This is a genomic window from Clostridium algidicarnis (assembly GCF_000703125.1).
GTDB classification, from domain to species: domain Bacteria; phylum Bacillota; class Clostridia; order Clostridiales; family Clostridiaceae; genus Clostridium_L; species Clostridium_L algidicarnis.
The window spans coordinates 1,262,271-1,319,941 of the sequence record NZ_JNLN01000001.1 but is presented as its reverse complement, the minus strand read 5'-3'; the positions used below and the strand labels follow the sequence as shown (position 1 = coordinate 1,319,941).

General features: G+C 29.7%; 50 protein-coding genes and 2 pseudogenes (2 of these 52 cut by a window edge). 13 read left to right on the top strand and 39 right to left on the bottom strand.

Annotated features, from left to right (window positions below):
• The 4 genes from opp4C to BV55_RS0106535 all read right to left on the bottom strand — a co-directional run.
• On the bottom strand, nt 1-232 hold the 5' portion of the coding sequence (opp4C, locus tag BV55_RS0106550) for an oligopeptide ABC transporter permease (RefSeq protein WP_029452020.1). It extends 608 nt beyond the left edge of the window; the window shows 232 of its 840 coding nt (coding positions 1-232); it begins with the start codon at nt 230-232; the stop codon falls past the left edge of the window.
• Nucleotides 233-361: 129 nt separating this feature from the next.
• Nucleotides 362-1,327, bottom strand: coding sequence for an ABC transporter permease (locus BV55_RS0106545; protein WP_029452019.1), 966 nt, complete (start codon nt 1,325-1,327; stop codon nt 362-364).
• 94 nt (nt 1,328-1,421) lie between these two features.
• Complete coding sequence (locus BV55_RS0106540; RefSeq protein WP_051652423.1) at nt 1,422-3,098, bottom strand: ABC transporter substrate-binding protein; 1,677 nt, start codon at nt 3,096-3,098, stop codon at nt 1,422-1,424.
• A gap of 112 nt (nt 3,099-3,210) precedes the next feature.
• Nucleotides 3,211-5,286: a leucine-rich repeat domain-containing protein gene (locus BV55_RS0106535; protein ID WP_029452017.1), complete on the bottom strand. Its 2,076-nt coding sequence runs from the start codon at nt 5,284-5,286 to the stop codon at nt 3,211-3,213.
• Nucleotides 5,287-5,549: 263 nt separating this feature from the next.
• On the opposite strand from BV55_RS0106535, the gene BV55_RS0106530 reads away from it, so the two are divergent.
• Nucleotides 5,550-5,993: an OsmC family protein gene (locus tag BV55_RS0106530; RefSeq protein ID WP_029452016.1), complete on the top strand. Its 444-nt coding sequence runs from the start codon at nt 5,550-5,552 to the stop codon at nt 5,991-5,993.
• 65 nt (nt 5,994-6,058) lie between these two features.
• Here BV55_RS0106530 and BV55_RS0106525 read toward each other — a convergent pair whose 3' ends face one another.
• The 3 genes from BV55_RS0106525 to BV55_RS0106515 form a co-directional block, all read right to left on the bottom strand.
• The gene (locus BV55_RS0106525) at nt 6,059-9,412 is read right to left on the bottom strand and encodes an FtsX-like permease family protein (protein ID WP_029452015.1); all 3,354 of its coding nucleotides are present in this window, start codon (nt 9,410-9,412) and stop codon (nt 6,059-6,061) included.
• A 2-nt stretch (nt 9,413-9,414) separates the two neighbouring features.
• Nucleotides 9,415-10,119 (bottom strand): ABC transporter ATP-binding protein, encoded by a 705-nt coding sequence (locus BV55_RS0106520; RefSeq protein WP_029452014.1) that lies wholly within the window; start codon nt 10,117-10,119, stop codon nt 9,415-9,417.
• Between the two features lie 320 nt (nt 10,120-10,439).
• Nucleotides 10,440-11,045, bottom strand: coding sequence for a TetR/AcrR family transcriptional regulator (locus tag BV55_RS0106515; RefSeq protein WP_029452013.1), 606 nt, complete (start codon nt 11,043-11,045; stop codon nt 10,440-10,442).
• A gap of 240 nt (nt 11,046-11,285) precedes the next feature.
• On the opposite strand from BV55_RS0106515, the gene istA reads away from it, so the two are divergent.
• The 5 genes from istA (at nt 11,286) to BV55_RS0106490 (ending at nt 19,838) form a co-directional block, all read left to right on the top strand.
• Nucleotides 11,286-12,191, top strand: a complete 906-nt coding sequence (gene istA / locus BV55_RS0106510; RefSeq protein WP_051652422.1) for an IS21 family transposase — start codon at nt 11,286-11,288, stop codon at nt 12,189-12,191.
• 349 nt (nt 12,192-12,540) lie between these two features.
• Nucleotides 12,541-14,334, top strand: coding sequence for an oleate hydratase (locus BV55_RS0106505; protein WP_029452010.1), 1,794 nt, complete (start codon nt 12,541-12,543; stop codon nt 14,332-14,334).
• A 196-nt stretch (nt 14,335-14,530) separates the two neighbouring features.
• Entirely contained in the window at nt 14,531-16,636 is a 2,106-nt protein-coding gene (locus BV55_RS0106500; protein WP_029452009.1) for a P-loop NTPase family protein, read from the top strand.
• Between the two features lie 2 nt (nt 16,637-16,638).
• The gene (locus BV55_RS0106495; protein WP_029452008.1) at nt 16,639-17,883 is read left to right on the top strand and encodes a hypothetical protein; all 1,245 of its coding nucleotides are present in this window, start codon (nt 16,639-16,641) and stop codon (nt 17,881-17,883) included.
• Nucleotides 17,884-17,894: 11 nt separating this feature from the next.
• A complete protein-coding gene (locus BV55_RS0106490; protein WP_029452007.1) occupies nt 17,895-19,838 on the top strand; it encodes a vWA domain-containing protein in 1,944 nt (647 codons plus the stop codon).
• 42 nt (nt 19,839-19,880) lie between these two features.
• Here the strand turns inward: BV55_RS0106490 and BV55_RS0106485 are convergent, their stop codons facing one another.
• The 7 genes from BV55_RS0106485 to BV55_RS0106460 all read right to left on the bottom strand — a co-directional run bounded on the left by BV55_RS0106485 (nt 19,881) and on the right by BV55_RS0106460 (nt 26,755).
• Complete coding sequence (locus BV55_RS0106485; protein ID WP_029452006.1) at nt 19,881-20,264, bottom strand: hypothetical protein; 384 nt, start codon at nt 20,262-20,264, stop codon at nt 19,881-19,883.
• A 362-nt stretch (nt 20,265-20,626) separates the two neighbouring features.
• Entirely contained in the window at nt 20,627-20,794 is a 168-nt protein-coding gene (locus BV55_RS15315) for a transposase (RefSeq protein WP_423752102.1), read from the bottom strand.
• A 154-nt stretch (nt 20,795-20,948) separates the two neighbouring features.
• Complete coding sequence (locus BV55_RS0106480) at nt 20,949-21,461, bottom strand: hypothetical protein (protein WP_029452005.1); 513 nt, start codon at nt 21,459-21,461, stop codon at nt 20,949-20,951.
• 152 nt (nt 21,462-21,613) lie between these two features.
• Nucleotides 21,614-21,754, bottom strand: coding sequence for a hypothetical protein (locus BV55_RS15545; protein WP_157469617.1), 141 nt, complete (start codon nt 21,752-21,754; stop codon nt 21,614-21,616).
• A gap of 102 nt (nt 21,755-21,856) precedes the next feature.
• Nucleotides 21,857-23,596 (bottom strand): ABC transporter ATP-binding protein, encoded by a 1,740-nt coding sequence (locus tag BV55_RS0106470; RefSeq protein WP_029452004.1) that lies wholly within the window; start codon nt 23,594-23,596, stop codon nt 21,857-21,859.
• Nucleotides 23,597-23,905: 309 nt separating this feature from the next.
• Nucleotides 23,906-25,456, bottom strand: a complete 1,551-nt coding sequence (locus tag BV55_RS0106465) for a S41 family peptidase (RefSeq protein ID WP_029452003.1) — start codon at nt 25,454-25,456, stop codon at nt 23,906-23,908.
• A 117-nt stretch (nt 25,457-25,573) separates the two neighbouring features.
• Nucleotides 25,574-26,755 (bottom strand): TraB/GumN family protein, encoded by a 1,182-nt coding sequence (locus BV55_RS0106460; protein WP_029452002.1) that lies wholly within the window; start codon nt 26,753-26,755, stop codon nt 25,574-25,576.
• Between the two features lie 626 nt (nt 26,756-27,381).
• Here BV55_RS0106460 and BV55_RS0106455 point away from each other — a divergent pair.
• The 5 genes from BV55_RS0106455 (at nt 27,382) to BV55_RS15105 (ending at nt 32,508) form a co-directional block, all read left to right on the top strand.
• Nucleotides 27,382-27,633: a TM1266 family iron-only hydrogenase system putative regulator gene (locus tag BV55_RS0106455; RefSeq protein ID WP_029452001.1), complete on the top strand. Its 252-nt coding sequence runs from the start codon at nt 27,382-27,384 to the stop codon at nt 27,631-27,633.
• 2 nt (nt 27,634-27,635) lie between these two features.
• Nucleotides 27,636-28,757: a [FeFe] hydrogenase H-cluster radical SAM maturase HydE gene (gene hydE, locus BV55_RS0106450; protein WP_084170499.1), complete on the top strand. Its 1,122-nt coding sequence runs from the start codon at nt 27,636-27,638 to the stop codon at nt 28,755-28,757.
• Between the two features lie 125 nt (nt 28,758-28,882).
• A complete protein-coding gene (gene hydG, locus BV55_RS0106445; RefSeq protein ID WP_029451999.1) occupies nt 28,883-30,262 on the top strand; it encodes a [FeFe] hydrogenase H-cluster radical SAM maturase HydG in 1,380 nt (459 codons plus the stop codon).
• A gap of 12 nt (nt 30,263-30,274) precedes the next feature.
• Entirely contained in the window at nt 30,275-31,468 is a 1,194-nt protein-coding gene (gene hydF / locus BV55_RS0106440) for a [FeFe] hydrogenase H-cluster maturation GTPase HydF (protein ID WP_029451998.1), read from the top strand.
• A 212-nt stretch (nt 31,469-31,680) separates the two neighbouring features.
• Nucleotides 31,681-32,508: a CPBP family intramembrane glutamic endopeptidase gene (locus BV55_RS15105; RefSeq protein ID WP_051652421.1), complete on the top strand. Its 828-nt coding sequence runs from the start codon at nt 31,681-31,683 to the stop codon at nt 32,506-32,508.
• Nucleotides 32,509-32,643: 135 nt separating this feature from the next.
• On the opposite strand, the gene BV55_RS0106430 is transcribed toward BV55_RS15105, so the two are convergent.
• From BV55_RS0106430 to BV55_RS0106340, 19 genes and pseudogenes are all read right to left on the bottom strand, one after another.
• Nucleotides 32,644-33,585, bottom strand: coding sequence for a patatin-like phospholipase family protein (locus BV55_RS0106430; RefSeq protein ID WP_029451996.1), 942 nt, complete (start codon nt 33,583-33,585; stop codon nt 32,644-32,646).
• A gap of 63 nt (nt 33,586-33,648) precedes the next feature.
• The gene (locus BV55_RS15675) at nt 33,649-35,370 is read right to left on the bottom strand and encodes an NAD-dependent epimerase/dehydratase family protein (RefSeq protein WP_198023200.1); all 1,722 of its coding nucleotides are present in this window, start codon (nt 35,368-35,370) and stop codon (nt 33,649-33,651) included.
• A 601-nt stretch (nt 35,371-35,971) separates the two neighbouring features.
• Nucleotides 35,972-36,256, bottom strand: a complete 285-nt coding sequence (locus BV55_RS15815; protein WP_051652420.1) for a hypothetical protein — start codon at nt 36,254-36,256, stop codon at nt 35,972-35,974.
• Between the two features lie 37 nt (nt 36,257-36,293).
• Nucleotides 36,294-36,992, bottom strand: a complete 699-nt coding sequence (locus BV55_RS0106410; protein ID WP_029451994.1) for a flavodoxin family protein — start codon at nt 36,990-36,992, stop codon at nt 36,294-36,296.
• Between the two features lie 65 nt (nt 36,993-37,057).
• Nucleotides 37,058-37,315, bottom strand: a complete 258-nt coding sequence (locus BV55_RS0106405) for a GNAT family N-acetyltransferase (RefSeq protein ID WP_029451993.1) — start codon at nt 37,313-37,315, stop codon at nt 37,058-37,060.
• Between the two features lie 384 nt (nt 37,316-37,699).
• Nucleotides 37,700-38,437 carry a tRNA pseudouridine(38-40) synthase TruA gene (gene truA, locus BV55_RS0106400; RefSeq protein WP_029451992.1) on the bottom strand — a complete coding sequence of 246 codons (738 nt, stop codon included), beginning with the start codon at nt 38,435-38,437 and terminating at the stop codon, nt 37,700-37,702.
• Nucleotides 38,438-38,578: 141 nt separating this feature from the next.
• Nucleotides 38,579-39,178: a manganese efflux pump MntP gene (locus tag BV55_RS0106395; RefSeq protein ID WP_029451991.1), complete on the bottom strand. Its 600-nt coding sequence runs from the start codon at nt 39,176-39,178 to the stop codon at nt 38,579-38,581.
• A 380-nt stretch (nt 39,179-39,558) separates the two neighbouring features.
• Nucleotides 39,559-41,103, bottom strand: coding sequence for a response regulator (locus BV55_RS0106390; protein WP_029451990.1), 1,545 nt, complete (start codon nt 41,101-41,103; stop codon nt 39,559-39,561).
• A complete protein-coding gene (locus tag BV55_RS0106385; protein WP_029451989.1) occupies nt 41,096-42,859 on the bottom strand; it encodes a sensor histidine kinase in 1,764 nt (587 codons plus the stop codon). Before BV55_RS0106385 ends, BV55_RS0106390 begins: the two co-directional genes overlap by 8 nt.
• A gap of 159 nt (nt 42,860-43,018) precedes the next feature.
• Nucleotides 43,019-43,735 (bottom strand): MgtC/SapB family protein, encoded by a 717-nt coding sequence (locus tag BV55_RS0106380; protein WP_029451987.1) that lies wholly within the window; start codon nt 43,733-43,735, stop codon nt 43,019-43,021.
• A 15-nt stretch (nt 43,736-43,750) separates the two neighbouring features.
• Entirely contained in the window at nt 43,751-44,815 is a 1,065-nt protein-coding gene (locus BV55_RS0106375) for an ABC transporter ATP-binding protein (protein ID WP_029451985.1), read from the bottom strand.
• A 16-nt stretch (nt 44,816-44,831) separates the two neighbouring features.
• Entirely contained in the window at nt 44,832-46,520 is a 1,689-nt protein-coding gene (locus BV55_RS0106370; protein WP_035794287.1) for an ABC transporter permease, read from the bottom strand.
• Between the two features lie 133 nt (nt 46,521-46,653).
• Complete coding sequence (locus BV55_RS0106365; protein WP_242850857.1) at nt 46,654-47,682, bottom strand: ABC transporter substrate-binding protein; 1,029 nt, start codon at nt 47,680-47,682, stop codon at nt 46,654-46,656.
• A 274-nt stretch (nt 47,683-47,956) separates the two neighbouring features.
• Nucleotides 47,957-48,142: a hypothetical protein gene (locus BV55_RS0106360; RefSeq protein WP_029451980.1), complete on the bottom strand. Its 186-nt coding sequence runs from the start codon at nt 48,140-48,142 to the stop codon at nt 47,957-47,959.
• Between the two features lie 114 nt (nt 48,143-48,256).
• Nucleotides 48,257-48,781 (bottom strand): annotated as a pseudogene (locus BV55_RS15810) (class I SAM-dependent methyltransferase); the annotation flags it as partial.
• A gap of 15 nt (nt 48,782-48,796) precedes the next feature.
• Nucleotides 48,797-49,021, bottom strand: a complete 225-nt coding sequence (locus BV55_RS15805; protein WP_242850855.1) for a hypothetical protein — start codon at nt 49,019-49,021, stop codon at nt 48,797-48,799.
• Between the two features lie 159 nt (nt 49,022-49,180).
• Nucleotides 49,181-49,426, bottom strand: a complete 246-nt coding sequence (locus BV55_RS0106350) for a tautomerase family protein (RefSeq protein ID WP_029451979.1) — start codon at nt 49,424-49,426, stop codon at nt 49,181-49,183.
• 384 nt (nt 49,427-49,810) lie between these two features.
• Complete coding sequence (locus tag BV55_RS0106345; protein WP_029451978.1) at nt 49,811-50,440, bottom strand: class I SAM-dependent methyltransferase; 630 nt, start codon at nt 50,438-50,440, stop codon at nt 49,811-49,813.
• A gap of 82 nt (nt 50,441-50,522) precedes the next feature.
• Nucleotides 50,523-51,746, bottom strand: coding sequence for a Fic family protein (locus BV55_RS0106340; protein WP_029451977.1), 1,224 nt, complete (start codon nt 51,744-51,746; stop codon nt 50,523-50,525).
• A 435-nt stretch (nt 51,747-52,181) separates the two neighbouring features.
• Here BV55_RS0106340 and BV55_RS0106335 point away from each other — a divergent pair, with 435 nt between their 5' ends.
• Nucleotides 52,182-52,469, top strand: a complete 288-nt coding sequence (locus BV55_RS0106335; protein WP_029451976.1) for a CD3324 family protein — start codon at nt 52,182-52,184, stop codon at nt 52,467-52,469.
• 280 nt (nt 52,470-52,749) lie between these two features.
• A complete protein-coding gene (locus BV55_RS0106330; protein ID WP_029451975.1) occupies nt 52,750-53,409 on the top strand; it encodes a FusB/FusC family EF-G-binding protein in 660 nt (219 codons plus the stop codon).
• A 114-nt stretch (nt 53,410-53,523) separates the two neighbouring features.
• Here the strand turns inward: BV55_RS0106330 and BV55_RS0106325 are convergent, their stop codons facing one another.
• The 6 genes and pseudogenes from BV55_RS0106325 to pduB all read right to left on the bottom strand — a co-directional run.
• A complete protein-coding gene (locus BV55_RS0106325) occupies nt 53,524-53,796 on the bottom strand; it encodes a hypothetical protein (RefSeq protein WP_029451974.1) in 273 nt (90 codons plus the stop codon).
• A gap of 35 nt (nt 53,797-53,831) precedes the next feature.
• Entirely contained in the window at nt 53,832-55,772 is a 1,941-nt protein-coding gene (locus BV55_RS0106320; protein ID WP_029451973.1) for a DUF2075 domain-containing protein, read from the bottom strand.
• Between the two features lie 21 nt (nt 55,773-55,793).
• Complete coding sequence (locus tag BV55_RS0106315; RefSeq protein WP_029451972.1) at nt 55,794-56,108, bottom strand: nucleotide pyrophosphohydrolase; 315 nt, start codon at nt 56,106-56,108, stop codon at nt 55,794-55,796.
• 241 nt (nt 56,109-56,349) lie between these two features.
• Nucleotides 56,350-56,667, bottom strand: a complete 318-nt coding sequence (locus BV55_RS0106310; protein WP_157469615.1) for a hypothetical protein — start codon at nt 56,665-56,667, stop codon at nt 56,350-56,352.
• Between the two features lie 18 nt (nt 56,668-56,685).
• The gene (locus BV55_RS0106305; RefSeq protein ID WP_029451970.1) at nt 56,686-56,865 is read right to left on the bottom strand and encodes a hypothetical protein; all 180 of its coding nucleotides are present in this window, start codon (nt 56,863-56,865) and stop codon (nt 56,686-56,688) included.
• Between the two features lie 210 nt (nt 56,866-57,075).
• Nucleotides 57,076-57,671: pseudogene (pduB, locus tag BV55_RS0106300) on the bottom strand (propanediol utilization microcompartment protein PduB) (its annotated part continues 112 nt past the right edge of the window); the annotation flags it as partial.

Below are 57,671 nucleotides of genomic sequence, written 5' to 3'. Positions count from 1 at the left end.
CTCTTCCGCCGTATACAAGCCTTGCAAATACATCTCTTCCCATTTCATCTGTACCTAAAATATGGTCTTTTGATGGTGACATAGAAATATTCATCAAATCTACTTTATTTATATCCTTTGATATTATAAGTGGTGCAATAATGGAAAAGATTGCCAATATTAATATCAATACAGTTCCAATCATAGCTAATTTATTTTTTTTAAATCTATTTAAACCTCTGTTTTTAATCATATAAATCCCCTGCTTTTAAATCTATAATTATTTTGTAACTTTAGATATATAATCCTTTATACTATTAATACCTTAAGTTCCTATGCCTTTAGTTATATACATCTTTTTGTTTTTAATTAAAAATATAACCTATTCTTCATATGTGATCCTAGGGTCTACTATGGAATAAAGCACATCCGCTACTAGATTAGATAATAATATAATTATAGCTACTATCATTAAAATCCCCATAATAAGTGGATAATCTCGATTTAAAACCGCATCATAATTTAGCCTACCTATTCCTGGCCATATAAATATAGTTTCTGTTAATAATGCACCTGAAAATAAATATGGAATCTGCATACAGAGTACTGTTATTATTGTTATTAAAGCATTTTTAAAACCATGTTTCCAAATAACTGTCCTATTTTTTAAACCTTTTGCTTTAGCTGTCCTCATATAATCTTTGTTTATAACTTCAATCATAGAAGACCTAGTATATTTCATGAGAGCTGCTATATTCATAAATGACAAAACTAAAGATGGTAACACCATGTGTTTTACAACATCTACAAAGGCTTTTATTCCTGTATAGCTTTCACCTGCTGTTCTCATTCCCGATATTGGAAATATTGTAGTATCAAAAGATAACATCTTAATTAATAATAGTCCAAAAAAGAATGAGGGTATAGAAATTCCTATGAAAGATATTATTGTTGCTAAATAGTCAAAAGTGCTATTTCTTTTAGTTGCAGAAATAACCCCTACTGGTATTGCTATAGCTGTGCTTATTATAGAGGAAACTATTGATAACAAAAGGGTGTTCCATATCCTGCTATTTATAACTGAAATAACAGGCTCCTTAAATTGTATGGAATATCCAAAGTCTCCTACCACAGCCCTACGTACCCACTTTATATATTTAATAGGTAAGGGGTCATAAAAGCCTAAATTTTTTAACATGATTTCAGTTTGTTCTGCCGGTATATTTGGATTTATCATTTGAATATAAGGATTTCCAGGTTGCATATGAACCATGGCAAAAACTACTATGGATACACCAAATAAAACTATTAAAGTAGTTGTAAGTCTTTTATATATATACTTTTTCAAAACATCACCTCAAACTCACTAAGACTATAAAACACTATAAATTTGTGCAGGTCTCTATAATATCTTAAAGAAACCTGCACCATTCTAACCTTTATTATTCTTCAATGTACCAATTTTCAACACTTATAAAGTCTAAATTTGTATTTGGAGTAAAGTTTTTAAGTTTAGGATTTGTAGCTTTAACTATGTTTGGTGAGAAGAAATATACCCATGGCACGTCATTATTCATTATTTTAGCATAATCTTTATATATTTCTTTTCTCTTATTCATATCTGAAACCTCAATACCTTGCTCCATTAACTTATCTGCCTCTGGATTTTTGTAGCTTGATATATTCCAACCAAAAGTATTCTTTTTATCTGAAGCAGCAGTAGAATGCCAATATGGTTTTGCATCTGGATCTATAGGAAGCATATTAGCCATTAGATATAAATCAAATTCATGATCCCCAACTACTTGTTGCATAAGAGTACTAAATTCCATTGTAAGTATTTCTACATCAATTCCTACATCCTTCAAGTTCGATTGTATAAGTAACGCTCTTTGTTCTTGATCCTTATTACCACTTGGGCAATGTAGTTTGACTTTAAACTTCTCATCTTTGCTATTTTCTAATATTCCGTCCTTATCTTTATCTTCCCATCCAGCTTCTTTTAAAAGAGCTTTAGATTTTTCTACATCATAATTATATTCATTAAGCCCAGCATCTTTTGGATAAGCCCATGAAGATGGCAGCATAGGAACATTAACAAGAACTCCATTACCTTCTGAACGTTTTTCTAAGTCATCTTTACGATTTATTCCATACATAAGTGCTTGTCTAACCTTAACATCTTGAAATCTATCTTGTCTTAAATTTATTCCCATATAAAGTATGGCATTTTTAGGATAGTTAACTAATTCAAATTTCTTTTGACTTAAATCTTCTCTATCCTTCTTCTTCAAAGTTGAAACATCTGCAACATCTACAGTTCCATTTTGAAGTTCGCCTTGCACAGTTTCAGGATTTGTAACTTTAAATACAAACTTTTTTGTTTTAGCCTTGTCCCCATAAAAATCATCATTTCTTTCAAATTCTACGCTTTGTCCCTTTTCGAATTTAATAAATTTATATGGACCACTACCTACTGGATTTCCTAATAAGTCACTACTTTCAGTCCACTTTTCAACAGGTACATCCCCCCATATATGCTTAGGTATAATTGGAGTTGTCCCTATCTTTCCTAGGGCTACGGAATAAGGCTTTTCAAAGTGAAACTCTATAGTATCACCATTAACCTTTATACCTTCTATAGAATCTGCTTTGCCTTCACTATACTCTTTAACGCCCTTTACTTTTTCAACTACATCTTTGCTAGAACCTTCATAATTTTTGTTTGCTAAAGTCTTAAAAGTAAATTCTATATCATCCATAGTCAAATCTTTTCCATCATGCCACTTGATACCTTTTTTAATTTTAAATTTATATACTAAATTATCACTAGATATCTCATGACTTTCTGCCATATCGTCTTTTAGATTATAATCTTTATCATAAGTTAAAAAACTAGAGTAGACTAAATCATTTACAGCATCATCATATGTAGTATTCGCTATCAACGGATTAAATACACCAGTTGGGGCAGTATTTAATGCATATACTATTTTTTCTTTAACCTTAGGTTCAGAAGTCACCTTGTCCGTTTTCTCATTATTACTACAGCCTGTAAAAACCAAAGACATAGAAATAATAGCAGAAAAAATTATACATCCTATTTTTTTATTTTTCATGATTTTCCTCCTTAGTAAATTACTATTGTCACCTAATTATATGAACTCTTTTATTCATATATCAAGTCGTATTGGAATTTAAAATTCAAGTTTCCTTAATCATTTAGAATTACTATAGGTTTACTTTCTTCCAATCTTTTATGGCATTTTCAAGTTCAGTTAGTTTATTTGCTAGATTAAAATCTTTATCAAACTCTTTGTCTAATTCCTTTACTACTCGTAATTTATATCTTGCAAAACTGAGCATACCTTCCGCTTTTTGCAAATTACCTTTATTTAATCCATCTTTTAATACAAATGCTTCATCTACAGCTTTTATTGTTTCTAATTTCTTTTTTTCTGCTATATTCATTTCTTTTTCTTTTATTCTAGAATTAAATTCCTCTAATCTTCTTGACTCTACATTATTATCATCAAATTTAGAATCTATTCTTTTTGCAATTTCTACAGCCTCCTGTGCAAGTTTTAATAAATTCCTTGCTTCATCTAAGTTATCTTCATTTATGTCCTTTACATTAACTGCTTTATTTACAGCCTCTCTTGCCTGATTCGCTGACTCTTCACTTCTATCCTTTTTGTTATTTGACGCTTCTTGAGTAATATTTAATTTAATAGTTAAGCTATACTTTTCATATCCTAGAATAATTTTAGTATTTATATTTCTTTGTTTTTCTTCTAGATTTCCCTTAACTGTTACTTCTATGTTTTTTGTGTCCTCGTTATAGTTTATCCCTATATTCTCATTTTCTTCTCCACTTAGAAATTCTACTGCTGGTGTGATTCCATTGCTTCTTATATACTCATCTAACCCTTTTACTGGATCAGGTATTTCATAAATAAACTTTTTATAATCCTTCTTTATATTAATAGGATCTTTAAGATCTTGTACTAGCATACCAACATAAGTTTCCTCTTCATCTACATATTCACCATCTTTATAAATTCTATTAATCATATCTGAAAGTGGCGTCATGTCTACTAGGTGGTTGGCTCCAACACCAATTACTTGTACATTAGTTAATCTTTTTGCAAAACTTATATCTTCAATTAAATTACTTTCAAGGTTCAACATTTTTAAAGTTGTAATATTTCCAAGTGGTTCAACATTAACCTTTCTTTTACCACGATTGCACCAATGTAAATCTAACCATTCTAAATTTTTAAGATTAGATATAGCTGTCATATCATCTATCTGATCGTTATTATATATATTTAGGTGTATTAAATTCGTTAAACTAGATAATGGAGTTAAATCCCCTAGCATATTCCTGTCTAGTTCTATATATGTAAGGTTTTTCAAATTTGTTAATGGCTTTAAATCTTTTATTCCATTTTCACTTAGATCTAATCTCTCAAGATTTATAGCATATTGTAATCCCTCTATGCTTCTAATTCCTCTATCGTGTGACATGTATTCTATCCATTCTTCTCTTGGCAGATAACTTATTGCTTTATCACCGTTAATTTCTGTAATTGACTTCATATCTTCTTTAGTAATTTCTTGATCAACTTTTCTATCTTTTCCTAAAGTGTAGTTTATAACTTGCTTTAACTTTTTATCTGGTATACTTACTATTTTATCTTCTTTTTCTGGCTTAACCTCAGGCTTAGTCTCTGGATTAACCTCTTGTTCAGATTCTAGTTTAACTTCTGACTCGGTGTCTATTTTAGGATCTAGCTTAACTTCTGGCTCAATCTCGCTTTTAGTATCTGGGTTAACTTCTGACTTAGATTCTGGTTTACTTTCTATTTTAGTCTCCGACTTAACCTCTAATTTAGTTTCTGAGTTATCGTTTAACTTAAAATTTTCCTTTTTACTTATATATGTATTTAAATCCGTAGGTAAGATTTCTGGTAGGGCATTGTTCTTAACAATTCCATTCACTTTATCATTACCTTTTATATATTTTTTATATGTTTTTTTGTCATTAGAATAATTTTTATTTATTAAAGATGAGCCATATGTATCTCCTAGGCTAGGTACCACCGCTATATTATTAATAGTATCCAAATTAGAAGCATTTAAGTTTGAATCAGTTTCCTCCTTTTTATCCTCATCCTTCTTTTTTTCCACTTGTTCTTTATTATCTTTTTCAATAACCTCAGCCTTTTTATTTTTAGTTCCACATCCAGCCATTAGTGGAACCATAATTAAAATGGACATAACTAATGATAATACTCTCTTCATGTCTTTTCCCCCCCCGTAGAATTATTATTACTAACCCATTATATGAATTTTATAATCTACATATCAAGTTGTATCAGTATTTAAAATCTACCTTGACTTAATCATTTAAAATCCCTCTAGCAAAATGTTAAAATTTTATTTAATTATACTATTATTTAGTTATTTAGAAGTTGACTAATTCTTTAACAAGCTTATACTGTAGTTGTATACATTTACAAAAGCAAATAATTTATTACAAATAATATTATACAGGGGGTATAAAAATGGCAGTAGAAGTTTTTAAAAGTACAACTAAATTAACAGATGGACTTAAAATTGAATGTTCAGCTAGAAACCACAAAATAATAATGGACGAGCCTCAATCCTTAGGTGGATCAGATGCTGGTATGAATCCTGTAGAAGCATTATTGTGTTCTCTTGGAGCCTGCCAATGCATAGTTGCTAAATGTTTTGCTAAACTAAAAAAAATAGATCTTCAAGAATTTTGGATAGAACTTGAAGGCGACTTAGATCCTGATGGATTCCAAGGAAAGAATAAAGATGTGAAAATTGGGTTTCAAGCAATAAAAAGTAACATATACATAAAATCAACTTCTTCAAGAGAAGACATCGAAAAGTTTGTTCAGTTTATTGAAGAGACATGTCCTGTATGTGATAGCTTGAAAAATGCACCTAGAATTTCTTCAGAAATAATAATAGAAAAATAGCAAGAAAACACTACTATGTAAAAGGATAAAAAAGGAAGCACCCCTGAGGTGCTTCCTTTTTTTTGTTATTCTGCGCTTTTTAGTGATTCTATCATGTCTATCTTGTCGAACTTTTTATACATTGCAAGGTTTACGATTATGGAAAATATCATTGTAAGCCCTACTGAATATAGGAAATAAATTGGTGGAACTTTTCTTATGAACATTAGTATATTGGTTTCTGCACTTATTATTACAAAGTTATTTAAAAGTACCCCAAGGCCTATACCTGTTAAACTTCCTATAGCTGTTAATATAACATTTTCCCTGTATATATAGGAAGCAAGTTCTTTATTATAAAATCCTAGAAGCTTTATGGTTGCAAGTTCTCGTCTTCTTTCATTAATATTTATATTTGTTAGGTTATATATTACAACAAAGGCTAGTACTCCTGCTGATACTATAAGAACTAAGACCACGGCATTTATACTCTTTACGCTTTCATCATAATTAAGTTGAATATTATTTTTAAAGCTTATAGAATTCACTCCATTGATTTTTGTTAGAAGTTTTGAGGTATCATCCTCTACATGAATTTCAGTGTTTTGTAATAATCCATAAAAGCCATTAAATTTCAAACTTCCTCCTGTTACCTTTTCATAATATTTAGGGCTCATGTAAATATAATGCATAACATAATGCTCAGTTATCCCCGATATTTTAGCTTCTATAGTTGTATCATCAATGACTATTTTAAAGCTATCTCCTACATTTTTCCCCATAATTTTTGAAAGTTTTTCAGTTATAATTACGCCCTCATCATCAAGATTTAAATCTTTTTCCTTCATTGTAAGATTTATATAACTATTGATGTCTTCAGCATTTTCAGGAACTACTATATAAACATCTTCACTTTCAGGATTTTTTTCCTTCACTGTTCCATTTTTTGAAAAACTAAAAAGTACAGATTTTATATTAGAATCTTCTATGATCTTATCTTTCATTTCGTCTTTTTCATCTTCATTTATATTACTTGTAAGATTGGATTGCACATCATATTTATAAATCTTATTAAATTGATTTTCTGTAGATCCTACTATACCTTCTCTAATACCAAATCCAGTTATCATAAGGCCAGTACAAGCAGCTACACCTATGACTGTCATGAAAAGTCTTTGTTTATATCTAAATACATTTCTTGCTGTAACCTTTTTAGTGAAACTTAGCCTTTTCCACAAAAAGTTTACTCGTTCAAGCAATATAACCTTCCCTGATTTAGGTGCCTTTGGTCTCATCAAAGATGCTGGTACCTCTTTTAATTCGCCTAAGGTTGCTGCTATTACAGATATTGATATAAATAATATCACTATAATCCCTGACTTTACTGCAAGTCCCACATTAAATGGTGTTAACACATAGGGAATTGTATATAGTGATCCATAAGCTTTGATTATAAGCTTTGGAAATAATGTGAATCCAAAACTTATGCCAACAGCGATACCTACAAGGCTTGCCGCAAGTGAATATATAAGATAATGAGATACTATTGATGTTATTGAATATCCTAGAGCTTTAAATGTACCTATTTCTATTCTTTTTTCCTGAACCATCCTTGTCATGGTGGTTAAACTAACTAAGGCTGCCACCAAGAAAAATATAAGGGGGAATACCCTTCCTATGTTGTCCATTCTATCGCTATCTTGCCTATAGGTCTCATACCCAACATTGGTGGATCTTCCAAGAACATACCACTCTGGATCTTTCATATGATTAAGGTCATATCTATTTTTATCAATCTTTTCTTGGCCTTCTTTAATTTTTTTATTGGCATTTTCCTCTTCTATCCTTAATTTTTCAAGTTTTTCATTAATTGCCTTTTGGCCTTGTTTTAATTTATCTTTTCCTTCATTTAGCTTCTTTAAGCCTTCTTCTCTACCTTTATTTAGCTGAACTTCTGAATCACTTAACTTTTTCTCATTTTCTTCAATATATTTTCTACCAGATTCAATTTCCTTCTCTCCTTTTTGAAGTAAATCCTCTTTAGCATCTACCTCTTTTTTTCCTATAGATATCTTAAGAGCTGCATTATCAAAATTAGCTTTTGTTTCTTCTATATTGAAATAATAACTTATCTTATCTAAATTATTATTATCTTTTAGAGAATTGTACATATTATCAAAGTCTTTACCCTTAATATTATTTTGATAAATATCATTTATAAGGTTATATTCTGCTAAAAATTCTGGATTATTAGGATCAGAATCTAGCTGCGCTTTTGCTAATGCTACCCTACCTAGTATTGCCGATGAAATATTACTTGCAGCCTCACCTTTTCCTGAAATTATTTGATTTTCACTATTATAAAGTTTAGATTTAGCCTCTTTAATTTGAAGCTTTCCCTCTTCAACTTCTTGTGCCTTTAACTTCAGCTGATTCTTACCAGAAGTTAATTCTACATTGGCTGATTTTATTTTATTTTCTCCATCTTCCATTTCTTTATTAAAAATATCTTCACTTTTTTTAAGTTCCTCTTCACCTTCACTTATCTTATCTTTTTCATTTTGTAATTTATCATATCCATCTTTAAACTTATCTTCTGCTTCCTTTTTTGATGCATTTAATTCTTCCTCTGCTTCATTTATCTTGGTATTCCCGGTTTCTAAAATCTCATCATACCTAAGTCCACCTCTTTTAACTCCAAGTGTCTTAAGACTTTCTTCTATGATTTGACTTTCTTCTTTATATTTTTCATTATAAAGAAGGCTATTTTTCGACTGATTATTATCAGTTCTTACATATACTTCGGTGTAAACTTCGCTTTTAAATACGTCTTCTAATATATAAATAAACCCTTTTACAGATCCATTTCCAACAGAGCTAAGTTGCCTTTGAAGTGATATATATAAGGGCGAATCCGCAGTACCTACGATTTCAAATTCATTATTTTTTAAGCTATCACCTATATCATTATTACTGCCAGACTCTACAACAATTTTACTTCCTATCTCTAGATTATTTGCTTTTAAAAATTTATCCTCAACTATAGCTTCATTGTTATTTTCAGGCCTTCTTCCACTAACTACATTTACATCATTTATGCCACCTGAATCTTGCAATGAATTTATATTTATAACTAAAGACCTATTGTCCTTTTCAATTACACCATCTAATGAATAAGCGCCTACAGCCTTTGTCACACCACTTTGTTTTTCCACTTCATCTACATCATCTTTAGTAAGTCCCAGTGTAGAAATCAATTTAAAATCCATAAGATTATTTTCATTAAAATAACGATCTGCTGATAGTTTCATATCTGGACTTGTAGCTCTAACCCCTGCGTAAAATGATACTCCAACTGCAATAATTATAACTATTGACAAAAATCTTGAACGAGTCTTTCTTATATCCCTGCCTAAATTTTTTAAAAATGTTTTCTTCATAATTACCACTCTATACTTTCTATTGATACAGGATTTGCATTTATCTTTACATCTTGTACCTTGCCACTTTTTACAGTTATAACCTTATCTGCAATTGGCGCTATAGCTGAGTTATGGGTGATTATAATAACAGTCATGTTATATTTTTTTGATGTGTCATATAAGATTCTAAGTATTGATTTTCCTGTATTATAATCTAAAGCTCCTGTAGGCTCATCACAAAGAAGAAGCTTTGGATTTTTTGCAAGCGCCCTTGCTATAGATACTCTTTGCTGTTCCCCACCTGAAAGCTGTGACGGAAAGTTATATACCCTATCTTCAAGTCCTACACTTTTAAGTACTTCTATTGGATCCATTGGTTTTTTGCATATTTCAACCGCCAATTCTACATTTTCCAGTGCATTTAAGTTTTGAATTAAATTATAAAATTGAAATACAAACCCTATATCTTCACGTCTATATTTGGTAAGGTTTTTTTTGTCATATTTGCTTATCTCATTTCCATCTACAAATATACTTCCATCCGTTACCATGTCCATGCCTCCAAGAAGATTAAGTATAGTAGACTTACCAGCACCACTAGCTCCAAGAACAATAACAACTTCACCCTTATCTATGGAAAATGAAACATCATCTACTGCTTTAATAATCACTTCGCCCATGGTATAACTCTTCTTTACATTTTTTAATTCTATAAAATCTCTCATTTTATATCTTTCTCCCCTCTATATAATGTTATTTTTAAATTCATGAACTGCGGTTCTCTTTTATCCGATGGCTACCATCCGTAACACCCCTATCCTCTTCAAGGTGGGGAATGACGGCTGCTACGCCCCTGGATAAGTTCTTCTAAGACTCAGATGGAGAGATGTATTCCTTATAAGTAAACTCCACATGAGTCTAATAATCACTTGATATCCAAGTTATTAATTCATATTTCCCTATCCCTATCCCTATCTTATCTAGCTTAAACTTATATGTTTTCTATTTGATTTTCAAATTATGTACTTAATTTATATGCTGATACTTAATTTATATCTTCACTTTCCAATTTATCTAAAATATCATCATAAAAGATTTCTATTATACTAAGTATTAGTTTACGAACTTCTGCTCCCTCTTGTCTTTCTTCCAATATTATAGAAATACTCTCAACTAAACTATTTGAAATTATATAAATAAGAAAGTTGTCCTTAAGCCTCTTTCCTTTAGTAGATAACTGATAAGACACATTTTCTGTAACTATTCTAGTTATAAAATCTACAAAGGTTCCCTTACAATGTTCATACTTAGAACCTTGACTTTTATTAAGAAGGATAGAAAGTTCTATACTATTATAATTAAATATTTCCATAATCTTTTCCATAAGCTGATAAAAGACATCTTCCGCCTTATCATTAAGTTCAACTTTTTGAAATTGATTTATGTAATCCATAACTCTATCATAAACTGGCTCTATGAGGTTTTCATATAAAGCTTCTTTACTATCAAAATACTTATATATATTACCAACAGATGTATTAGAGTTTTTAGCTATACGCCTTACAGAAGCACCCTTGTAGCCCTTTTTGTTAAATTCCTTCAAGGCTTCTTCCTTTATACTGTTTCTAACATGATCCTTTAAATATTGCATAAAAAAACCTCCGTTCTCTTTTAGAGTATATTACATCTAATTTCCACTGTCAATATTGCCTTTTCTCTCTCCATGGGTTAATATATTATAAGATTAATATTTACAAACATATTTGGTAGGTAAGTTTAAAATTTGTAAATATTAAAGTAAAAGTATAGAAAAATTATAGCTTAATGACACATGAATTTATTCATTTTTTCTATATAATATTTCTAAAGATATGATGTCAGGAGGGATATTATGCGTAATGATGTATTGAACTATTTAGAATTAATTAAAGATGAGCTAGAATTATTAAACAAAAGTGAACTTGCTAGACGACTAAATTGTGATCCACGAACAATAGAAAGATATATTAAGGATCCGAACACTGAATCAAGAAAGCCAAGAGAAATCAAAAGTAAAATTGATGATTTTAAAGAAAAGATTATTGACAAAGTGGATACTTTAGGTTCAAATTCAATGTCAATATTTAAATATATACAACAAAAGGGGTATGATGGTGGTTATCACACTGTAAATAATTTCATTAAAAACTATAAAAGTGAGCAATTGCAAAGGGCAACCATGAGATTTGATAAGGGTCTAGGGTTACAAGCAAAGGTGGATTGTAAGGAAACTTTAACTATGATTAATAGTGAAGGTGAAATATTTAATATTAATGTTTTCTTAATACTTTTGGGTTATTCAAGATTAAGATATATAAAGTTAACCACAGATAAAACTCAAAAAACCTTACTCCAATGCCTTATAGAAAGCTTTAAATATTTTGAGGGTGTTCCTAAAGAAATCATAATTGATAACATTCCAGCTGTTGTTAATAGACGTAAAACAACCTTTGAAAATGTAGCTATCCATGAGAATTTTGAACGTTTTTCAAAAAATGCTGGTTTTGAAGTTATTGCATTTAACCCATATATGCCTGATATAAAAGAGAAGCCAGAAACTTTTGACAAGCTAATTAACAAACTAAATCCATATAATAAAAAATTTGATACCTTTGATGATCTTAATACTATTGTTACAAAATTCAATGATGAAATAAATAATGAAATTTCACAGGTAACACATGAAATACCAGTAGTTAGATATTTAAAAGAAAAGAGTTATTTAAATCCGCTACCGCCAATGAATATACTTTTGTAACTTTCTTCCTACCAAAAAAAATATAATATATCTCAGATCTTATTATAAATTAAACAGCTTATAATCCCTCATTACTAAGGATTATAGGCTGTTTTTATCATTTCTATTACAAAACTTACTATCAATAAATAGCAGTGTTTTTGAAAATAAATTAAAATATAAATTAGATTTACTTGATTATTCAAAACCAATCAATTCCAATTATTATGCATTTTGAGATTCTAAAAAATATGCATTTTGATATTTACATTTCAGTGGTTTAAGTATATACTATTAAATATCCCTAGAAGTAATCTAAATATAACAATAGAATTTAAAACTATTTAAAATTAGGAAAGAAGGAGATTAAATGAAATTAAAAACTTATGATGATAGGCTTACACTTACAAACGGGACTTACCATTCTTTAGTTAATGCAAGAAAACCTAAAGGAATCGAAGACAAAAAGGCTTACTTAGTTGGTACAGGAATTGGTGCTTTAGCTGCTGGTTGCTTTTTGATTCGCGATGCTCACATGGATGGAAGTAAAATTACTTTCTTAGAACAATTAGATATTCCAGGTGGGTCACTAGATGGTGAAATTCGTCAAAACATGGGTTATGTAGCACGTGGTGGGCGTGAAATGGGACATCATTTCGAGGTTTTATGGAGCTTATTTAGTTCATTACCATCTACAGAAGATCCTAGCATGAGTGTTTTAGATCACTTTTATTATACAAACTACGATGATCCAAACTCTAGCAATTGCCGTATTACTGAAAAGCAAGGTGTTCGCTATGATGACGGGAAATTTAATTTAGGTCAAGACCTAGCAAAAGAATTAGCTGCGTTTGTAACAATGTCAGATCACGAACTTGAAAATAAAGGTATAGAAGAAATTTTTTCTGAAGATCTTTTAAACAGTGATTTTTGGACATATTGGAGAACAATGTTTGCTTTTGAAAACTGGCATAGTGCTTTAGAGATGAAATTATATATGAATCGTTTCATTCATCACGTTGGAGGCTTACCTGATCTTTCAGCTTTACAATTTTCAAGACATGATCAATACACTTCTTTCGTAAAACCTATGATTAAATATTTGGAAGACCATAATGCTAAATTCCAATATGGAGTTACTGTAAATAACGTTGAATTCGCAATTTCAGATGATAAAAAAGTTGCAAAAAGAATAGATGCAACAGATAAAAACGGGAAAAATCTTTCTATTGACTTAACAGAAAAAGACTTAGTATTTATAACTAATGGTTCCATGACTGAAGGTTCTGGATATGGAAGCGACAATTCTCCTGCTCCATTTAACAAAGAAGCAAAGGGATGTTGGGAGCTATGGAGAAATATAGCAGCTCAATCTTCTGAATTTGGAAATCCAGATAAATTCTGTACAGACCCAGAAAAATCCAGTTGGGAATCTTGTACAATAACTTCTCATGATGAACGTGTTCCTAAATATATTGAAAAAATCACAAAACGTTCTCCATATGGCGGACGCACTGTAACAGGCGGTATAATTACAGCTATTGACTCTTCATGGTTGATGAGCTGGACTGTAAATCGTCAAGAACAATATTATGGACAACCTGAAAAAGACGTTGTTTTCTGGGTATATGGTTTATTTTCTGATGTTCCTGGAAACTACATTAAAAAACCTTTAAGAGATTGTACTGGTAAGGAAATTACAAAAGAATGGTTGTATCATATAGGAGTTCCTACATCCGAAATTGAAGAATTAGCAGAAAGTTGTACTGCAATTCCTGTTATGATGCCATATATAACATCTCAATTTATGCCTCGTGAGGCTGGTGACCGTCCTTTTGTTGTACCAAAGAATGGAGTAAACTTTGCCTTCCTTGGACAATTTGCTGAAACATTAGACAAGCCAGGCCGTGATACTGTATTTACTATAGAATATTCAGGACGTACAGCAATGGAAGCCGTATATGTATTAACTGGAGTTGAAAAAGGTGTTCCTGAAGTATATGGTTCTAGATATGATATCAGATATTTATTAAATGCAGGTGTAAGTTTACTAGATGGTGAGAAGCCAAAACTTGATTTACCACCACTAACTAGACGTAAAATTGCAAAACAAATAGCAGGAACAGAAATTGAAGACTTATTAAAAGAATATGGAGTTCTATAATAAGATTTCCAATTATATAATTTGATTAAAGTCCCGATTTTTTAAAATCCCGAATTTCAAAAAAATCGGGGTTTTAAAATTTTAGGCATTTATATATTATATTAACATCTAATATATTGTAATTATGATATATAGATTTTATAAAGCTAGTATATTGTAATTATGATATATAGATTACATAAAGGAGGAAACTTCTGTGAAAGAGCAAAAAGATTTTAAGAAAGTTTATATACCAACTATAGAAGAAATACAGAGTTTATATGAAGATGATTTACGAAAGGAAGCCCTTGAATCATCCGAACATGAAAATATTGAACAAGTAAAAAAGCAAGGATCCTTTTTTAAAACCTTTCGAAAACTTGAAAAAGATGATTATAAAATTACTTCTGATTCTAAAAAGGATAATGTTTATTACAAAAAATATAAAGCTTACGTAGAAGAGGAAACTTCAAATAAGGGAAAGCAGATCGAGGAAATTGAAAACTTAATCAAATATGAAAGATTTTTTCTCCGTTTTGAAAGACGGGTAAGTATAGAAAATAATAGTTCTAATCAATATGGAAGTAATTCAGCTACAAGATATCACGTTGATTTCATAGAAAAATTAGAAGGTCAGCTTGAAAAGCTTATAAAAGGTTCTCCAGAAGCATGGGAGTTTTATTATAAACGCCAATTAATAAGTGATATAGAAAGCCAACACCAACAACGATTGGTAACTGTTCCTTATGTGGTTAATGCAAAACAAAAAGTAATAGATTCATTAAACTTAGGTGTTCCTGTATACATTGTAGGACATTTGGGCAGTGGAAAAACACAACTTGCAACTGAAGCTGCTTTAAGTTTTAGTATTGAAAATAAAATACAAAGCGATTTAGAACATAAAATGGAAGATTGGTTTTCTTTAAATCAAAATTCTACAGAAAAAGATGCTATTGAAAAATTTGTAGAATTTAATAAGGAAAGAGAGCTTTATTATAAAAACATTTTAATCAATGGAAATAAAGAAGAAATAGAATCTTTACAACCACTTTTCATATCCGGATCACATAATTTAACTTATGAAGATATGTTTGTAGAGAAAACTTTATCCCTTAAACACTCTTTTTCAGAAGGTTCTTATATAGATTATTTAAATATGATTATAGAAGACTTTTATAAATGGATGGATGAACACAAAGAAAGACTAGATGCCATGACAGGTAAAGAACAGTTAAATCTTAAAATTCAAATTTGGAAGAGTTTTTCTGATTTATTGGTAGCAAATAATAGTGCCTTTGGTACTGAAGTTCAGAAAATAGAGAGAGAAATTTTAATTGCAGTAAGAGAAGGTCGCACCGTAATTGTAGACGAATTAAATACAATTGCCATGCAAAATTTAATTGCTTTAAATGATATCTTGCAACGTCATGCTGGGGATACTGCTTACATTACAGGAGTTGGTCCTGTTTTGATTAAACCCGGATTTGGATTTATCGGTACAGGGAACTTATCAACTCAAATGGTTAATTACGAAGGTACAAATGAGTTAAACCCTGCCTTTAAATCACGTTTTGTAACAATTGAATACAATTATGTACCTCAAAAAACAACCGGATCATTAAAGAACCAACAATTCCCAGAAAAAAATGAGCTTTTTAGAATAATTATAGCAAGATTGGCTGACAAAGGTGGTAACATTCGTATACCTAATTCTAAAAGGACATTAGAACAATTATTTAGATTTTGTCAATTATGCAGAGTAACTCAAAATGTATTTATGAATAAGTGGAAAGATAATGAGATTGAGAAGGATTTTGGAATGGATGAACCTGAATTAAGGGAGTCCGTATTATCAATCCGTAACATATTGCATGTTTTAGATAACTGGAATCAAGGAGAAGAAAAGGATTTGAGCAAAGCTTTGTGGGATGGTTTTATTAGTTCAATTACTTATCCTGATGACCAAAACTACATACTCTCACAAGCAGTACGTTTTGGATTCTTTCCTAAAGATGAAGGGTGGAACATTGAAACAAAGGGCATAGGAGAATCAACTACAACCTATGACGAAATTCGTACACGTCCATACCACTATGTTCGTCCATTAATAGAAGCCCTAAGCTATTTAGATGTAGTTCACCTACTATTTGGAGGTGGAACTGAAAGAAGAACTTTACCAAAAGTATTGATAGATGGCCTTGAAGATAATACTTATGCTCCATCTCAAGTTGATGCAAAAACCTTCCAAAACCTAGACCAAAAATTATCTCACTTAGAACATTCAAAAGATATAATTGACTATCTAGAATATAATGGAGGATAATAATGAAAAAAAGTTTATCCATAGATGGAGATTATTTTAAGAATCAAATTAAAGACCTAAGGAAAAAACTAAATGAGTGTATGGTAACTGGGATTTTAGATGATGATTTTGAAGATAATTTAACTAAACTTTCACAAATGGAAGAAACTTTATTAACTGAATTAATTCCCTATTACCGAACTTCTTTAGATAATACAAAAAAGACTTCAATGAAAATAAATTCTATAAAAAAGCTAGGAGCTTCTAGCTTTAATGGATTTTTAAAAAGTACACTTAGAATTAATGAAAAACTTTTTATTACAAGTAGTATAGATGGCAACGTCCAATTTTTTTATATAGATATTGTAGATACCTTTTATGATGGTACCCAAATTCAACAAGAGTGGACTCTTCCTATTAAAGAAATAAAAGAAGCAGTTTCCTATCTATACAAGTTAAGTCCTAAAGAAATTTTGCTTTTTGGAGTAAGAGGTGGTCTCTACATTATTTCAAGTGATAATTTTGATCAAATACCTAATGTAAACGGAGAAATTAAGGTAAAAAGCCTTGAAGTAAATGGTTGTATTAATGACTTTGGAAGATGTCTTGCAATTAATGACAGCTTATTCATAGTAGAAAATGGAGAAGAAAGATTGAACTTATTGGAACTCACAAAAGAAAAAGATGAATACTCTTTGATCTTTCATAAAGACATTTATTGTAACATTCCAAATTGGACTGTGCTTGAAAAGCTAAGCGGAAATTATTTTGTAGTTGGAACGAAGACAGGCCAATTATATTTTATTAAATATGAGAATAACAAACTCACCATAACAGAAAGCTTTAATTTTCTAAATGAGGAAATAAGAAAAATTAAACGCTTAGAAACTGGAGATGGTGATAATAATTCCCTTATGGTTATGGGGAATAATGGTCAAATCGGTATACTATCTTTATCCGAAGATACCGAACCCAAACTTATAAAAACACAGTTAAATGATTTAAAAGGTAATTTATTTGATATTCAATCAAAAAAAGGCACAGCAGTAATTTTAAGTGAAGATGGAATCATCTACTTATTTGAAGAAGACTTTGGAAGTTGGCATCTTAATTTAGACACCACCATGGAAAATGTCTTCTTTACAAATGTTTTAGCATTAGATACTTCAAGATATTTGCTTATGGATGTAGATGGAAACTTAAATTTATTAGACATAGATAGAATTGATACCAAAGAAGACTTGTTTAATCTTCCACTGTATGGATAGGAGGAATTAATATGTTTGAAATAGATGAAAAAACTCTAATTGAAGAAGCTAAAAAACATTATGAAGAATTTTTACAAAAAGAACAACGCTCATTAGCTACATTTACAGGTGATTCTAGTTTGATTTATATTCCGGATCCGAAATTAGAAAGGTTTGTATTTAACCCCTCTAATGGAGTTTTATACTTACCACTAGAAAGCTTTTTAGATGAAAAGTTAAACGACAATGAAATCATGTGGCATATTTACTATGAGCTAGCCCTATACCCTGACTGGAAAAAGCAAACTAAAAATTATCTAAGTAGAAAATATGATTGGCAAAAAGAAATTGATGGCATGACAAGCTATATTCTAGCTAGGATAAAAAAAGAAGGACTAGAAAAAGACCTTGCATATCAGCCTAAAATCATTTCAAATTATGTAAGAAAAGAACTTCTTGATTTATTACATCTACTAGACAAACAAACAGCATTTTTGCGAGTTTTGCAGATGTGTCCTATCTATAGGGATGAACAAAACTTTCTTAATATTGTCTCCTATATGAAGCAAATTGGTAAAACAGTTGAGTCCATTTCTAAGATGCCAAGGCACAGAGCATTTGCAAACAGCTTTTTAATTATTGAATTATATAAAACCATACCAACCATAGAAAAGTGTTCTGAAAATCCCTTTAATCAAACAATTTTAAATCAGCCGCTTTTCGATTTTATTCACTATCATTTGGTTAGGCAAATAAACGATAATCAGGGCATTGTAGAAAGAGATCCCTTCATTCGTTCTTTTATCTTTCCGCTCTTTGAACAATTATGGAAAGAAGAAATTGATGAAATGACATTTTATAAATCAAAAGAAGAAAAAGGTGAACAAGTCAAAGGAAGTGAAAATCCTTTTGAAATGTCTAAAGAAGATGAGATTCCAAGTTCACTAGAATCTACAAAGGAAGAAGAAGAAAATATTCTAGAAGAAATGCTAGATAAACAAGATCAAATAAGTGAAGCTGCGCAAAATACTATACAAGGCAAGTCAGATTTAAAACCTTACGGTATTACCAAAACCGATGAACAATTATTTCAATTTTACTCAAATAAAATGAAGTCAGAAAGAGAAGAAATGCGTAAACTTTGGCAAAGGTTAATTGGTGATACAAAAAAAGAGGTAAGTGTAAAAAAGAATAATCAAATAAAAGGCAAACTAGATGTAGACAGCTTCATTAGCTCTTATACAGACTTTGTAGAAGGTGAGAAAAAAGGAAATTATAAAAACCTTCGGATTTTTAATAGATACTTATTAGAAACTAAGGCAGGCGCCTTACCTCACAGAATAGAAATTTCTTTTGTAATAGACAATTCCGGATCAATGGATGAGTCAAAAATCCAGGCAGCAAGGAAGGCTTTAGCTGTTACATTGCTATCAATAGATGATTTTAATGGATATTTGAAAAGTAATGCAACACAATTAAATCAAAAAATAGAAGTTTTAAGTGAAACATGGTTCTTTGGCAGTAAATATTATAATGTGAAAAAATTTAACGATAAAGATGTCAGTGAAAAAGAAAAAAGCGATATAATCCGATCAATTGTCAAGCTGGATGCAACAGATGGAGCAACCGATGATGCAAGATGCCTTAAGGAAATATCTAATAATATTACATCCATACAGGAAAACGAACTCAAAAAGGGAAACCAAATAAAGATAGTTTTTGAAGTTACAGATGGTGCCTCAAGTTTTCCAGGCTCAACTAAAGAGGCTGTACAAGAATTATTATCTAAAAATGTGGAAGTCTACGCATTTCAAATAGGAAAAAACAACACAGCAAATGAAAAGACTTTTAATTTTGTATGGAATGAAGAGTATAAACAACCACACGGCGTTATGATTGGCGAACAAGTAGAAAACCTACCTAAAGAACTTCTAAAAGCAGTAGGAAAAAATATGCAATCCATTTTCAATAATTAGCAATATCTTACAGCACCTCAGAGGTGCTTCCTTTATTTGTCATCACCTCTGAGGTGCTGCCACTAAATCCCAAAATATAATCCCAAAGGCCATAGCCATATGAATTTCTACATTATGTAATATGTTTATTTCACGCTTTATTAAATACATAAGCAAAATATTCATTGCCCACATACTTATAAATATAAAGAAAACCTTAATTAATCTTCCCTTTATTTCTTCCCACTTTAAATCTCTAAGTTTAAAAATAGTACTTCCCACAAGATAAACTAAAAATAGCATCATAAAAACCGCGTACCCTATTACAAACCTAGTAGCCCATATATTGTTTATATCTTTATACACAATATACATTGTAAGTATAATTCCAGGTATAAATATAGAATACATAATATTTATAAACTTTAAAGGCCTATATTTTTTCACCTTTTATTCACCCACTTCAGATTATTTTTTAATTATATTATAACATATTTTACCTCAAGTGATATGGTAAATCCCTATGTACCACACAAAAAATTGTGCAGATTTAGCAACGCTACAAGTGGGTATATTAAAGAGATTACGTTAAATTTAGAAGGTATTCTTTTTACTGACCTAATCACTGAATATGTAAAATAATAGAGGTAAACAAATTTGTTTTATACAAGTTTGTTTACCTCCTTATTCTTAACCTCATATTACATATTTTTTGTTTTAATAATACTCAAACTTACGATCAAAAAAAATATTGCTACTGTGAACGCTGACCAACTGCAATCACTTATTCTCTGTGCTAAATTTTCATTCTACATCATGCTTTTCACATTCAGGTCTTCAAGAATTATAACTTGGTTTTCGTTTATAATTTTTAAAGATTCTTTATGCAAAAAGTCTATTCGCTGATTGGCTATTTTCTCATGGATTTTAGCAAGTTTAACCCTTGCTTTACGATAATTATTACTTCCTTTAAACAAGAATAAAAGGTTGTCATGAAAAATGTAGTAGAAACTTGGTTTACGTTGGCTTCTTCGACGGTTTCAACTATCACAAAATGTTTTATATAATTTCTTGAAAAACTAAAAGGTGACTTTTAGAAAAAATAAATAAGCTATTATTAAATTAACTTTTCTATCTGTATTTATATTGGTCTTCAACCTTTTCTAGGTGGAAATATTGGTAATCATCTTTAATTATAAATTCGTTTATAGTTGAAAGCTCATTATTCCACAAAATTCTTATTTTGAATGTATCTAAATTGAATACCATACTACCATGGTATTTAATTTCATTATTAATCAAAAGTAATTTTATAATCTTTTCTTCTGTGCACTTATCGCTTATAGAAAAATCACTCATTATTCCACCAGGATGATTATGTGCCAATATAAATCCTAATTTCTTTTCTTTACTATATCGTATGTAATATTTGTAAAATCTAGGATCTACCCTTATTATGAAATCATTAGATTCAATAATTGCTTTTGGTGGTGGCGTAATTATATATTTTATATTAAAATTAGTTTCTTTTTCATAAGTATTAATATCAAATAATACTATAGCAAACTTTTCATATGTTAAATTCTTATTAAAAAATGTTTTTAAAATGTTTAAATGAGTTTTATTCAAATAAACTTTATTCATTCTATATTTATGCCCCTATTAATCTCATAATTAATTAATTTTAAGTTTTGTTAGCTCAAACTTCGAGCATATTATCGCTTTCTTTATTTGTACTATCTTAATTATTATCCACTTTACCTATATTAAATAATTTATAAACTTTATATCATAATTTAATCTGTAGGCTCTCCCTTACCTGAACAAGCAAAGCCACACCATGCTAATATAGCATCAGATAATTCAGCTATTTCATTAACATTTAGCTCTTCCATTTCCCACTCCTGTAATTGTGTTTTTTTAGTAATAGAACTCATTTCACTCACCATCCTTTATTTAAAGTAATATTTATAAAAATTCTGTAGAAATTTTTATCTAATATCTAATGTATAAATTAATTAATTTTAAGTCTTGTTAGTTCAAACTTCAAGCATATTATCGCTTTCTTTTTTTATGCTATCTTGATTATTATCCACTTTACCTATACTAAATAAATTATAAAAATAACCATTTAAATTAATTAACTCTTCAAAAGTTCCTTCTTCAATTATTTGGCCATTTTTCAAAGTAAATATTTTATCATATTTTTTTAATAAGTTTTCTGTTAATCTATGCATAACTACTATGGCAGTAATGTTCTCCATATTTAAAACAGTATTCTCAATTGAATATGCCGTTTCATTATCTAATGACGCCATTGCTTCATCTAAAATTAAGATAGGGGTTTTTCGGATTAATGCTCTAGCGATAGATATTCTTTGCTTTTCGCCTCCTGAAATAAGATTCCCATTTTCACCAACTAAACTTTCAACTCCCTTTGATAAATTTTCAATCAGATCATTAAGACCAGACAGCTTTATTGCTGAATTTATTTCAACTTTAGGATAATCAGTAAATAATGTTATGTTATTTTCAACAGTGTTATCGAACAAAAATACATTTTGATGAATTATAGATATTAAATCATAAATATCAGATCTATTAATTTCACTGAAATTTATATCATCTATTAATATAGATCCTTTGAAATCTTCATATTGTTTTAATAATAATTTTAAGATTGTAGATTTTCCTGAACCACTCATTCCTACAAAAGCATATTTTTTACCTTTTTCCATTTTTAGATTTATATTTTTAAGAACAGGTTTATTCTCTTTATATTCAAATGATACATTCTTTAAAACTATTTCTTCCTTAAATTCCTTTTTATCTTTAAACTTATTTGTAATGACAGGTTCTGTATTTATATTTAAAATTTTATTTGTTATTTCTTTTATCGATTTTATATTGCTGATATACTCAATACACATATATATTGGAGAAACGATATTATTAGTTAACTGTATACATGCAACCATGGTTCCTAATGTTAAATCGCCTTTAATAGTTAAATAAGAACCTATTATAAATATAGAGAGAAACATTAACCCACCAACTATTTCGGTGGTTAGCTCTACACGATTACTTATGTTTTTAAATTTAAGATTATTATCTTCAACAAGGTTATTCATGGCTGAATATTCATCGCATATTTTTTCTTCAATTTTAAAACTTTTAATAACATCAAAACCTGTAAATATATCTTTAATCTTAATAGTAAAAGCAGATAGACTATCCGAATAATCTTTCTTACACTTACTTAGCATTTTTTCATAAAACTTGGGGATTATCATTGTTAATAATGAAAGAATTATTAATATTATTGCTATTTTATAACTTAAAAAAAATAATGAAATTAATGATAAAATGAATAAAGTAAAGCTTTTAATTAACGAAAAAATGTTTTTAAAATAATCAGCTTCTATAAGTTTTAAATCATTTGAAATAATAGACATATAGCTAGCACTATTTTCAGATGTAAATGAAGCTATATCCTTTTTGATTATTGTATTAAAGATATCATCTTTCAAGAAAACTAGAGTCTTTTTCATATATGAGTATTTCATCTTTTTAGCAAGCCAATTAATTATAGACCCTAAAATAATAAACACTAATGAAAAAATAGCTACTTTATAAAACTTATTAAGATCGTCTGAAATTGTTACGTCAATTAAGCTTTTGAATACAAATGCAAGAAATACATTTATCACAGAGGATACGATTACCATATTAATTGATATAAATAAGGATAACTTATATTTTAATAGGTATTTTTTCATAATTAATTCTATCTCCATTTCATTTTACTAATATATTATATAATTCAATGTTCACCTAACCCCCTTCCTTTTTTATAGAAAATAGCTGTAAGGCTATACTTCAATATATTCTATATAATTCCTATTATACCTTTAAATTTACACCTTTAATTTCCTCCATATATCTACAAAACACTGTCTTTTCCCCTACTTTCTTAAGATTATCCCTTTCAATTGAATGATTAATATAATAATTTTGTAGTTTCTTGAATAATAAAGTAAAAACTATTTAAGTTTATCTTTTAATCCTTAAGTGGGGTTGATATTCACTTAGATATTGCCTAGAATAAATGGATTAATCCTAAATTGATTAATTAATTTTAAAACCCTATCTAATGAGTCTTCATTATCAATCCAGATGTCTGGCTGAAAACCCTTGCCTTCCTCACAGTATTTATTTAATGTAATAGTATTTCCAAAGTTAATATTTATATGTGAACTTGACAATTGACTTCTAGTGTATACATTTGAAATATATACACCTGAAGTATTGGTACCAACAAGTATAACGTTTTCTAATGTTTTTAAGTAATTTATAAAGCTTTCACCAGAAGATGCAACTTTATTATCTATAAGAACAAAAATTATTGTATTGTTTTTATGTCTCTTTTCTTCAGTTTTGGAGGCATACCATGTGTTAAATTCAATATTAGCCTTTTGCATTTCTTCATCATATTCTTTTTTTAGTTCTGCGGGAAGTATTTCGTAATCAATATTTTTCATAGCAAGCCTTGCAATATAATTATTAATAAGGCTGCAAAGCTGAAGAGAGTAGCTTTCTATCTGTGGAATTTCACCAGTGAAATTTTCAAACCAAGTAATAGGAGCAATATCTTGTCCACCACTATTTCCCCGAATATCTAATATCATTACAGGTTCATCTTTTAATGAAATAGCAGATTCTGCAAATAACTTTGTAGATTTATCATTTACATCAGTGTCATACATTTTTCTCATGGTAATGATTGGAACATCGTTTCTTTTTGAATACTTATAATTAAGTTTATCATCAGAGCATACCTTAGGATTACCTTTTTTAAGATCTATATGTTTTATAACTTCTTTACTTTGTGATTGGAATATTACTTTAATTTTACTAGGATTATTTGAGTTATCTAAAATACCAATATGGTAACAAGGATATCCTTTTGAATTTATAGATAACTTTAAATAATTATTAAAGTCATAACTATCATTAATACTTTTAATATAAAGCCTTTCACCATTTTCAATGATATAATAACCATTTTTAGATTTATTCACACAAATACTCTCATTGCTATAATATAAGTAGTGGTTAAGTAGAGAATTATTATTAATACTAAAATGTCCGTCTTGTATGAATTTGGTGTTTATATCAAGTATATTTTCTAGTTGGCTCGAATTTATATTTTCTGCAGGATGTGAGTTAATAGATTTTATAATATTCTCTTTTGCATTTTCAAATGTAATATCTCCACCAAAATAAGAATACCCAGCATATGAATACTTAAGCAAATTAAATAAAAAGTTCACATCTGATATGGCATCATTTTTGTCTAATTCTATTAAATTATTATCAGTAAGGAAACTATCAGTATCTAAAGCTGTATTAATGTACTGTAAACTATCTTCTGGTATTCCAAGTTCTTTCGGATCATGTTCATACATATAGTTATTTAAATCTATAGTATCTTCTGTATAATATTCATTTTGGTTACCAACCTTTTCAAACAACACTTTATAATTGTTATTTACAAAGGATTTATTTAATAGTATAACGGTAATACAAACTAAGATAGACAGGGTTAAACCTACAAAAATTATTATTTTTCTTTTCATAGCCAGACTCCTCGTATAATTAACTTTGTAGTTAGCTTTTATTGTACCTTTAAGAACAATTTAGCGAAATAATATATATAAGTGCAGTCTAATAAGATAAAAGAATATTACTAACAGTTACTGTAATAGTGACCATCTAGTGGCACTTGATGAATCACTAAACATAATAAGATATTGGAAATACGCTGTTTGTGGATTATTAGGATTTAGAAAAATATCTTTCTCATTATAGATACTATTTTCATAATTTAACTTAATTAAAGCTGTTGATTCATCTTTAAGGAAAAAATCAGGAGATGTAGATGTATATATGGTTGGGTTTATATCTAAACTTGGAACATTAGGAACATATGTATAGCTATTAACATAGTCGAATTCTATACTAATAACCCTCCCTTTAGTAGGCTCATATATATTTTGTAAATATGATGCAAGTGATTCAGAAAGGATACTCAAGTTTGTATGTGCACCTCCAAACTGTCCAAAAAACTTCCCTTTTGGTAAGTGTTCATGTAATGTAATAAAATTATCAATCAACATATTTTCTCTTGAAAGTTGATTATCACTTATAGATAAATTTTTAAGTGCAAATGATAAGCTAAAAAAGTTTTCACTAAAATACTCCTTTATATCTTTTTCACCTTGGTTTAATAATTCAATTGACTTTTTTGACTCTGTAAGATAATTGCCTTTAGAAATCATTTTTATACTATAAATAAATTCTTGGACTATTTCATTATTAGGCATGGAATCTGGAATTAATGAATTAATATATTTTATAGCTACGGAAGGTGTTTCTAGATCTATTCCAACAAATTTCAATTTTTTATATTTTGGTAATGTTAAGTTATATTCATAGATTTCTTTTAATAAATCGTAGTTTTCCATAGTGTAGTTTAGCGTATTTGTTGAGTTATAAAACAAATATTCAATAATAGCTTCATCGCCAGTATCTAAATAGGTATTTAGATACTCCGCATTAGCATATCCACCTTCATATAGTATATATTTAATATTCTCTTTTTCTACAAAATATTTTAGTAAATATAAGTTCATTTGTATTGACTTGACTGAACCATGTTTTTCTCCAGATAAAAATATATCGTTATTGTGAAGGTCGGTATTCAATAATGAAAGTCCTTCAAAAGTAGAATCAGAAACATCTATTATTGAATTCATTTTATATAATTCCTTTTTGCATTTATAGCCAGTATAATAAAGATGGATTTTAGGAAATGTTATTATTGGTACAACTATACAAATCAATACCATTATTAAAAAATATACTTTCTTTTTCATAATAATAACTATAACTCCTTTAACTAATTCATTCTTGTAAATTTTTATTAAAGTCTATAGATTTCAATAAAAAGCAGTCAATTTATTTAATTTTAGGCTTTTTAACTAAAGCTAGTCTTTAATATTAAATCTATAATAGTGTATTTTTACTTGAATAATCCTACCTTAAATTACATTAAGTTCTATAAATAAGATGATATAGGAAATTCAAATATAAAACAAGTTAATACACATACCTTTTCTGATGTTTTTTATGCCTCTATCTTAAATATCACTTCACTTTACTTACTTTACAGATTCATTGACAAAGCCCTTTCCTTAAAGTAAAATTTATATGTACATTTCAAATAATTCAAGTTAATTCTTTTATTATTTGTCTGTGGCAACCTAAAAAGTTAAACTACAAAGATATTAAACCACTGCAATTTAAAGACAAGAATCTATATGCCATACTACATTACCTAACAGTAAAGAATAGTCTGATCTGAAAGGGAAATAACATTTAGGTGGTTAGGTGGAAATTAAAACTTCGCTTTAACCTAAAATCCTATGCGTGTTAATGCACTTCCCTTTTTTTAGGGGAGTTTTTTTGTTTTCTAGATATCTCAATACAAGGGAGGATTTTTATGAGTAAAATTGCTGTTATTAGTGCTATTTTAGAGGATCCAAATAGCTGCCAACAAAAATTTAATGAAATTATTTCTAGCTTTAAAGGCATTATAAAAGGAAGAATGGGTATCCCCTTTGATGAGCATGGAATTTCTGTGATTTCTATCACTGTGGTAGGTGAATTAGATGAAATAAATAGCCTTACCGGTAAGCTTGGAAATATAGATAATGTGTATATCAAAACTTCTATATCAAAGAAAGAGATATAATTATGCATACGAATAATAAAACTTATGTGAATGCTATAAATAAAAACCTAGATATAACTAAAAAACTAGATGTAAATTTAAAAGAAATAATAGATGAATTATATGAAAGAAATAATCTTAGTTCTGAAAGCTTATTATATCTTCTTAACAATATAGATATAGAAAGTAAAAAGTATTTAGTTTCTAAAGCTCATGAAACAAGACTTAATCATTATGGCAATAAGGTCTATATGAGAGGTCTTATAGAATTTACTAATTACTGCAAAAACAACTGCCTTTACTGCGGTATCCGTGGTGGCAATGCAAATGCAGCAAGGTACAGGCTTTCTTTAGAGGAAATTTTAGATTGTTGTAATTCTGGCTATAACCTTGGATACAGAACCTTTGTACTTCAAGGTGGAGAAGATCCTTATTATACCGATGAGAAGTTAGTTCAAATATTAAAAGCTATAAAAACAAATTATAAGGACTGCGCAATTACACTGTCTGTAGGTGAAAAAAGTTATGATTCATATAAAAAATATTATGATGCTGGAGCAGATAGATATCTTTTAAGACATGAAACAGCTTCAAAAGAATTATACAAAAAAATTCATGTAGGTATGGAACTTGAAACTAGAATTCAATGTTTAAAAAACTTAAAAGACATAGGATACCAAGTGGGAGCTGGATTTATGGTAGGTATCCCAGGCCAAAAAAACGAAGATTTTGTAGCGGACTTATTGTTTTTGAAAGAGTTAAAGCCACATATGGTAGGACTTGGGCCCTTCATACCACATAAGGATACCATATTTAAAGATGAGGTTTCAGGAACCGTAGAAACTACCACTACCTTACTTTCTATTGTACGATTGCTTCTTCCAGAGGTTTTGCTTCCAGCAACCACTGCATTAGGTACCATAAGTCCTATGGGAAGAGAGCAAGGATTAAAAGCTGGAGCTAATGTGGTAATGCCAAACCTGTCCCCTACCACAGCGAGGGCTAAGTACATGCTCTATGATAATAAAATTTGTACAGGAGACGAAGCTGCTGAATGTAGAAATTGCATAGAAAATAGAATTATAAATGCAGGTTTTTCTTTAGATTTATCCCAAGGCGATAACACCCTTTGGACAAGAAAATAACTAGATTAAAATTCTACTCTAAAAAATTATAGACTACTTTATTTATGTGTAGTCTGTGCACAAATAGCTATGATAAGGAGCTTACAATACCTTATACACTTGAGATTATAAGGGAGGAGATTTAAATGTTTATAGATCATGAATATATAGAAACATTACTTAACAATGCAAAAAATGCTACAAACTCCGAGATACAAGAGGTTTTAGACAAGGCCTGTAGGAAGGAAAAACTAAGTCATGAGGATATAGCTATACTACTTCAAATAAAGAATGAGACTCTTTTAAATAAAATGTTTAAAGTTGCAGGAGACATAAAGAAAGATATATACGGAAATAGAATTGTTATATTTGCTCCACTTTATATAAGTGATTATTGTGTAAATAATTGCGTTTACTGTGGATATAAAAAGTGTAATGAATTCAATAGACGAAGACTCACACAAGAGGAAATAAAAAATGAAGTTATGATACTCGAAAAGATGGGACACAAAAGACTTGCACTAGAAGCAGGTGAAGATCCAGTAAACTGCGATATAGACTATATTACAGAAAGTATAAAAACCATCTATTCTACACAAAATTCTAATGGAGCTATAAGACGAATTAATGTTAATATAGCAGCTACTACTGTAGAAAACTATAGAAAATTAAAGAAAGCTGAAATTGGAACCTATATACTGTTCCAAGAAACTTATCATAAACCTACCTATGAAAGCATGCATCCTAAATGCTTAAAGGGTAACTATGAATATCACTTAACATCCTTTGATAGGGCTATGGAAGCTGGTATTGATGATGTAGGCGCTGGCGTACTTTTCGGTCTTGCCCCTTATAAGTTTGAAGTTTTAGCCTTAATGATTCATAATGCTCATCTTGAAAAAAAATTTGGGGTAGGTTTTCATACAATATCTATGCCAAGACTTAAAAAGGCTGAGGGTATGGATCTTGAATTATTCCCTAACCTAGTAGATGACGAAGATTTCAAAAAGATAGTTGCAATATTAAGAATCGCAGTACCATTTACAGGACTTATTTTATCTACAAGAGAGTCTGCTGAAATGAGAAAAGGTGCTATAGAATATGGTGTTACCCAAGTAAGTGCAGGCTCTTGCGCAGGAGTTGGGGGATATAAAGATCATGAAGAAGGCACAAATGATATCAATCAATTTTCAATAGACGATAATAGAAGTCCTTTAGAAATATTAAAAGCCATTGTAAACCATGGACATATCCCAAGTTATTGTACTGCTTGTTATAGAAGTGGCAGAGTTGGAGAGAAGTTTATGAGCATTGCAAAAACCGGTGAGATCCAAAATATGTGCCAGCCAAATGCTATAATGACATTCCAAGAATTTATAGAGGACTATGGCGATACAGAGCTAAGAGAAAAGGGAGAAAACTTAATAAAAAAAGAATTAAACAATGTGAAAAATGAAGATATAAAAAATACATTAATTAAAAACTTAGAAAAAATAAAAAATGGAGAAAGAGATCTATTCTTCTAGGAGGTTATAATATTGGATACTACACCAAATTCAAATAGAATACACATAACCTTTTTAGGTAAAACCAATGCAGGAAAATCCTCTTTAATGAACGCTCTAATAGGACATGGAATATCCATAGTTTCTCCCTTTGAAGGAACTACCACAGATCCTGTTACTAAGGCTATGGAGCTAGCGCCCTTAGGTCCTGTTTTATTTACAGACACTGCAGGACTTTTGGACACCTCCCCTCTTGGAGATTTAAGAATGGAAAAAACCTTTAAAACCTTGTCTAATACAGACTTTGCAATATATGTTATGGATGCAACGGATATGGATTATGATTTATATGAAAAAACCATAGAAAAAGTTAATAAATATAACATCCCTCATATGGTAGTTATAAATAAAATAGACTCTATAAGTGAAGAGCAAATATCAAAGATACAAAAATATATAAAGGATGGTGTTTTTGTTTCCTCAAAAAATATGGATAGCATCTTAAATCTAAAGGATAAAATTATTGAATCCTTAAATACTAAACTAAATGAAGAAAGCATTTTAGGTAATTTACTTATGCCTAATAGTAAAATTATCATGGTGGTTCCAATAGATTCAGAAGCCCCTAAAGGAAGGCTTATACTGCCACAAGTTCAGCTACTTCGCGACTGCCTAGACCACGGAATAAAAAGTTATGTGGTACGAGATACTGAACTTGAATCTGCCCTTCTTGATATAAAAGATGTAGATTTAGTAGTGACAGACTCTGGAGCCTTTAAAAAAGTTAGCAAAATAGTTCCAAATCACATAAAGCTCACAAGCTTTTCCATACTACTTGCTAATCAAAAAGGAGATATAAAAACCTTTATTAAAGGGACAGACAAGATAAAGTCACTAGATGAATCCTCGAAAATATTAATATCTGAAAGCTGTAGCCACAACTATTCCCACGAAGACATAGGCAGGGTTAAAATACCAACCATGCTCAATAAATTACTAAATAAAAATTTAAACTACGACTTTAAAATGGCAGCAGACTTCCCAGAAGATATAGAAAAATATGACTTAATAATTCACTGTGGAGCTTGCATGGTAAATAAAAAGGCCATGAATTCAAAAATGATGCTATGCAAAGAAAAGAATATACCCATAACAAATTATGGAATAATTCTAGCCTATCTAACAGGTATATTAGATAGAAGCATTGAAATATTTAATTTAGAATAATATTATTTGCAAATGCTTTTTGAGGCTGTCATAAAATTTATATGACAGCCTCCTCCCCTTCACTTAATAAACGATTCACTGCCATTTATGTTACACTATTCTATTATAAATCTATATGTATCCTACATTTTAAATAACTTTCATGATATAATACTGTTAAATATTACTTTTAAATACTATATTGAAAATTTCTTCATGGAAGTGGTGATCTTATGAAAATTATCAAACAATACCTAAATGGTTCCATAGAATCTAAGCCTATGGATTTTATTTCTTCAGTATTGCTTTGTATATTACAATTTATTTTAATGGTTATTTTAAATATAGTCTCTTCATCCATTATAGGATTGTTTATTGGAGAACAATGGACATATCTCTTTTCCAAAATAATAACAAATATAATAGTTATAATTTTGTTACTTAAAATATATTTTAAACCTAATTCTGATGATAAAAGATCAGTAGATGTAAATTATACTAGAAGTATTACGTTATCCTGTTTATTAATGATATTATTATTAACTATTTCATTTAGACTAATAACCTTAGTATCTTTTAATCCAGTTATGAATTATTTAGCTTCTAAATCAAAGATGTTACATTACATTAAAGAAATTGCTTCACAAACGAATCCTTACCTCTTAGTGTTAGAGATTGCTTTAATTGGTCCTATTATTGAAGAAATTCTATTTAGAGGCATTATTTTAAATGGTCTTTTAAAAAAATACAGTCCAGCTAAGGCTATATTATTTTCCTCACTACTTTTTAGCCTAATCCATGGTAATCTACCTCAAATGTTTAATGCGTTGTTTTTTGGAATACTACTAGGACTTATATACATTAAAACAAAGTCTTTATATGCTGTGATTTTTACTCATATTATAGCTAATACTTTAAGTATTATACTATCAGCTCTAGAAGAATATATGCCTATTTTGGGAAACCCACTATTACTAACCCTTTCAGGTCTTTTCCTATTAGCGATTTTTATTATTTTATATAAAAAAAATCCTCTATCTATGGAGGGAAAAGCTACCTAAAATTTTAGGTAAAAATATAAGACTGAATATATAGTTAACTTTCTATATAAACTCAGTCTCTTTAAATTATAAGTACATTTAATTGTAAAATCACCCTAATAACATCTATAAAAACTTCATCTTACATACGGGTAATTATCTCTTAGCTACATTATAATTTCCTTTATCCATTCTATTATCAGCCACATACCTTTTAAAGTCCCATTTATTTAAAAACTTTTCTGTATCTCTATATCCTTTATCATACAAGGTCTTAGCATTCTTACTTGCAATATCAAAGTCTGTAGATTTCATTCCCTTAGATTCAATAATTACGGTTCTAACTAAATCTTTATCTCTAATAAACCTTTGTCCATCAACATACAATGGGGCCTGAACTACATCCTGTACAAACCCTATAAAATTACAATGCCCTGTACTAGTTCTACTATCTTTATCCTGTAGCTTTAACCCAAAGGTTGGCCATCTCGGTATCCCTTCAACATCAAATATCCATATAGGAAAGTTACTTAAAAGTCCACCATCCACAATAAAGCTGGGGCAAGTACCACCTTTTAAAACATAGGGAGTAAAATATAGTGGTATGCTAGCACTCATTCTAACAGCTTTTGCAATTTCAAATTCCCCTGGGTCTATATTATATTTACTTAAATCATCTGGAAATACAATTATCTCTCTTCTAGTTATATCTGAAGCTATAATCTTAAGTTTACTCTTTCCATTTTTTATAACATGCTTAAATTTTGTAATTCCCTTTGCTTCAAGAAGTGGGGCTATAAACTTTTCTATGTTATCTCCATCATATAAGCCCTTTTTATTAAATAATTTAATTAGCTTAAGTGGTAAAAACTTCTCATAACTATTGCTCTTTTTCATGAAAGAGTAATCTAACTCCTTCATAAGTTTATATAGTTCATCTTCGTTGTACCCTGCCACAACTAATGCTGCCATTATTGCTCCGGCAGATGTGCCAGCACACCTTTGAATTTCATATCCATGCTCTTTTAGAGAAGTTAATGCTCCAATAAAACTAATACCAAGAACTCCTCCACCTTCAAAAACTATATCCACCTTCATATAATCACCCCATATTTATAATATGGTTGTGAAAATTAAATGCCACATAACTTTATAATTTATTTACCAAAGAAAATCCTTAAATAACTTAATCTTACAATAATATAGTACAGTCTCATATTGTAGAATCACCGTTCCATTATCATTATATTTTTTAAATAAGAGTTCTAATTCTGATATCATAGACTTAAACTTAGGATCTTGTTCATTAGGCATATAGGAATAAGACATTAACTCTCCCTTTAATCTATCAAAATTAAAAGTGTATGGGTTGTAGAATACCTTCTCATGAACATTGTTTGGATAAAAAAAGTCTGGTATGCTCTCACTATCTGCTTTTATATTTAAAGGCTGTCCATATTTCCACACAATCTCCATATATCCATTCATAAATTTATCATTACTTCTCTTTCTCCTGTTTACTAATAGTACAACCACACCTCCTGGCTTTAATATTCTAAGAAATTCTTCTTTTGTAGGCTTTGGGTCAAACCAATGAAATGCTTGAGCTGCTACAATAACGTCTATATGTTCTGATTGTAACTTAGTATTTTCTGAAGATGAGTCTATAGAGAAGAAATTGCTATAGCTAGCAAGAACTTCTTCAGCAGCTTGTCTCATTTCTAAATTAGGCTCTAAGCCATAAACAATATTACCATTATCTAAGAACAGCTTAGTAGAAAGTCCTGTTCCTGAACCTATATCAGCAATAATTGATTTTTCATTAAGTCCAATAGATCTGCGCAAGAAATCAATTACCTCATTAGGATAACTTGGTCGGAACCTAACATAATTTTCTACACGATTACTAAATCTAATTTTAGGATTGAGTTCTCTTAATATGGTTTCTTCATTCTGTTTTACATTATCCTTAAAAAGTATCTTATCCTTATTATTACAATACCAATGAAAAGCATTTTTTAAACCTATTAAAAAATCAGTTTCTCGATGATAAAGTTCATTAATTTTCGATACATCAAGTACGTTATTACAATTAAAGAATGGAAAAAATTCTCGTTCTTTTCTGTTGTAATTATCATAGTCATACTGAATTATTTTTGCCTTTTTACCTACTACATTTTCACAACATTCAATCCACTCTTTTATTGTAATCGGTTTCTTATTACCTAAATTGAAAATAGATATTTTATCAAGTTTAGTGTTTATTAGCTCTAAAATAATATTGGCTAAATCAGTTGTATAAATAAACTGCAAGTATATTTCTCCATTGTTTGGTATTATAATAGGCTTTTCGTTGCAAATATGTTCAAATATAAAACTTTCTCTTTGAGCATAGTTATTTTCTCCATAAACATAAGAAGGTCTTAAAATTATTAAGTTTAGTTGTAATTCTTCAAACTTTTCTTTCAGAAAGTTCTCTGCTTCTATTTTGTTTGTTCCGTAAGATGTCCAATATTTATTTTCTTTCATGGGAGTTTCTTCACTATATGGAATACTAAAATTATCAACATCATAAACAGCACTTGAACTTATAAATACAAACTGTTTTAGGTTTTCTTTATTCAAAGAATTATATAAAATTTCAACTTGTGATTTATTTAGGGCAGATACATCTATAACAATATCAAATAAATAGTTGCTTAGGATAATCTTCATTTGCTCTACATCATTTCTATCACATTTCAAATTAATTACTCTTTCATCATCATTTTCTTTTGTACCCCTATTAAGGGCGTAAACTGAATAGCTATTGTTCAATAGAACATCCACTATTTTCTTACCAATAAAATAGCTTCCACCCATTATCAAAACTTTCTTCATCATACTATCCCCTCTTCTTAATTAATAAGAAAACTCCATCTTAACAAACTTCTTATAACCTATTAATGTTTCTTTATTATAAGTATCAATGATATTAAAACCCGCTTTTTTATAACCCCATGTTAAATTTCCCTCCTAAACAAATATATAGACTCTTCTATAAAACCTACTTATTTATAAAAAGAATATGGCATTATTTCTTTAGGTTCTTCTACTAAAACACATAATTTAATAGCTTCAACTACTTTTAATTTTCTCATTCTATTTAATCAACTCAGGTTTAATAAACTTACTATCATACAATACTTCTGAGTGGTTAGACATTATTAATTCTTCTTTTATTATATTTCCGGTAACTTTGTCAACTACTTTTCTATATATTTTATTATTTCTATAATAGATTCCATCTTCTTCGCTAAAATACAAGTCCTTTTCTATTATGTGGTACGATTTAGCTTCTTTGTTTAAAGCTCTTAGTTCTCCACAAAGATGTTTGTCTGTAACGTATGTTATTAATTGATATGTATTTTCTGTGTTATTTTTAAAGCAATAATCTAAATAATTAAAAACTATTGATGTTCCTGTTCCAAAAGGATTTACCCTATTAAAGTAATGTTTGTCCAGGTTTAATTAATATGCCGTTAACTTTTGGTGCCGATAGTTTAAGATTAGTGGCCTTGTTTTCTTGAAGTTGAATATCCACATTTCCAAGTTTTCTCCTTATAAGAGAGTTGTGGGAATATAAAAGTACTGGTAACTTTTCCTCACCTTTTTCTGACGCATATTTATTATTATCTAATATCCATTTAATATATCTTTTGAGCCTCTCTTTTTTTACAGATATTTTATAAAATAAAGGGCATAGCTCACAAAATAGTTTTCTCCCCATCCATTTCCTCCTATTAAATTAAATCAATTACAGGCTTTTACCAAGGACGTTGTTTTCCAAGCCAACCTTGTTGCTCCCAATATTTTTTGTCAGTAGGATTAAAGTGAAACCTCATCTGAATAAAGCGCATTACAAAAAATAGTGCTTTTACTTTAAAACTTGGAGTTATATATTTATACTTTTTCTTTATTTTAACGGACAACTTATTCACATCTTGTTTTATTTGCTTTTTCTTTTTATTGCTAACACCCTGCCAATCAGAAGCGGCAACAGCCTTTCCATAAGTGAAAATTTTCCCTACTCCCCAATATGTTAAGCTCATTGTCATATCCTTTATTGCAGATTTCATTCCCCCACCCGCCGCGGTAGTTATAACCAGTGCAGTTTTAGAGAACATGGCTTTATTAGGTCGATGTACCATAAACTGAAATCCAAAATGGTCAAGAAGTACTTTCATTTGACCAGTAACATGCCATACATAAACAGGACTTGCTAAAATAATTAAATCAGCCTTTTCCATTGCCATTTTTATAGGCTGAACTTTTTCATAGTGTGGACAAAACTCCTCACCCTTTACAAAACAACTTGTGCATCCACAACAAAAATTAGGCATATCTTTTGGCAAGAAAAATTCTGTTATATTTTCTTTTGTTACCAGTAATTCTTCTAAAAAAAGTTGTACTATATTATAGGTATTTCCTTTATGCTCAGTTCCATATACCACTATTACTTCCATGCGCATTCTCCTCTAAAACATTATACAAATATCATTAAGATATCTTTGCACCTATGAATTATTTCTCATTTTGTAACGTTTGAATTTCTAAGTATATAGCTTAATTTATCTTCCCATCTATCGTGCATATCGTAGCAATGTTCTTCTCTATTTAAAAAATCAAATCCAAATCTTTCAAGTATCCTTTGCATTTTGAAATTAGTACCCATTGTATCAGCATATATGTACTTAAGTTTCAAAGTATTAAATGCATAACCTATTGCCAATTCAACTAATTCTGTCCCGTATCCAAGTCCCTTGTAATCTTCATTGACAAGGTCCATAACAGAGTCTGCAACATACGATTCCCAATATTTAAAATGCGGTGAATTTTAGCTCCATGTAACTTTAACTTTTGACAAACCTAATGTTATGAATATTATACCATTTATTCCATTATAAATATATAAAAGATTACTTAAACAAGTATATTTGAAAATCCTCTCCATGTCTTTACACTAAAAAAGTCCCCATATAGGTTAAATACCTAATGAGGGACTGTAATTATATAATTTACTCTTTATCCGATGGCTACCATCCGTAACACCCCTCTCCTCTTCAAGGTGGGGGATGACTGCTGCTACGCCCCTGGATAAGTTCTTCTAAGACTCAGATGGAGAGATGTATTCCTTATAAGTAAACTCCACGTGAGTCTAAGAATCACTTGATTAATATTGAACATCCTTAAGACATAATCCCTTAGCCTGAGCCATTGGACCTGCTTCTCTCTTTTTCTTTTCAGCTAAGATAGTTTCTACATCTGAAATATTAAGCCTTCCTCTACCTACATCTAAAAGAGTTCCTGTAATAATTCTTACCATATTTAATAAGAATCCATTTCCATTAACCTGTATTTCTATAATACCTTGGTTTTCTGTTATGTTTATATAATTTATGGTTCTAACAGTAGCCTTAGTATTTGGTTTTAGGCTAGTAAAGCTTTGAAAGTCATGAGTTCCAACTAGAACTTCTGATGCCTTTTTCATATCATCTAAGTTAAGCTTATCATTAGTATGATAAACATACTTTTTATTGAATACGCTTCTAAATTTATTATTATTTATTGTATACACGTAGGTTTTTGACTTTACATTATATCTTGCATGAAATCTTTCTCCTGTGTCCTTCATAGTTTTTACTACTATATCTTCAGGTAAATATTCATACAAGTAATCTAGCATAGCATCTACAGTAAGAGTACTTTCAGTATGGAAATTGGCTATGTAATTTTCAGCATGAACTCCTGAATCAGTTCTTCCGCAACCTATTACCTGAACATCTTCACCTGTCATTTTGGATAATACAGTCTCTATTTTATCTTGCACAGTTAAAACATCGTCCTTTTGTTTTTGCCATCCTTTATATCTACTTCCATCATATTCTATAGTCATTTTTAAATTTCTCATTTAGGCCCACCTTTAATTTATTTTCTTATTTATCTTTTTGTATTGTTATTAATAATTATACATTGACTAGTAAAATAAAGCTAATATATTATATATGGAGTTTTCTTTAATATATATGTGCTTGTAGCATCCTAGAGATATTTAATTGAAAATATTCATAGCCCCTAATAAGTTAGTATGCTCTAAAAATATCTTTATTCCCATTAATATAAGTATAACGCCTCCAAGTATTTCTGCATTTTTCTTTAGGAGTACCCCACAGTTTTTCCCTATAAGTACTCCCATAAAACAGACTGCAAAGGTTATAATTCCTATTATTATAACAGAACTCACAATAGGAACCTTTAAAAATGCAAAGCTTACACCTACTGCTAATGCATCTATACTAGTAGCTATTGAGAGCATAATCATAGTTTTATTGTTTAAACAGCCTCTAGGATTTTCGCTATTTTCACAGGCAATAGGCTTATTTTGGAAAGATTCATAAATCATCTTAATACCTATAAACCCCAGTAATATAAGTGCAATCCAATGATCTATTTTAGTTATTTGTTCTTGAAACTTAATACCTAAAAGCCAACCTATAAGCGGCATAATTCCCTGAAAAAAGCCGAAATAAGCACCTGTTTTTAGTGCATCCTTGGCCTTTACATCATAAATCAAAATACCATTAGTAATAGACACAGCAAAGGCATCCATGGAAAGCGCAAAGGCAGTGATGATAATAGTTAGTAGACTCATTTTTTTTAAATCCCCCTTAAGTAATTTAATGTTTTATAATCATGTACTTAAAAATATTAGTCTAAGAATCACTTGATCTTGATGGTGCTCACAGCAGTATAGTAACTTTAGATATGTACTTACTCTTTCTAAAATACAAGTTCCAATTAATAAATAAAAAAAGACTCATATATAGCATAAAAATACTATATATGAGTCTCATTATTTAAGACAAGCCAGACTTTAATAAAGTCAATATGTTGACTATGCCACAGGAATTCCTGCCAATTACTCCCTCATAGGGTTAAATCCATATGTAATTATCAAGTGATTCTTAGACTTATGTCATAATTTCAAAACAATTACATTATACTACTTGCTGCTTTAAAATTCAATATATATTATGGCTTTGCAGACATAAACTCACTAGGTGAGTACCCTGTATACTTTTTAAATGATTGTGAGAAGTATCTGTAATCAGGATATCCTACCTGAAGTGCTACCTTTGCCACCTTAGCATTTGGCTCTCTTAAAAGTTCTATGGCTTTTTCCATTCTAAGTCTAGTTATGTATTCACTAAAACCTATACCTAAAACCTTTTTCATCTTTCTACTAAGATAACTTTCACTTAAATAAGCATAACTTGCCACATCCTTTAATGAAATATCCTCTTTGTAGTGATGATCTATAAATTCTACAGCCTTTTCTATACCTGTTTCTTCAGCTGCTGCATCTCTTTCTCTTAAGATATTCAAAACCTTTATAAGATAGGAATATACAAACTCATATAATTCATCTAGGGTATTTAGCTTTGCAGCATATTTATATATATTGGATTCTTCTAATTCCTCACCTTTACTATATGTATCATAAGTTTTTACCACTGAAAAAGCTTCTAATATTATTTCAACACTTACCCCTCTTATAAAATCTTCTTCTGATTTATAAATTTTAAATCTAGTAAATATGGATTTTAATTTATCTTGAATCTTTTTTTTATCTTTTGCCTTTATTAATAAATTCATCTCTCTTTTTTCTTTAGTAAAATCTAAAGTTATATTAGAATCATTTTTTAATATACTTTCAAAATATATTATCTTATTTTTCCCAAGGTAGAGCTTATGGTTTATAGCCTCTTTACTCTCACTGTAACTTTCTTTTATATTTCTTAAAGGCTTCTTATTAGATACTCCAAGGGTTACAGTAATATTTAAAACCTCGTTTACCTCTTTAGTAAAATTATTTAGCATCTCTTCTAGGCTATCCTTATCTTCATTATCTTCAAATACTATAGCTACCCTATAAAGATGGCAGTCTACAACGTAACATTTAGATTTAAAATATTTATATATTAATTCTCTTATGCCTTTATTTTGCATGTAAGACTTATCCATTGAGTCTTCTTCCATGCGTTCATTGTAGCTATCATTTTCTATGCTTATGATTCTTATAGTATTTAAGTCTATTTTCGCTTCCCTTAAACCGTCTACCATTGACTCTTTATCTGAAAATCTACCCCTCATGGCATCTAAAAGTAATCTTTCTTGTTCTAAAGCCCTATTTAAACTAAGTTTATTTAACTCCTTTGTAGATCGTTTTATAGCCTCTATAAGTTCATCTTCATCTATAGGTTTTAATATGAAATCTACAGCTTTTAGCTTTATAGCTTCTTTTGCATATTGAAACTCATCATAGCCAGTGATTATTATAAACTTGCAATCTGGTAGAAATTCCCGTACTTTAAAAGCCATATCAAGTCCACTAATTCCAGGCATGTTTATATCTGTAATTATTATATCAGGCTTTAACTTTTTAGAATATTCTATAGCTTCTATGCCATTAGAAGCCTCTCCACAAACCTTGCAGCCTAAAATGTCCCAGTCTATAGTCTTTTTCATTCCCTCTCTTGCAAAATATTCATCATCTACTATCAAAACCTTAAACAAGCTTTTCACCTCTGTTAATCGTATTGTTACTCTCATCCGTATCTGGTATTAATATTTTAACAAAGGTAAAGCCATCCTTTTCTTCTACAATCAGCCCATAGGCTTCTCCGTAATGTATCTTTACCCTATTATTAACATTATCCATTCCTATTCCTTCACCTTTAGACTTACTATTCCCAAAACCTACACCATTATCTAATATCTCAAAACATATAATGTTATCTCTAATTGATCCCCTTATCTCTATTATACCCTTACCTATCTTTTGCTCTAATCCATGAGTAATAGAATTCTCCACTATAGGCTGTAGTAAGAATCTTAGCATATATTTATCATAAACTTCTTCTTCTATATTTATCTTTACTTCAAATTTATCTCCATATCGGACTTTTTGAATGTTCAGGTAATTTTCTATCTGCTCTATTTCTTCTCTTACCTTAACTATATCACTAAGTTTACTTGTGCTATATCGTAAAAGTTTCCCTAAAGATACCACCATACCTGTAACTCCCTTATAATCTTCTAATTTTGCCATCCAGTGAATTGACTCTAGCGTATTATACAAAAAGTGAGGATTAACCTGTGCCTTTAATGCCTTAAATTCTGATTGCTGCACTAAATACTGCTTTTCATACACTTCTTTTATTAGTCTATTTATTTCCCTTACCATATCATTAAAGCTTTTACCTAACTGACCTATCTCATCCTCTGTTTCAATGTGGAAATTAACATTCCTTTCACCAGCTTCTACCTTCTTCATTAACCTTGAAAGTTCATTTATGGGTCTCGATATACTTTTTGATAATATATAAGAGCCCATTATGGACATAATTAAAATGATAACTATAACTATTGTAAATGTAAAAATAGCTACATATCTTTCATTATACAGAATTCTTTTAGGTATCATCTCCACAATCTTTATTCCTGTATGTTTAGTTGTAGTGAAATATGCTTTAAAAGCCACTCCATCTACCTTCATATCTATAGTGCCCTTATCCTTTTCTAATATATCCTTTAAGTACTCTTCATGAAACTTAAATCCTGTTTTATTTTTATACCTTTTATCTGTAATTATGTATCCTGACTTATCCATTACATATATGTTATTCTCGTCATATAAATTTGTATTTTTAAATACATCTGTAAAATAATCATCATAAACATCGGATATTATATACCCTAAAGGCCCGCCTTCCTCCTTGTTTGTAACCTGCTTTCCTATAGCCATAACTATATCCTTACTATCCATTCCATCCACTCTTCTGTGGATAAAGGACAGTTCTTTTCCTTCACTTTTATCCATTATCTCAAAAAAGTTTCCTCTTGAATCTTCATAAATTGGTACATTATATTCTGTGGTACTAAATCTGCTTTTCCTATTTAAATCCACAATATGAATAGGCACATCAAAACTTTGAGTTGCTAATACTCCATTAGAGATTTTATACATGGTTTGTATGTCTTTAAATCTTTCATCGTAGCTATCATATTCCTTTGTTTTTAGAATAGATTGCACGTCCTCATTGTATGACATATAATTGGTAATCTTAATAAAACTTAGGATGGTTGAATCTATAAGCTTACTTGTAGATTCTAAGCTTTCAGTAACACTGTTATTTATCTTAGTTTGACTAAACCTTTTTAAATTTTTATAATAGAATATAGACATTATTATAATTGGTACTAAAACTATAATGATAAATGCTTTAAAAAGTCTATTACCAAAGGATTTTTCTCTAAATTTATACCTCATTTTTTTATCTCACTTTACTATAATTTATGGACTTTCATATAAATATTATATCATAAAGGTATAAAAAAAATATAAGATACGATGTTAAAGTAATACTACCTTAACACTTATCTTATATTTTAAATTTACTTGCCTTATAGGTTTTAACGTTAAAATAACTTATAATACACTAACCTTTATTATAAAATCATTTCCCATAATATCATGTAACACTTCACCGCTCTTTATATACTTAGGTACTAGAATAGTATATAAGCTAGTTTTAATATGATGATTATAATCTTCTGACTCTTCATCTTCGTCCTCTATACTATATTCTATATTCTTTATCTTTATTTTCTTTCTGTTAAAATAGTCATTAAGTACTTGCACTTGAAACTTTTCATCATCATATTGTATTTCAATCTTCATTATCTTACCCTTGTACAAGAATTTACTTTCAAATCTTTTTAAAATTCCTAAAATGGCTATTACACTTACTCCAGATAGTATAGCTAGCACATAGTATCCCATACCTACTGCAAGTCCAATGCAAGCTACTACCCAAAGGCTAGCTGCTGTTGTAAGTCCTTTTATAGAGCCCTTTTCATGGATTATAGCTCCTGCCCCTAGAAATCCTATACCACTAACCACCTGAGCCCCCATTCTTCCTACATCAGATTTTACGGCACTAGCTAGCATTGGATTTTCAATAACCTTTTTAAGAGAATCATCCACTGCCTGAATTTGTATCATAGCGATAACCGCAGCACCCACACAAACTAATATATGAGTTCTAAAACCTGCTGGTCTGTTTCTAGATTCTCTCTCATATCCAATACCACCTGCTATTACAATTGCCATTAATAATCTAAATATAATCTCATAGGTTGTCATGGTTCCCCATCCTCTCTAAATTATATGAACATTAAGCGGCGAAAATGCAATTTTGACCTTATCCCCTTCTTTAAATACTTCTCTTCCTTGAGGATTATTATCTTGAATTTTAATTTCAGTATTCTTAGTTTTTACTATATAGTCTTGATATGATCCCATAAATGTGGATAACAGAACCTCCACATCAATGATTCCATCCCTAGCTATAGTAACTGCTTCTGGTCTTAGCACAACTTTGCATTCTTCTCCTGCCTTTTTTGTTCCATTATAATTAACTTCTATTTTCTGTCCTTCTATTTCTATAGTCGCTTTATCATTTTTAACTTCTAATATTTTACCCGTTATAAAATTAGCTGTACCAATAAAATCAGCAACAAATTCAGTCTTTGGTGTATAATATATCTCTTTAGGTGTTCCTACTTGCTCTATTACACCTTTATTCATTATAATGATTCTATCTGAAAGACTCATGGCCTCAGATTGATCGTGAGTTACATATATAGCTGTAATCCCTACCTTTTTTTGGATCTTTCTAATTTCTGTTCTCATATAAACTCTAAGTTTTGCATCTAAATTTGATAAAGGTTCGTCAAATAGTAATACCCCAGGTTCCATAATAAGAGCTCTAGCTAAAGCAACTCTTTGCTGTTGCCCACCTGATAATTGATTCGGGTATCTATTTTCCATACCTGTCAATCCTACTAACTCTATTATACTATTAACTTTATCTTTTATAGTACCTTTATCCATCTTTTTTAATTTTAATCCATAAGCTATATTATCATATATATTATAGTGTGGAAATAAGGCATAGCTTTGAAACACCATAGAGGTATCCCTTTTATCTGGTGTAAGATCATTAATAATATCTCCACCTAGATATATATCTCCTGAAGTTGGTATCTCAAATCCTGCTACCATTCTTAAAGTAGTGGTCTTTCCACAACCAGATGGTCCTAGAAGAGTAACAAACTCTCCAGCCTTTATATCTACTGAAATATTATCCACAGCTTTAAATTCATTATTATTCCCTGAATATACTTTAGTTAAGTTTTTTATATTAACACCCTTACTTTTCATCTTTACTACCTCCATATTACATTTCTTCTCTACTTACGCCCATTTTGCTAAGTCCTAAATACATTAATGAAATAGCTATGTATACTATAATTATCAGTATAGTCGAAAATGCAGATGCAACTCCAAATCTACCACTATCTACCTGTGATAATATTTGAACCGTAAGTAATTTGTATTTAGCTGATACAAGGAAAATAACAGCACTTACTGCGGTCATACTTCTTACAAAGGTATATACAAGCCCACTAAAGAATGCAGACTTTATAAGAGGTAAAGTTATAGATGTAAACACCTTTCTGCTACCTGCCCCTAAATCTGAAGCCGCTTCTTCTATTGATGGATCAATTTGCTGAAGCGCAGATACTCCAGACCTTACTCCAACTGGAACACTTCTCATTATAAAAGATATAACAATAATTGCACCAGTACCTGTTAGAACTAAAGGTTTTGTGTTATATGCTGATACATATCCTATTCCGATTACTGTCCCCGGTACAGCCATAGCCAAAAGTGAAGTAAATTCTATAAATCTTTTTCCATAGAACTTTTTCCTTACGATGAGGAATGCTATTATCATTCCATATATTCCTGTTATAGGTGTAGCAATAGCTGCAAGATAAGTAGTATCTTTTAAAGCACTAGTTCCTAGCTTAAATACATACTTAAAATGATCCAAGGTCAAAGAGTAATCTACCCCCATTACTTTAAAGAATCCTCCTAGAGGTATTAATATATAAAAGGCTAGTACAAACACTGTAACTAGTAAACATATAATATCTATTGGCCATACTATGTGTTTTTCTGTCATTAAATCTCTTTCTCTTGAAGCCTTTCCTGTGACAGTAACATAAGATTTCTTTTCTATCCAATACTTTTCTAATACAAATAATAAAATAGATATAGAAAGTAATATTACAGCTACAGCAGCTCCCCCTTGCATATCGTAGTTTCCTATGGCCTGAAGGTATATTTGAGTTGCAAGAGTTGAGTAGTTTCCTCCTATAACCATTGGGTTTGAAAAGTCTGCTACGGTCTCTATAAATGTTAGTAAAAATGCATTAGCAAGACCTGGAGCCATAAGTGGTAATGTAACAGTTTTAAATGTCTCCCACCTTGAAGCTCCCATGTTTCTAGCAGCCTCTTCTAATGAAGGATCTATTCTTTTTAATAATCCTGTTAAAAGAAGATAAGCTACTGGGAAAAACGTCATAGTTTGAACCATAACAAGTCCATGAAATCCATATATATTAGCATTTTGTATGCCAAATAATTTCCTTGTAATTAATCCATATTGCCCAAATAGCATTATAGCTGAAAGTGCCAAAACAAAAGGTGGTGATATTATCGGTAATAATGACACAACCTTAAATAACTTTTTAAAATGACTTTTAATATAGGAATCTGCATAGGCAAATATGAATCCTATTAATGTAGATAAAAATCCTACTGTAACACCTAATGTCAGTGTGTTTTTTAGTGTCTTTTGAAAGTCCAAGCTTTTAAGTGTATCGAAGTACGCATCTAATGTAAATCCTCCGATACCTACAAAACTAACTTTTAATACGGCAACTAATGGATAAATTATAAATATTGCTAAAGATAATATAACAAAAATTATTGTTATTAAAAGCGTTGGGTCTCTCCATATCTTTTTCATATCATTCATATTATTACTTATGGAATTTCTATGTTTTTTTAATGCCATTTCTATTGCTCCTCCTCATTTTAATTTATTGAGCAAAATATTATACATAAAGGTAAATTATTTAAACAACAACCTTGTAATATAAAGCAGAGACCAGGTATCTGGTCTCCTCTTAAAAGTATTTATTATCTAATTATTTAATAGCCTTGCTCCATTTTTCAACTACAGAGCTTCTATTTTTTCCTGCCCATTCAAGATCGTAGTCTATAAGCTTTGTATCCTTTAATTCTTCTACTTGCTTTGGTGGCTCAGCATTTGGGTTAGTTAAGAATTGATAAGATCCAACTGATTGTCCAAGTTCCTGTGCTTTTTTAGTTAAACACCAGTCAATAAACATCTTAGCTGCCTCTTCATCAGGAGCATTATTTATCATTCCTACTGCACCTATTTCATAACCTGTTCCCTCTATTGGTGCACTCATAACTAAGTCCTTCATACCTTCTTCTCTATATTTGATTCCATCATGTAAAAAGCTTACGCCTACCATAACTTCACCTTGTCCTGCCATTCTTGCAGGTGCAGTTCCTGATTTTTCATAGGATTTTATTTGTCCATTAAGGTTCTTCATGTATTCTAAGCCTTTTTCTTCACCCATAAGTTGGATAACTGTAGCTAAAGCTGTATAAGCTGTTCCTGAAGATCCTGGGTTAGATATAGAAACTTGGCCTTTAAATTCAGGCTTCAATAAATCTTCCCATGACTTTGGAACCTCAGCTCCTTTTTCTTTTAATAGCTTTTGATTAGATACAAATCCTAGGTATCCTACATATATACCTGTCCAAATTCCATCCTTATCCTTATATTTATCTTCCATATCCTTTGAATTAGGTGAAACATATTTCCCTAATAGTCCTTCTTCACCAGCTTGAACAAATCCATCTGCAGGACCTCCAAACCAGATAGAAGCCTTTGGATTTTCCTTTTCAGCTCTTATTCTTCCAAGTATTTCTCCAGAGCTCATTCTAACAGCCTCTGTCTTTACTCCAGTTTCTTTCTCAAACTCTGCCACAGCTTTAATCATGTGGTCTTCCATAAGTCCTGAATATATAGTTAATTTAAGATCTTTCTTCTGTGCTTCCTCTTCCTTTTTTCCACAACCTGCAAAAATTCCAACAGACATTATAACCCCTAAAGTCAATGCTATAAGTTTCTTTTTATTCAAAATATATTCCTCCCTTTTATAAATCACTTTTTATTCACTTGTATATGTTTTCATTATAACTACATTTATATTTATTAATAAATAATGAACAAAATATCATACATAGTAGTAAATAAATTTAACATTTTAGCAAAAATAAAAAGGCTGTAATGAAATATACTTTCACTTAAGCCTTAATTGGTATTTTAAATATATCCAAATCTTCCATTTTAACTATGTCAATATGCTTATTTATAGAATCTTCTAAAACCTTAATACTTGTAGTCTTATAAAGTTATCTATTCTTATTCAATATCACTTTCCCTTTATTAGACATAAACACCACTAAGTATCCAATTGCAGTAACACAAATAACTCTTGTTATAAATGAACCAATTTCACCATACTTTAAATCTACAAAAGCTCCCCAAATAATAGGAACCGTAGCTATCCCTAATAACTTTTTAATACCTCTTTTCATAGTAACTCCCCCTTATAATATGTCCTTTGGTATATAATAAACCGATTATATTTTGTTACTTAATAATATATTCTATATAAAGTCTCGTTCACCTTTATATATTTATGCTTCATCCTACTTTATAGCAAAAATAGTAAACTCCCCTGGTATCTTCTCATCATCCCAATTTGGATGCTCATTAAATTCTTTTAGTGTAAATCCTACATTAATAACTGCGTTAATAATCTCATTTAATGTGTAAAATCTAAGAGAACAATCTGGAAAGTCCCCTTGTTCTTCTTCACTAAATTCACTCTTATATGCCAAATCTCCGTTATATACCTTAGAATCAAAATAATTGCCCTTTGTGCAAGATGCAGATTTTCCTAACTGTCCCACTGAAGTAATCTTTCTAAATGGATGAAAATCACTTAAAATAAGCTTCCCACCCTTTTTAGTTATGGCATATAACATCTTCATAAACTCACTAATATCATTGAAATAGTGTAAAATACCACCTTCCAGATATAGCATATCAAAATATTCATTGTACTTATTAAGGTCAAGGTCATAGAAATCCCCAACCACATATTCAATTGAAGTATTAGCACTGTCTGCTAATTCCATTGCGTACCTCATGTTCTCTTTAGAGATATCAAATACTGTTACATCCGCTCACATAAGTGCCAGTGGAACTGCCTTTCTCCCATTAGACCCACAGGGATTACCAATCTTTAACCCTTTCACATCATGAAAGTATTTTTGGTGAATTTTTAAGCAGGCTTTTGGATCTTTCATAATCTTCTTTGCTTTTTCTGCGGGAGACCCTTCCCTCATATTCCAAAACTCATATGCCCGATATTCCCATGCTTCTTTATTTTTAGTACTCTGTTCATTCATAAGTGAACTTCTCCTTTTTATTAAAGAGTATATTTATATTCTTCTTCTTTCATTTCATAATCAATAGAGGCCGAAAATCACAAATCTTTATGCCAATTTCAGCAACATTTTCTTCATCTATAAACTTATTAATCATTTTGTGTTATTTTTAAGGAAATATCAATTCAATTCACATTCTAAGTATGAATATCCTGGCTTTTTGTATAGAGTTTCTTCCTTTTCTAAAATATCTGGTTTATATACTTCTTTTGCCCATCTGTCACTTGAAATTTCTTCAAATGAAACAGAAACACTGGCCTCTTCTACATTTACTGTTTCTACCACAGCCTTTACAATCTTATTAGTAAGTTCTGTTTTCTGTTCTTCTGTTCTACCTGTCCAAAGTTTTACAATAATATGTGGCATTTTCTATCACCCTCCTAAACTTATACACTCAAATATATATAAGTACGTCATTTTGTGCTATTTTTAAATATATTTACACAAGGCACAATAAGTAATACCTATTGCAAGCTATAAATAAAGCTATTTACTATATTTTATCTGATTCCGTAAATGTTTACAATATGATACTTATAGTTTAAGGTGTTTTTTACTATCTCTTTTAAATTTGATATTAACTTTCTATATAAACGCAAAATAAACCTTATCATTTTCTTATATATGATAAGGCTTATCCCTTGACCTAAATATTAAACGCTTTAGATTATAACAGAACTTATATTGTAAATTTTATTTATATATTGCTCATATCTTATTTTTCAACTCTTTATTATACATAAATTCAAGCTATAACAGTCTTTTATACTGAATAATTCCTGCACAATGAGATATAGATATGAAAGCTATATTGTTTTTAGGGAAAGCTTCTTTTAACTCGTCAAATACAATATATATTTCTTCATCATCCCAATAATCACCAGACCTTATTTTACACTGCTCTAGTAACTCTCTTGTTTCAAATGCTACATCTCCAATAATAATCTCACCATTATTAGAGAGATATTTATCTAATTTATTAACAAACTTAATTTTATCTTTATCTTCTAAATGATGAATTGCGTAAGTACTTATAATATAATCAAACTTTATGTTTTCAAGTTCTTTCGGTAAACCTTTAGAAAAATCATATTGGAATAACTTAGCTAAAGGCATTTTTTCCTTTGCTATTTCTATCATTCTTTCCGAGAAGTCAATCCCATATATCTCATACCCATCATCATACAGCTTTTTTGTTAATATTCCTGTACCAAATCCAATATCCAATACTTTTACTTTTTCTTTCTTATGCACTATGTTGTAAATAGTATTAAGAACACTTTTATATCCTGCAAACGGATATTCATTACCCTCTTCACTTAACTGAACAGTTCTATCATATCCATCCGCCCATAAATCAAACTCTTTATTATTTAACATAAAAACCTCCAAATTTATTTTTGAGGGTTAGGGTTAGTGTAAGTATACCCTACTTATCATTTTATCCATTGAATTATCACCCCTAATTTAAATTACTCATAGCATCCAAATCTACATCATACAAGTTCTTTTTACCGCTTTTTGTAATGTATAATATTCCTTCTTCTTGTAGTTCCTTTAAAGAACTTCTAATTTTAGATTTTCCAACATTCGAAAGTTTATATTTACCATAATTCAAAATATCATGTAGTTCATCAACACTTAATCCCTCTTCTCCAAAAAGAGTATTTTGTATTAATATAAATAATATAGTTCCCTTTTTATCATCTTCGCCAGAAATTTTATCAGCTATATCTCCAAAATAATCAAGTTTATTACTCCTATCGTCTAAAGACTCACATAAATCATTCAATGACTTAATCAGCATATCAAAAAACTTTATTACAAAAATAGTTAGATCGCCTCTACTCTTTTCATCATTAGTTTCTTTAAAGCTCTTATAATATGAGCTAATGTTTTCTTTTATTGTATACGATAATTTATATGAAACTAGATACTGCAACTTTTGTGATAATAAATAACTGCTTATAAATCTACTTGTTCTGCCATTACCATCATAGAATGGATGAATATACCCAAACATATAATGAAAAACTGCAATTCTTATCAAAAAATTATAATCCTCATTATTTAGAATACTTAACCCATCGGTCATACATTTAATTATTTCATCTTCAGGATAAATACCATTATGAATTACTTTTCCTGAAGGATTTTGTACATATACTCTATCCTTTCTAAAAATACTTCCATCTGGCTCATTTTTACTATTCTCCTCAATTACTTCCTTTAGAACTAATTCATTATATAAACTTCTTATATCTTCACACTTTGAAAATGGTATATCTTCTTCCATTATAAGTTGATATTTTTTAACTAATCCGTATAATCTTCTTTTTTTATTTTCATAAGTTTTATCATTTAAAATCTCATTTATCTCTTTTCTTGTGCTAATTACACCTTCTATTTCATTAGTCATTCTTATCTCATCTATTAAACATTTCTTTTTATATTGGTTTAATGCTATGGGTGGCACGCTATTCATCTTTTTTAATAATTCACGATCTAATTCCATTATAGATTCAACTCTTTGTAATATATCATGATTAATAACAACAAAAGAACCATATTCGCCTACTTTAAAGTTAAATCTATAAGTTGATTCACTATTATATCTATCTGTATATGTCTTTAAATATTCGCTATTGTCACTATAAAATATACTTGAAAGTGCTTTATATTTCATATATATGCTCCTTTCCACTATTAGATTCTCTATTTATTAGTATAATGTATATTATCTAATAAGTAAATATCACTTTACTTATTAAGTATATTATAATCTTATATCTTCAACAACTAACCTCTGTAATCTAGTACTATGTTATTATATTATTACCATCTTACTATATATTCATTCTCAATTTTCCCACTATTGATATAAAAAGATTAATTATGATATAATTATCATACCGTATTGGAGGTGTTTTTATGAAGGTATTTGATACATTCAGCTCTAAATCAGATTGCTCCTTGCAAAGACTACAACAAAGTCAGCTATGCTTTGTTTGGAGCCTAATCTGTTAAGTTAGCTTAAATACTTACGTGTTTTAGGCTCTGTAACACATAGCCTTTTAGTATTCTTTGCTTTAACACTATAATAAAAGTGAGGAGTAAAAAAATGAGGTATGTAAAAGCACAAGATGTGTTACCAGAAGAAGTTATTAAAATAATACAAGAATATTTAGACGGAGAATATCTTTATGTACCCAGAAAAAGTGGAAATCATAAAGCTTGGGGAGAAAAGAGTGGTATAAAGAGTAGACTTAAGGTGAGAAATAATGAAATTTATAAAAAATATCTTAATGGAACTACTATTAATGCACTAACTGAAGAATATTATCTATCAAAAAAAAGTATAAGAAAAATAATTAGTCAAGAGAAACGTCTATGCTCAAAATCGTTATAGAATCATTTATTAGATTGAATATTTATTTAAACCCATGTTATACTTTCATTGTGTAAACCCATTGAAAGTTATCATTTCTAATTTAAACTAAAATTCATATATCAAGTGATTCTTATATATAATATATTTTAAATTTAGATGATTATTGTTACTTTCAGTTGGAGTAATAATAATCATCTTTTGCGTTATTTTGCTAATACTGAAATAAGCCTGTGAGACTATCTTCTTTAATTTCATGAATAATAAAATAATATTTGTTAGAAAAGAGGTGCTATATTTTATGAAAGCTTTTATAAAGAAACATGAGTATAATTATATAAGAAAGCGTTTATATGACTTAAATAATGCTTTCAAATACTGTGTAGATGCTAACATTATTGAAGCTAATAAAGCATATATACAGGAGAAAATATTACACATTTTTACAAACTTATCTGAAGAAGAAAAAGAGATACTTGATATTAGTAAAATAAGCGAACCCTTACAAATTGATAAGTATTTAGCTGAGTTAAATGAATATGTATATGGAATGCCCTACATTACAAATATGCAAATTAGTAAATTGTTTAAAAAGGAAAAGAAACTTAAATTGCCAAACCTAAATGCACAAGATTCAAAGAACGTGTATTTAGGTTGGATTGATGAATCCACTAGAAAATTATTTGTAGCTTACAATATGAATGGTAACCTTATAGGTATGAAATGTCCAATTACAAATCATGGTTCAAATAACACACATATGTGTGCGCTTTGCAATCAGGTAGGTGAGGAAAATGAAGTAGCCTTTGTTTCATCTCTTTGTAAAACAGATAATACTAAGGAAGGTGCCTACAAATCAATAGGCTTCGATATATGTTTAGATAGCGAAAAATGTAATGATCGAATTGTAACTATCGAAAAGCTTGAGGAAATTTTAAAGAATGTTAATAATATCAAATAAATCTAATATCACATCATACATCAAGAAGTTTATATACAAATAAATGGGCCTGTTTGTATATAAACTTCTTAGTTTGATGGCTATATGACTATTATGACCTAACATCTATGAATATTATAACTGGTATTTATTTTCCTTTTTTCTCTTACTCTTTTCATTAATAAAATAAACTGCCAATAAAGTTAAGACAAAGGTCCTATAAATTATATTAATAATAGTTTGTGCTGAGTTACCTACATTGTTATATATACCAAAAGTTTTTCTGTAAAACATTCCTGTAGTGCAAATAAAAGCTATAGCTAGATTAAAACCCTTTTTATCTTTGCTATACTTAATTATAAAATATATAGCAATAAAAGCAGAAAGTAAAGCTGTCCCGTAATCCATAATCACACCATCCTTTACATAATAATTATATAAATTTATAAAATAACTAACTTCTCAGACAATACATATTCTTCTTCAATTTCTTTATAAGTTAAATTATTCTTCATATTATCTACCCTACTTTTTAAATATCTTTGAAGAGCCTCATCCTTACAATAAATATAGCACCCTTTCATGCCCCTAGTCATTAAAACCCTATATGTATTCTTAATTAATTCGTCTGCCCTATCTAGTGCTTCTTGCTTATTATTTTTATATAACTTCTTTATACCATTTAAACTCTTATCTGAACGTCCCCTTTTAGTAAAGTCTGATATTATTTTTCCATTTTCATATCTTAAATCTTCACCTATAATAACCCCAACATAATCAAATTCTAATCCTTGGCAAGTGTGAATGCATCCTATTTCATTTACAGAATTTTTTCCTATTGCCCATGGTTCTTTTGAATTAAGATTCCACTTCATCTTAAAATCAAACCCCGATAAAACAATATCATACTTATCTTTACTATTATCCTTCTTAGTCTCCCACTCCCAACAATATCCTGCAAGCATTCTTGCTTTGTTATTTTCCTTATTCTTCTCCATAATGAATTCTTTCATTTGACTAGGATCATCTACAACTTTAAGGTCATAATCAAAGTCAAATCCATCAAAATTTGCTGTTTCTTTTATCTCTAGTACATCATCAATCCAATTTAAATATCCATCAGAACCATTACATCTAAATTGGGCTGTTAATTCTTCTTCAATAACTGTTGCACCTTGTTCCTTTGCAAAATCCCTTATTGATGATACAGAACCTATATCACTAAATGTTACTCTTTGCTCCTCGTCAATAAAGAATACAGATAATTTGGATGTACTTATTATTTCTTTGATTTGATTTTCACCTTTATTCTTGAATATTCCTGACTTTTCATTTAAACGATGAGCTTCATCAACTAATAACACATCTATTTCATTCTCTTTAGAATCTATATAACAGCCTGATCCCTTAAACAAAGTTCCAATATACTTTTGTGTATAGCTTCCTTTAAGTTTTAATGAGTATACATCTCTAGGCGCTACATTTTTAGAAACATATTGTGTAAGATACCCTGCTGCATTAAGCTTTACTAATAAATTGATTGCCAATACCGACTTACCTGTACTTGGACCACCTTTTATAATAAAAACGTGTTTTTTACCAGATAATATATTTTTCAATGCCACCCTTTTAATTTTTTCAAAAACAACTTTTTGTTGGTCTATAAGCTTAAATTCTTCATTACCATCAAGCATTAATAAAAGAGCATCTTGTAATGATTTTGAAGGTTTTATCTTTCCACCTTCGATGTTATATAATGCCCTACCCTGATCTCCTTTTGTGACATACTTTAAAATAAATTCCCTAAGCTTATTTACCTCTCCTTGAGTATACGCAGGAGCTTTTTCTAAATAGTTATTGTAGATTTGTGAAATTAATGGATCATTCTCTGTTTTTATATAGTTATGCAAATATGCACAGGGATGCAAAGCTATTTTATTTTTTTCTACACCTTCATTATAATCCTCTATTGCACAGGCGTAAGTCCATGCTTGGTAAGAAGGATGAGGAGTTCTTCTAATTCCTTTATTAATAAATGTTTTTACTATTCCATCTTCATCTTGAACCTCTTCTACCTTTTCCCATTGCTTTAATTCTACAATAATTACATTTTGTTTATCATCTTTATCTACACCTGAAAGTATAAAGTCTATTCTCATTGATGTTGCTGGAATTCTATATTCAATAGCAACAGTACAGTCACCTGGAATCTGAGGTATGTTTAATGCTTTATACATATAAAGCATAGAATTTTTCCACGCCCTAATCTCAGCTGGATTAGCTTTCCCTATCTTATTTCTATATGCCTTTTCTATTGCTATACTTATTTCATCATTATCTACATGCTTTATGAACTCATCCTTACTTGCCTCATAAATTATCATATACTTACCCCAATCCTTCTCTTAAAGTTCAGTGTACTTTTTGCTTGTTCCTCTTGCTTTTTCTACTGGATATTTCTTTTCATTCTTATCCATCTTTTTTTCTATTATATCTTCTATATTAACCCCTAGGGAATCTGCCATATGTAAGCAATAAACCATAACATCAGCTAGTTCTTCTCCCACAGCTTCTTTATCATAGTTATTATTCCAAAGGAAGTGTTCTAGTAATTCACCAGCTTCTATACTTATTGCCTTGGCTAAGTTTGCTGGTGTGTGGAATTGTGACCATTCCCTATCATCTCTAAATTTTCTTACTCTCTTTTTTATCTCTTCCATTTTGTTTTCTCCTTTACTATTATGCTATATTAAATTTAATAATCTTATTCATCTATTACTATAATTGTACCATAAATTAGTATATATGTTACAATTAATTATACAATCAATATTCGGATATAGTATAATATAAAAGTAAATAAAAGGTTTGAGTCAAGTAAAAGTGGGCAACTATTTTGTTTAATTTATCATCCATTACTTTACATGGGGTATTTATAATTTACCCTACCCGTTTTTACTTCTAATTGTAGCTAAAACTTCCAAATCCTTTTAATCCACAAAGTTTTTGTATTACTTTTCTTCCCAAGGTAACCGCGGCTCCATTACACAGAATAGGTGCGGTATGTATCTTATATTCTTTAGATTTCGTACCCTTTTTATTAACCGCGGAAGCGGATAAAGGTATTTCACGAATTACAGTATCTATAACGCCCTTCGGTATAATGTTTTTATAGATTTTATCCAAGGTACTAAATAATCTATTGCTAAACTTTTCTGCTGAAATTTTAGATAAGTTATCGGCTCCATTAATAGACCAGCTCATCTTTCTACCTTTCATTCTATGTGCTAACACATCTCAAATGTTATGTTCTATAGTCCCTAATTGCCTATATTCTACCCCTTCGGGTGCTGTAGGCATAGTTATATTGTCTCTTAATTTATATGGAACTAGGCCCTCTTTATTATGCACAAAATAGTCATATAGCTCTGTAAGTTTTTTAAAAACAACTTCATCTTTATTATTTTCTATCATCATGTTAACAATTACTTCTAATCCTTCATCAACTTTCCCTTGCCTAAATAACTTAAGTAAGACTTTCTGTTCTTTTTCATCACTTACTTTACAATAAAATTTATAACATAAGCCAATGACATTTTTAATATCATTAGCTTATTTATAAATATTTAATCACTATCTATTTATTTTGGTAACTTCATTTATATTAAAATCATCATAACTACTATATTAGATATAAGGTTTACCTGAAATGGATATAGGATTTCCACCCATTGATTTAGCAATAGATAATCCCACCTCTTTAGCAGCAATTACTGATTGTCTTACAGCATCTGAGTCTCCTGATATTGTTATAATGACTTCATTTGAATGTGAAGTTCCTTGACTTGGACTTAAATAGCTAATAAGTTCAACGTTTGCATTTTTAAGTGCAGTATCTGCCATTACAACTCCCATACCTGCTGGTGCCCCTACAATTATTCCAAAAGCTTTTCCTATAGGAGCATTAAAGCCTTTATTTAAAGCATGACTTGCTTTTGCAGTATAGTTCAAATCTATATGACCTGAATCAAATTCATATACATCTCCAAAATATCTTTCCGTGTTATCAAGAGTAATTTCAACTGCCCTTCTTACATCAGATACATCTTCTGATGCAAGTATAATCAAACACCCATGTCCTGCGCCACCCTTTGTGTCTCTTGGAAGCTCAACACTTACTACTTTCGTATTGGTAGCTTTTACTGCCTCATCTGCAGCCATAAGTTGAGATCCCGCTCCAGTCCTGTTGCTTATAATGCCTATTGCTCTATCATTTTTATCTA

What these genes read in the sequence shown, in the direction of transcription:
- BV55_RS0106540 (WP_051652423.1), bottom strand. Translation starts at nt 3,098, where the DNA reads ATGAAAAATAAAAAAATAGGATGTATAATTTTTTCTGCTATTATTTCT.
- BV55_RS0106535 (WP_029452017.1), bottom strand. Translation starts at nt 5,286, where the DNA reads ATGAAGAGAGTATTATCATTAGTTATGTCCATTTTAATTATGGTTCCA.
- BV55_RS0106530 (WP_029452016.1), top strand. Translation starts at nt 5,550, where the DNA reads ATGGCAGTAGAAGTTTTTAAAAGTACAACTAAATTAACAGATGGACTT.
- BV55_RS0106525 (WP_029452015.1), bottom strand. Translation starts at nt 9,412, where the DNA reads ATGAAGAAAACATTTTTAAAAAATTTAGGCAGGGATATAAGAAAGACT.
- BV55_RS0106520 (WP_029452014.1), bottom strand. Translation starts at nt 10,119, where the DNA reads ATGAGAGATTTTATAGAATTAAAAAATGTAAAGAAGAGTTATACCATG.
- BV55_RS0106515 (WP_029452013.1), bottom strand. Translation starts at nt 11,045, where the DNA reads ATGCAATATTTAAAGGATCATGTTAGAAACAGTATAAAGGAAGAAGCC.
- istA (WP_051652422.1), top strand. Translation starts at nt 11,286, where the DNA reads ATGCGTAATGATGTATTGAACTATTTAGAATTAATTAAAGATGAGCTA.
- BV55_RS0106505 (WP_029452010.1), top strand. Translation starts at nt 12,541, where the DNA reads ATGAAATTAAAAACTTATGATGATAGGCTTACACTTACAAACGGGACT.
- BV55_RS0106495 (WP_029452008.1), top strand. Translation starts at nt 16,639, where the DNA reads ATGAAAAAAAGTTTATCCATAGATGGAGATTATTTTAAGAATCAAATT.
- BV55_RS0106490 (WP_029452007.1), top strand. Translation starts at nt 17,895, where the DNA reads ATGTTTGAAATAGATGAAAAAACTCTAATTGAAGAAGCTAAAAAACAT.
- BV55_RS0106480 (WP_029452005.1), bottom strand. Translation starts at nt 21,461, where the DNA reads ATGAATAAAGTTTATTTGAATAAAACTCATTTAAACATTTTAAAAACA.
- BV55_RS15545 (WP_157469617.1), bottom strand. Translation starts at nt 21,754, where the DNA reads ATGAGTTCTATTACTAAAAAAACACAATTACAGGAGTGGGAAATGGAA.
- BV55_RS0106470 (WP_029452004.1), bottom strand. Translation starts at nt 23,596, where the DNA reads ATGAAAAAATACCTATTAAAATATAAGTTATCCTTATTTATATCAATT.
- BV55_RS0106465 (WP_029452003.1), bottom strand. Translation starts at nt 25,456, where the DNA reads ATGAAAAGAAAAATAATAATTTTTGTAGGTTTAACCCTGTCTATCTTA.
- BV55_RS0106460 (WP_029452002.1), bottom strand. Translation starts at nt 26,755, where the DNA reads ATGAAAAAGAAAGTATATTTTTTAATAATGGTATTGATTTGTATAGTT.
- BV55_RS0106455 (WP_029452001.1), top strand. Translation starts at nt 27,382, where the DNA reads ATGAGTAAAATTGCTGTTATTAGTGCTATTTTAGAGGATCCAAATAGC.
- hydE (WP_084170499.1), top strand. Translation starts at nt 27,636, where the DNA reads ATGCATACGAATAATAAAACTTATGTGAATGCTATAAATAAAAACCTA.
- hydG (WP_029451999.1), top strand. Translation starts at nt 28,883, where the DNA reads ATGTTTATAGATCATGAATATATAGAAACATTACTTAACAATGCAAAA.
- BV55_RS15105 (WP_051652421.1), top strand. Translation starts at nt 31,681, where the DNA reads ATGAAAATTATCAAACAATACCTAAATGGTTCCATAGAATCTAAGCCT.
- BV55_RS0106430 (WP_029451996.1), bottom strand. Translation starts at nt 33,585, where the DNA reads ATGAAGGTGGATATAGTTTTTGAAGGTGGAGGAGTTCTTGGTATTAGT.
- BV55_RS15675 (WP_198023200.1), bottom strand. Translation starts at nt 35,370, where the DNA reads ATGATGAAGAAAGTTTTGATAATGGGTGGAAGCTATTTTATTGGTAAG.
- BV55_RS15815 (WP_051652420.1), bottom strand. Translation starts at nt 36,256, where the DNA reads ATGGGGAGAAAACTATTTTGTGAGCTATGCCCTTTATTTTATAAAATA.
- BV55_RS0106410 (WP_029451994.1), bottom strand. Translation starts at nt 36,992, where the DNA reads ATGGAAGTAATAGTGGTATATGGAACTGAGCATAAAGGAAATACCTAT.
- BV55_RS0106405 (WP_029451993.1), bottom strand. Translation starts at nt 37,315, where the DNA reads ATGGACCTTGTCAATGAAGATTACAAGGGACTTGGATACGGGACAGAA.
- truA (WP_029451992.1), bottom strand. Translation starts at nt 38,437, where the DNA reads ATGAGAAATTTAAAAATGACTATAGAATATGATGGAAGTAGATATAAA.
- BV55_RS0106395 (WP_029451991.1), bottom strand. Translation starts at nt 39,178, where the DNA reads ATGAGTCTACTAACTATTATCATCACTGCCTTTGCGCTTTCCATGGAT.
- BV55_RS0106385 (WP_029451989.1), bottom strand. Translation starts at nt 42,859, where the DNA reads ATGAGGTATAAATTTAGAGAAAAATCCTTTGGTAATAGACTTTTTAAA.
- BV55_RS0106380 (WP_029451987.1), bottom strand. Translation starts at nt 43,735, where the DNA reads ATGACAACCTATGAGATTATATTTAGATTATTAATGGCAATTGTAATA.
- BV55_RS0106375 (WP_029451985.1), bottom strand. Translation starts at nt 44,815, where the DNA reads ATGAAAAGTAAGGGTGTTAATATAAAAAACTTAACTAAAGTATATTCA.
- BV55_RS0106370 (WP_035794287.1), bottom strand. Translation starts at nt 46,520, where the DNA reads ATGGCATTAAAAAAACATAGAAATTCCATAAGTAATAATATGAATGAT.
- BV55_RS0106360 (WP_029451980.1), bottom strand. Translation starts at nt 48,142, where the DNA reads ATGAAAAGAGGTATTAAAAAGTTATTAGGGATAGCTACGGTTCCTATT.
- BV55_RS15805 (WP_242850855.1), bottom strand. Translation starts at nt 49,021, where the DNA reads ATGAATGAACAGAGTACTAAAAATAAAGAAGCATGGGAATATCGGGCA.
- BV55_RS0106350 (WP_029451979.1), bottom strand. Translation starts at nt 49,426, where the DNA reads ATGCCACATATTATTGTAAAACTTTGGACAGGTAGAACAGAAGAACAG.
- BV55_RS0106345 (WP_029451978.1), bottom strand. Translation starts at nt 50,440, where the DNA reads ATGTTAAATAATAAAGAGTTTGATTTATGGGCGGATGGATATGATAGA.
- BV55_RS0106340 (WP_029451977.1), bottom strand. Translation starts at nt 51,746, where the DNA reads ATGAAATATAAAGCACTTTCAAGTATATTTTATAGTGACAATAGCGAA.
- BV55_RS0106335 (WP_029451976.1), top strand. Translation starts at nt 52,182, where the DNA reads ATGAGGTATGTAAAAGCACAAGATGTGTTACCAGAAGAAGTTATTAAA.
- BV55_RS0106330 (WP_029451975.1), top strand. Translation starts at nt 52,750, where the DNA reads ATGAAAGCTTTTATAAAGAAACATGAGTATAATTATATAAGAAAGCGT.
- BV55_RS0106325 (WP_029451974.1), bottom strand. Translation starts at nt 53,796, where the DNA reads ATGGATTACGGGACAGCTTTACTTTCTGCTTTTATTGCTATATATTTT.
- BV55_RS0106320 (WP_029451973.1), bottom strand. Translation starts at nt 55,772, where the DNA reads ATGATAATTTATGAGGCAAGTAAGGATGAGTTCATAAAGCATGTAGAT.
- BV55_RS0106315 (WP_029451972.1), bottom strand. Translation starts at nt 56,108, where the DNA reads ATGGAAGAGATAAAAAAGAGAGTAAGAAAATTTAGAGATGATAGGGAA.
- BV55_RS0106310 (WP_157469615.1), bottom strand. Translation starts at nt 56,667, where the DNA reads ATGAAAGGTAGAAAGATGAGCTGGTCTATTAATGGAGCCGATAACTTA.
- BV55_RS0106305 (WP_029451970.1), bottom strand. Translation starts at nt 56,865, where the DNA reads ATGATGATAGAAAATAATAAAGATGAAGTTGTTTTTAAAAAACTTACA.